At 68.6% G+C, this 54,620-nt stretch carries 49 protein-coding genes and 3 tRNA genes; 40 read left to right on the forward strand and 12 right to left on the reverse strand.

Translation table 11 applies throughout. The features are described 5' to 3' along the window. The first annotated feature begins 103 nt into the window (after positions 1-103). From ACTJLF_RS32165 to ACTJLF_RS32290, 26 genes are all read left to right on the forward strand, one after another. On the forward strand, positions 104-2,056 hold the full coding sequence (locus ACTJLF_RS32165; RefSeq protein ID WP_440884686.1) for a protein kinase domain-containing protein: 1,953 nt from the start codon (positions 104-106) through the stop codon (positions 2,054-2,056). A gap of 54 nt (positions 2,057-2,110) precedes the next feature. Next, entirely contained in the window at positions 2,111-3,757 is a 1,647-nt protein-coding gene (gene mltA / locus ACTJLF_RS32170) for a murein transglycosylase A (protein ID WP_440884687.1), read from the forward strand. 166 nt (positions 3,758-3,923) lie between these two features. Continuing rightward, entirely contained in the window at positions 3,924-4,673 is a 750-nt protein-coding gene (locus tag ACTJLF_RS32175) for a hypothetical protein (protein ID WP_440884688.1), read from the forward strand. 27 nt (positions 4,674-4,700) lie between these two features. Continuing rightward, positions 4,701-5,912, forward strand: coding sequence for a hypothetical protein (locus tag ACTJLF_RS32180; protein ID WP_440884689.1), 1,212 nt, complete (start codon positions 4,701-4,703; stop codon positions 5,910-5,912). A 149-nt stretch (positions 5,913-6,061) separates the two neighbouring features. After that, positions 6,062-8,080: a caspase family protein gene (locus tag ACTJLF_RS32185; protein WP_440884690.1), complete on the forward strand. Its 2,019-nt coding sequence runs from the start codon at positions 6,062-6,064 to the stop codon at positions 8,078-8,080. 47 nt (positions 8,081-8,127) lie between these two features. After that, positions 8,128-8,685 (forward strand): type VI secretion system tube protein Hcp, encoded by a 558-nt coding sequence (locus tag ACTJLF_RS32190; protein WP_019655689.1) that lies wholly within the window; start codon positions 8,128-8,130, stop codon positions 8,683-8,685. 88 nt (positions 8,686-8,773) lie between these two features. Continuing rightward, positions 8,774-9,613 (forward strand): type VI secretion system accessory protein TagJ, encoded by an 840-nt coding sequence (locus ACTJLF_RS32195; protein WP_126183931.1) that lies wholly within the window; start codon positions 8,774-8,776, stop codon positions 9,611-9,613. Then, positions 9,606-10,118, forward strand: a complete 513-nt coding sequence (gene tssE / locus ACTJLF_RS32200) for a type VI secretion system baseplate subunit TssE (RefSeq protein WP_019655691.1) — start codon at positions 9,606-9,608, stop codon at positions 10,116-10,118. Before ACTJLF_RS32195 ends, tssE begins: the two co-directional genes overlap by 8 nt. Positions 10,119-10,229: 111 nt before the next feature. After that, positions 10,230-12,122, forward strand: coding sequence for a type VI secretion system baseplate subunit TssF (tssF, locus tag ACTJLF_RS32205; protein ID WP_440884691.1), 1,893 nt, complete (start codon positions 10,230-10,232; stop codon positions 12,120-12,122). Then, on the forward strand, positions 12,119-13,252 hold the full coding sequence (gene tssG, locus ACTJLF_RS32210; RefSeq protein ID WP_440884692.1) for a type VI secretion system baseplate subunit TssG: 1,134 nt from the start codon (positions 12,119-12,121) through the stop codon (positions 13,250-13,252). Before tssF ends, tssG begins: the two co-directional genes overlap by 4 nt. Further along, positions 13,249-15,978 (forward strand): type VI secretion system ATPase TssH, encoded by a 2,730-nt coding sequence (gene tssH, locus ACTJLF_RS32215; RefSeq protein WP_126183929.1) that lies wholly within the window; start codon positions 13,249-13,251, stop codon positions 15,976-15,978. Before tssG ends, tssH begins: the two co-directional genes overlap by 4 nt. 22 nt (positions 15,979-16,000) lie before the next feature. Continuing rightward, positions 16,001-18,844, forward strand: coding sequence for a type VI secretion system Vgr family protein (locus ACTJLF_RS32220; protein WP_132802589.1), 2,844 nt, complete (start codon positions 16,001-16,003; stop codon positions 18,842-18,844). Positions 18,845-18,860: 16 nt separating this feature from the next. Then, positions 18,861-21,500: a DUF2169 family type VI secretion system accessory protein gene (locus ACTJLF_RS32225; RefSeq protein ID WP_440884693.1), complete on the forward strand. Its 2,640-nt coding sequence runs from the start codon at positions 18,861-18,863 to the stop codon at positions 21,498-21,500. Further along, positions 21,497-22,549 (forward strand): pentapeptide repeat-containing protein, encoded by a 1,053-nt coding sequence (locus ACTJLF_RS32230; protein ID WP_440884694.1) that lies wholly within the window; start codon positions 21,497-21,499, stop codon positions 22,547-22,549. Before ACTJLF_RS32225 ends, ACTJLF_RS32230 begins: the two co-directional genes overlap by 4 nt. A 42-nt stretch (positions 22,550-22,591) precedes the next feature. Beyond that, positions 22,592-23,221 (forward strand): DUF3540 domain-containing protein, encoded by a 630-nt coding sequence (locus ACTJLF_RS32235; RefSeq protein ID WP_145760132.1) that lies wholly within the window; start codon positions 22,592-22,594, stop codon positions 23,219-23,221. Positions 23,222-23,230: 9 nt separating this feature from the next. Beyond that, a complete protein-coding gene (locus ACTJLF_RS32240) occupies positions 23,231-23,626 on the forward strand; it encodes a DUF4150 domain-containing protein (protein WP_019655699.1) in 396 nt (131 codons plus the stop codon). A 58-nt stretch (positions 23,627-23,684) separates the two neighbouring features. After that, positions 23,685-26,063 carry a type VI secretion system Vgr family protein gene (locus ACTJLF_RS32245; protein ID WP_440884695.1) on the forward strand — a complete coding sequence of 793 codons (2,379 nt, stop codon included), beginning with the start codon at positions 23,685-23,687 and terminating at the stop codon, positions 26,061-26,063. Between the two features lie 23 nt (positions 26,064-26,086). After that, the gene (locus tag ACTJLF_RS32250) at positions 26,087-26,569 is read left to right on the forward strand and encodes a DUF6484 domain-containing protein (RefSeq protein ID WP_184605705.1); all 483 of its coding nucleotides are present in this window, start codon (positions 26,087-26,089) and stop codon (positions 26,567-26,569) included. Positions 26,570-26,594: 25 nt separating this feature from the next. Further along, the gene (locus ACTJLF_RS32255; RefSeq protein ID WP_184605704.1) at positions 26,595-27,707 is read left to right on the forward strand and encodes a DUF2169 family type VI secretion system accessory protein; all 1,113 of its coding nucleotides are present in this window, start codon (positions 26,595-26,597) and stop codon (positions 27,705-27,707) included. Continuing rightward, the gene (locus tag ACTJLF_RS32260) at positions 27,704-28,741 is read left to right on the forward strand and encodes a hypothetical protein (protein ID WP_184605703.1); all 1,038 of its coding nucleotides are present in this window, start codon (positions 27,704-27,706) and stop codon (positions 28,739-28,741) included. Before ACTJLF_RS32255 ends, ACTJLF_RS32260 begins: the two co-directional genes overlap by 4 nt. A gap of 3 nt (positions 28,742-28,744) precedes the next feature. Continuing rightward, entirely contained in the window at positions 28,745-29,875 is a 1,131-nt protein-coding gene (locus ACTJLF_RS32265; RefSeq protein ID WP_184605702.1) for a PAAR-like domain-containing protein, read from the forward strand. 16 nt (positions 29,876-29,891) lie between these two features. After that, positions 29,892-30,776, forward strand: a complete 885-nt coding sequence (locus ACTJLF_RS32270) for a hypothetical protein (protein ID WP_260310457.1) — start codon at positions 29,892-29,894, stop codon at positions 30,774-30,776. Positions 30,777-30,788: 12 nt separating this feature from the next. Next, positions 30,789-32,081, forward strand: a complete 1,293-nt coding sequence (locus ACTJLF_RS32275; RefSeq protein ID WP_440884696.1) for a TIGR02270 family protein — start codon at positions 30,789-30,791, stop codon at positions 32,079-32,081. A gap of 16 nt (positions 32,082-32,097) precedes the next feature. Next, positions 32,098-32,244, forward strand: coding sequence for a hypothetical protein (locus ACTJLF_RS32280; RefSeq protein WP_184605701.1), 147 nt, complete (start codon positions 32,098-32,100; stop codon positions 32,242-32,244). An 89-nt stretch (positions 32,245-32,333) separates the two neighbouring features. Continuing rightward, entirely contained in the window at positions 32,334-34,064 is a 1,731-nt protein-coding gene (gene tagH / locus ACTJLF_RS32285) for a type VI secretion system-associated FHA domain protein TagH (RefSeq protein WP_440884697.1), read from the forward strand. Positions 34,065-34,176: 112 nt separating this feature from the next. Beyond that, the gene (locus tag ACTJLF_RS32290) at positions 34,177-34,971 is read left to right on the forward strand and encodes a PP2C family protein-serine/threonine phosphatase (protein ID WP_019655710.1); all 795 of its coding nucleotides are present in this window, start codon (positions 34,177-34,179) and stop codon (positions 34,969-34,971) included. A gap of 116 nt (positions 34,972-35,087) precedes the next feature. Here ACTJLF_RS32290 and ACTJLF_RS32295 read toward each other — a convergent pair whose 3' ends face one another. The 5 genes from ACTJLF_RS32295 to tssA form a co-directional block, all read right to left on the reverse strand. Further along, positions 35,088-35,627, reverse strand: coding sequence for a peptidoglycan-binding domain-containing protein (locus ACTJLF_RS32295; RefSeq protein WP_019655711.1), 540 nt, complete (start codon positions 35,625-35,627; stop codon positions 35,088-35,090). Between the two features lie 81 nt (positions 35,628-35,708). Beyond that, positions 35,709-36,188, reverse strand: coding sequence for an Hcp family type VI secretion system effector (locus ACTJLF_RS32300; RefSeq protein WP_019655712.1), 480 nt, complete (start codon positions 36,186-36,188; stop codon positions 35,709-35,711). Between the two features lie 167 nt (positions 36,189-36,355). Further along, the gene (gene tssC, locus ACTJLF_RS32305) at positions 36,356-37,849 is read right to left on the reverse strand and encodes a type VI secretion system contractile sheath large subunit (protein WP_019655713.1); all 1,494 of its coding nucleotides are present in this window, start codon (positions 37,847-37,849) and stop codon (positions 36,356-36,358) included. Positions 37,850-37,887: 38 nt separating this feature from the next. Then, positions 37,888-38,403 carry a type VI secretion system contractile sheath small subunit gene (tssB, locus tag ACTJLF_RS32310; protein ID WP_019655714.1) on the reverse strand — a complete coding sequence of 172 codons (516 nt, stop codon included), beginning with the start codon at positions 38,401-38,403 and terminating at the stop codon, positions 37,888-37,890. Positions 38,404-38,454: 51 nt separating this feature from the next. Further along, a complete protein-coding gene (gene tssA / locus ACTJLF_RS32315; protein WP_440884698.1) occupies positions 38,455-39,498 on the reverse strand; it encodes a type VI secretion system protein TssA in 1,044 nt (347 codons plus the stop codon). Positions 39,499-39,569: 71 nt separating this feature from the next. Here tssA and tssJ point away from each other — a divergent pair, with 71 nt between their 5' ends. Continuing rightward, the gene (gene tssJ, locus ACTJLF_RS32320) at positions 39,570-40,082 is read left to right on the forward strand and encodes a type VI secretion system lipoprotein TssJ (protein WP_019655716.1); all 513 of its coding nucleotides are present in this window, start codon (positions 39,570-39,572) and stop codon (positions 40,080-40,082) included. Between the two features lie 21 nt (positions 40,083-40,103). On the opposite strand, the gene ACTJLF_RS32325 is transcribed toward tssJ, so the two are convergent. After that, complete coding sequence (locus tag ACTJLF_RS32325; protein ID WP_440884699.1) at positions 40,104-41,204, reverse strand: type VI secretion system protein; 1,101 nt, start codon at positions 41,202-41,204, stop codon at positions 40,104-40,106. Beyond that, positions 41,201-42,553, reverse strand: coding sequence for a DotU family type IV/VI secretion system protein (locus tag ACTJLF_RS32330; RefSeq protein ID WP_440884700.1), 1,353 nt, complete (start codon positions 42,551-42,553; stop codon positions 41,201-41,203). The genes ACTJLF_RS32325 and ACTJLF_RS32330 overlap by 4 nt, the downstream gene beginning before the upstream one ends. Before the next feature lie 243 nt (positions 42,554-42,796). Between ACTJLF_RS32330 and ACTJLF_RS32335 the strand changes: the two genes are divergently transcribed. Then, entirely contained in the window at positions 42,797-43,498 is a 702-nt protein-coding gene (locus ACTJLF_RS32335; protein WP_132752076.1) for a response regulator transcription factor, read from the forward strand. A gap of 61 nt (positions 43,499-43,559) precedes the next feature. Here the strand turns inward: ACTJLF_RS32335 and ACTJLF_RS32340 are convergent, their stop codons facing one another. The 4 genes from ACTJLF_RS32340 to ACTJLF_RS32355 all read right to left on the reverse strand — a co-directional run bounded on the left by ACTJLF_RS32340 (position 43,560) and on the right by ACTJLF_RS32355 (position 45,264). Next, positions 43,560-44,009, reverse strand: a complete 450-nt coding sequence (locus ACTJLF_RS32340) for a hypothetical protein (protein ID WP_440884701.1) — start codon at positions 44,007-44,009, stop codon at positions 43,560-43,562. Continuing rightward, entirely contained in the window at positions 44,006-44,161 is a 156-nt protein-coding gene (locus ACTJLF_RS32345; RefSeq protein ID WP_019655720.1) for a hypothetical protein, read from the reverse strand. The genes ACTJLF_RS32340 and ACTJLF_RS32345 overlap by 4 nt, the downstream gene beginning before the upstream one ends. A 174-nt stretch (positions 44,162-44,335) precedes the next feature. Then, the gene (locus ACTJLF_RS32350) at positions 44,336-44,686 is read right to left on the reverse strand and encodes a hypothetical protein (protein ID WP_440884702.1); all 351 of its coding nucleotides are present in this window, start codon (positions 44,684-44,686) and stop codon (positions 44,336-44,338) included. 32 nt (positions 44,687-44,718) lie between these two features. Next, positions 44,719-45,264 (reverse strand): Rrf2 family transcriptional regulator, encoded by a 546-nt coding sequence (locus tag ACTJLF_RS32355; RefSeq protein ID WP_019655722.1) that lies wholly within the window; start codon positions 45,262-45,264, stop codon positions 44,719-44,721. A gap of 188 nt (positions 45,265-45,452) precedes the next feature. On the opposite strand from ACTJLF_RS32355, the gene ACTJLF_RS32360 reads away from it, so the two are divergent. Continuing rightward, the gene (locus tag ACTJLF_RS32360) at positions 45,453-46,166 is read left to right on the forward strand and encodes a phosphoglycolate phosphatase (protein WP_440884703.1); all 714 of its coding nucleotides are present in this window, start codon (positions 45,453-45,455) and stop codon (positions 46,164-46,166) included. 23 nt (positions 46,167-46,189) lie between these two features. On the opposite strand, the gene ACTJLF_RS32365 is transcribed toward ACTJLF_RS32360, so the two are convergent. Then, a complete protein-coding gene (locus ACTJLF_RS32365; protein ID WP_126183911.1) occupies positions 46,190-46,792 on the reverse strand; it encodes a chalcone isomerase family protein in 603 nt (200 codons plus the stop codon). Between the two features lie 347 nt (positions 46,793-47,139). On the opposite strand from ACTJLF_RS32365, the gene trpE reads away from it, so the two are divergent. The 11 genes from trpE (at position 47,140) to ACTJLF_RS32420 (ending at position 54,497) form a co-directional block, all read left to right on the forward strand. After that, entirely contained in the window at positions 47,140-48,642 is a 1,503-nt protein-coding gene (gene trpE, locus ACTJLF_RS32370) for an anthranilate synthase component I (RefSeq protein ID WP_019655725.1), read from the forward strand. Further along, positions 48,639-49,031 carry a GxxExxY protein gene (locus ACTJLF_RS32375; protein WP_126183909.1) on the forward strand — a complete coding sequence of 131 codons (393 nt, stop codon included), beginning with the start codon at positions 48,639-48,641 and terminating at the stop codon, positions 49,029-49,031. The genes trpE and ACTJLF_RS32375 overlap by 4 nt, the downstream gene beginning before the upstream one ends. Next, positions 49,028-49,612 (forward strand): aminodeoxychorismate/anthranilate synthase component II, encoded by a 585-nt coding sequence (locus ACTJLF_RS32380; RefSeq protein ID WP_019655727.1) that lies wholly within the window; start codon positions 49,028-49,030, stop codon positions 49,610-49,612. The genes ACTJLF_RS32375 and ACTJLF_RS32380 overlap by 4 nt, the downstream gene beginning before the upstream one ends. 118 nt (positions 49,613-49,730) lie before the next feature. Next, positions 49,731-50,789 (forward strand): low-specificity L-threonine aldolase, encoded by a 1,059-nt coding sequence (gene ltaE, locus ACTJLF_RS32385; RefSeq protein WP_440884704.1) that lies wholly within the window; start codon positions 49,731-49,733, stop codon positions 50,787-50,789. Positions 50,790-50,805: 16 nt separating this feature from the next. After that, a complete protein-coding gene (locus tag ACTJLF_RS32390) occupies positions 50,806-51,471 on the forward strand; it encodes a LysE family translocator (RefSeq protein WP_019655729.1) in 666 nt (221 codons plus the stop codon). 21 nt (positions 51,472-51,492) lie between these two features. Further along, complete coding sequence (trpD, locus tag ACTJLF_RS32395; protein ID WP_019655730.1) at positions 51,493-52,515, forward strand: anthranilate phosphoribosyltransferase; 1,023 nt, start codon at positions 51,493-51,495, stop codon at positions 52,513-52,515. Between the two features lie 29 nt (positions 52,516-52,544). After that, complete coding sequence (gene trpC / locus ACTJLF_RS32400; RefSeq protein ID WP_354410969.1) at positions 52,545-53,345, forward strand: indole-3-glycerol phosphate synthase TrpC; 801 nt, start codon at positions 52,545-52,547, stop codon at positions 53,343-53,345. After that, on the forward strand, positions 53,342-54,049 hold the full coding sequence (locus tag ACTJLF_RS32405; RefSeq protein ID WP_440884705.1) for a uracil-DNA glycosylase: 708 nt from the start codon (positions 53,342-53,344) through the stop codon (positions 54,047-54,049). Before trpC ends, ACTJLF_RS32405 begins: the two co-directional genes overlap by 4 nt. 109 nt (positions 54,050-54,158) lie before the next feature. After that, positions 54,159-54,244: transfer RNA gene (locus ACTJLF_RS32410), tRNA-Tyr, on the forward strand. Between the two features lie 64 nt (positions 54,245-54,308). Then, positions 54,309-54,382: transfer RNA gene (locus ACTJLF_RS32415), tRNA-Gly, on the forward strand. A 40-nt stretch (positions 54,383-54,422) separates the two neighbouring features. After that, positions 54,423-54,497, forward strand: a tRNA-Thr gene (locus tag ACTJLF_RS32420). Positions 54,498-54,620 lie beyond the last annotated feature (123 nt).

The raw sequence follows: 54,620 nt of genomic DNA on the forward strand, positions 1-54,620 counted from the left end.
TTGGCGAAGCAAAAGAAAGTGAGTCGGCCGCCGGGCCGAGACCCGGCCCCGGGAAGCAAACACGACAAGCCACCCAACAAGCAACCAAAGAAGGAGCCAGTCAATGACCGACTCCAACGAAGACGACCGCACCCGCGTAGTCCCCAAATCAACCCCGCCGTCGCAACCAACGACAACAGGCGACACCTCGGCCACAGTAATCACGGCAGGCGCCCCCACGAGCAGGCCAGGCTCGACCCCGGTAACGAGCCCAGCCACCGGCGCAACGGAGGCAGGCCTCCTCCCCGTAGGCAGCCGCCTGGCCGAATTCGAGATCACAAGAGTCATCGGCCAGGGTGGCTTCGGCGTCGTCTACGAAGCCTGGGACCACACCCTGGAGCGCGTCGTAGCGATCAAGGAATACCTTCCGACTTCGTTGTCGGCAAGGCAGAGCGACGGCACCGTAGTTCCGCTGTCGGAAAGACACCGCGAAACCTTCGACCTCGGCATGCGCAGCTTCATCAACGAAGCCCGCCTGCTGGCCCAGTTCGACCACCCGTCGCTGCTGAAGGTCTACCGCTTCTGGCAGGAAAAGGGCACGACCTACATGGTCATGCCCTTCTACCGCGGCGAGACGCTGCGCGAGGCGCTCGTGTCGATTCCCGCGGGCGTCGACGAGGCCTGGCTGATCCGCATCATGGACGGCGTGACGCAGGCGCTCGCGGTGATGCACAACGCCAACTGCTACCACCGAGACATCGCGCCCGACAACATCATCCTGCTCGAAGGCTCGGGCCGGCCGGTGGTGCTGGACTTCGGCGCGGCGCGGCGCGTGATCACCGACAAGACGCAGGCGATCACGGTGATCCTGAAGCCGGGCTACGCGCCGATCGAGCAGTACGCCGAGATGCCCGACATGTCGCAGGGCGCATGGACCGACGTGTACGCGCTCGCGGCGGTGATGCACGTGGCGGTGTGCGGCCGTGCGCCGCCGCCTTCGGTGGCGCGCCTGCTGTCCGACAGCTACGTGCCGCTCGCGGGCAACGAGATCCTGCGCAAGCGCTACAGCCCGCGGCTGCTGGAGGCGATCGATGCGGGGCTGGGCGTGCGGCCCGAGCAGCGGCCGCAGTCGATGGCGGATCTGCGCGCAGCGCTCGACCTGGAAGTGGGGCACAGCATCGCGCCGGTGCCGCGCACGCAGCCGCCGTCGTCCTCGTCGGGCGGACGTACGTCGATGGGCTCGAATGCGGATGCGGCCACGGTCATCGCCGGCAAGCCGGGCGGCGGGGCGAAGGCGCCCGCCGCTGCGCCCGCGCCGGCGGGCAACAAGGGCGGCAAGGGCAACACCGGCAGCGGCGGCGGCAAGACGGCCATCGCCCTGGCCGGCGTCGCCCTGCTTGCCGTGGCGGCCGGCGGCGGATGGTGGTGGTTCCAGGGGCGCGGCGGCGCGGACGACAAGCCGGTGGTCACCAGCACGCCGGCACCGCCTCCCGACACCAAGGTCGCGGAGGCGCCATCGCCGCCGCCGCCTCCACCACCTCCTGCGCCCGCGCCACCTCCCGCGCCGCGCACGCCGGCCGAGTCGCTGCAGTCGCTCGCGACCGGCGCCACGCCGGGCTTCGACGTGACGGCCACGCCGAAGAAGGCCGAGGTCGCGATCGGCAAGGACCGGCTCGCCTTCGAGGTCCGCAGCAAGCGCGAGGGCTTCGTCTACGTGTTTCTTCTCTCGAGCGGCGGCGAGATGTTCCTGCTGTTCCCGAACCTGCTGGACAAGTACAACAAGATCACCGCGGGCGGCACGCTGTCGCTGCCGCGCGCCTCTTGGCCGATGGACGCGGGCGGGCCGGCAGGCACCGACCAGTTCGCGGTGCTGGTGAGCGAGCACGAGCGCGACTTCAGCGCCGCCGGCGTGCAGAACGACGGCGTGTTCCCCGTGTTCCCGCTGCCCGTTCTCGCCGCCCTGGAGGCCACGCGCGGCACCGGTCCGTCGCCGCTGCTGGGCAAGCCGGTGTGTGCGCCCAACACCCCATGCAACGACGTCTACGGCGTCGGCAATTTCAAAATCGTCGAGAAGTAATCGTCTGCAGAGCGTCGGCCTTCGTGCCGTGACTCTCAGGACAAGGAGGCTTTCATGATGACCGCATCGCAACCGCAGAAGCAGCAGCAACGACAACAACGAGAACAACAACAGCCATCCCGGCGGCACGGCGACCGCTTCGCCCGCGCGCTCCGCTGGAGCGTCGCGGCCGCCATCGCATCGCTGGCCGGTTGCGCCGCGCCTCCGCCAGCCGCCACCGACACCGCTGCCGCCCCCACGCCCGCGAGCACCGACTCCGCAGCGTCGCGCCCGCCTCCCGGCGCGAGCCTGGCCGGCCAGGCCCGCACCTTCTCGACGCAGCTCGCCACCTACACCTCGGTGAGCTTCGACTCGGTGCCGGGATGGTCGCGCGACGACTTCTCGGAGAGCTGGCCCGCCTTCCTCGGCAGCTGCAAGGTGCTGAACGGCCGCGGCGCCGAATGGAGGTCGGTGTGCGACCGCGCGCAGAAGGTCGACGGCAAGAACAACAACGCGATCCGGGGCTTCTTCGAGAGCGAGTTCTCGGCCTACCAGATCCGCGACGACGACCGCCGTCCCGACGGCGTGGTCACCGGCTACTTCGAGCCCGAGATCGCGGGCGCTCGCCAGTACGGCGCACCCTTCATCTACCCGGTGTACGGCCAGCCCGAGGACATGCTCTTCGCCGACGCGCGCAAGCTGCCGCCGGGCAACGGCACCGTGGCGGCCCGCGTCGAAGGCCGCAACGTGGTGGTGCAGACCGGCCTGAGCACGCGCGACATGGGCGCGCCGGGCCTCTATGCGCTGGACCTCTCGGCCATCTCGCGCGACACGCTCGACCGCAAGGTGCGCCTGCGCATCGAGGGCAAGCAGCTGCTGCCGTACTACACGCGCGAGGAGATCGAGACCAAGGGCGCGCCCAACGCCAAGGTGCTGGCCTTCGTGAGCAGCGCCACCGCGCTGTACGAGATGCAGATCCAGGGTTCGGGCCGCATCCGCATGGCCAACGGCGACATCGTGCGCGTGGCCTATGCCGAGCAGAACGGCCAGCCCTTCCGCCCGACGCTCGCGCAGGCCGCCAACGGCAAGCCGCGCAGCCCGGTGAAGGTGCGCGGCTCGTCCATCGAACTGCAGCTCGACGACGGCGACGACGACAGCGACATCGGCGGGGTGGCCGACGGCACCATCCGCACGCGCGGCTTCACGCTCGCGCGGCCGGTGGCCAGCGGGCCGGTGGTGGTGCCGGGGCGGCGTCCGGCGGCCGGCGCGGTGAGCGGCTCGGGCATCAAGGACCCGAGCTACGTGTTCTTCAAGGAATCGCCTTCGCCCGTGGGCGGACCGGTGGGGGCCTTCGGCGTGCCGCTGTCGGCGGGGCGTTCCATCGCCGTCGATCCGCGCAGCACGCCGCTGGGCTATCCGGTGTTCGTCTCCACGCGCACGCCCGGCAGCGGTGCGCCGATGCAGCGCCTGACCATCGCGCAGGACACCGGCGGCGCCATCCGCGGCGCGGTGCGCGCCGACTACTTCTTCGGCAACGGCCAGCAGGCCGCGACCAACGCGCGTCGCATGAAGGAGCGCGGCCAGCTTTGGATATTGCTGCCGCGCGGCCTCGCGGTGGCGCAGGCCGCCGTGTCCTCGACCATCCGCACGCGCGGCGGACCGGTGGGCGCGAACCTGCCGCAGTGCCTGGTGCCATCCGAAGGCAGCTGCGTCGACGACTGAAGGATCGAAGGATGCAAGCCCCCTGGCCAATGGTCATCCCGCTGGCCGGCGAAGCCAGGCCCGTTCGGGGAACACCGCGGAACCGGCTCTGCCGGGCCGCCGGTGTTGCCCCCTGCAAGGGGGTTGGCGAAGCGACACGAAGTGCGCGCAGCCTGGGGGTGAGCCCATGATCGAGACGCTGTCGTCCGCGGAGAGCAGCGAGCTCGTTCGCCTGTGGCGGCGGCGCCAGACGCTGTCGCCCGGCGAGATGGGCGACATGTACCGCATCGTCGGCGGGGCGCTGGCGGCCTGCAACCCGCCCGAGCTGCAGGCGCTGGGCGAGGGCCGGCAGGAGCTGGTGGCGCAGTTCATCTACGTGAAGGTGCTGCGGCTCGATGCCGACCCCGACGAGGCCGACGAGCGCGCGGGCCACAGCGCGCCGTCCACCGCCTTCGCGCTGTGCGCCTACTTCCGCCGCTACCTCATCGACTGCACGCGCGCGAGCGCCTTCCGCCGCAAGCTCTCCATCGGCGACCAGATCACCGAGGCGCAGCTGGAGGACGAGATCGGCCCCGACGAAGACCTCGAAGGCTGCCTCGCCGAGCACGGCCTGAGCATGCAGGCCGTGCAGCAGGCCGCGCGCGAGTTCATCGCCGGGCTGCCCGAGCCCGAGCGGCTGCTGCTGTGCGAGGGCTTCGGCAAGGAGGCCGAAGGCGGGCTCTCGGGCATCGCCTCGCGGCATGCCATCGCCTCCTACCACTACCGCGCGGGCCGACTGGGCCTCGTGCACAAGCGCGAGGGGCTCACGGCGGACTACGCCAAGACCCGGCTCGGCGGCTGGCTGCAGCAGACGCTGGGCATCGCCATCGAGCCCGACAACATGGCGGCGATCCTGCAGGTTTTCAAAATCCTCGGTGCTGAAGCGTCTTACGCCTGAAGACATAGCCATTCAGGAACAGACGCCATGACCCACGACCTCTGGCCCCCGCTCAGCGTGATACGCCACGCGCTGGAAACGACCGGCGCGGCCGCGATGCCGGACGCCGGGCTCGAAGGCACGCCCGCCACGGCCACCGTGGCCATGCCCGGATCGCCGCCGGGAACGACTGCCGCGCCCGCCGCCGCAGCAGCAGCAGCGTCCGACCTGCTCCTGCCCCTCACCGAACTGGCCCGGCGCCGCGAGGCGGTCGCCCAGCGCGCCTTCCCGGCCCGCTGGGCGCCGGGCCGCCTCGTCAGCGTGATCTACCGCGGCCGGCTTCTCGGCGTGCTGCTGGACCGGTGCATCCACGACGACCTCTGGCAGGGCTGGATGGCCGCCGGCGAGGCCGACTGGGCCGGTGCCTTCGACGTGCTGCTGGAGCCCGAGGACGAGCCCTTCGAGCCGATGTTCGGCGTGATCCAGACATGGAACGTGATCACGCTCGAACCCAGTCCGCAGCTGTGTGCGCGCGTGCTGGGCGAGATATCGGCCCCTCGGCTCGCGGCCATCCGCGCGGTGCACGACGAATGGGCCGCGCGCGCGGCGCCGGCCATCGCGCCGGAGCCCGGGCGCATCGCGCTGCGCGGCGTGGGCGGCGGCGTCTTCTCGGTGCTGTCGGGCACGCCGCTCGGACCGGAAGACCCGCGCACCGACTACCAGGACCTGTACCGCGACGTCGGGCTGGAGCTAGGCACCGCGCTGACGCGGCCCCAGGCCGGCGAGGCTTCGCCTTCCGCTTCGGCCACTTCCTCTTCGCCTTCACCGCCGCGTGCGCGGCCGCAGCCCGGTCCCGAGGGCGGCTGGTGGGGCAGCATCCGCCGCTGGTTCGGCGCCGAAGGCTGGGCTCGCCCGGCTTTTGCCGTGCTGGCGCTGGTCGTGGTGATCCAGAACGTCGGCCTCATCGGCGGGAGAGATGCGCCCGAGGACGACGAAGTGCGCTTCCGCGCCGTGCCCACAGCGCCCGCGGCCGCGCCGGCGCGCGCCGACCTCGTCGTGCGCTGGAAGCCCGGCGTGCGCATGGACGAGGCCGACCGGCTGCTGCAGTCCATCTCGGCCGATGTGGTGGGCGGGCTGGGCGGCGAAGGTGCATGGCGCCTGCGCGTGCCGGAGCCTGTCGAGGCCCTGGCCGTGCTCGCGGCCTCGCCGCTGGTCGAATCGGCAGGGCCGCTCGGGCCTGCCGGGGAGCAGCGGCCATGACTCGCGGCGCCCGCCCGTCTTCCTACCTCCCGCTCTGGGGGAGGGCAGGGGTGGGGACACGCGGCGTACGCATCGGCCGCCCTGCGTGTCGCCAGCCCGACCGTCCCCCGGAGTGGAAAGAAGCAAGACAGCAGCGCAGGCTTCCTTCGATGGCGGAAGGCACGAGGCAACTGCGCTTGCTGCAGGCGCTGCTCATCCTGTGGCTGTGCGCTTGCGGCAGCCTCGCCTTCGCCACGCAGCGCGCGCTGCTCGTCGGCGTCTCGGAGCTGGTCAACCAGCCGCAGGCGCTGTGGCTGCAGGCGCCGCGCAACGACGTAATGCTGATGCGCGATGCGCTGCTGAAGCAGGGCTTCGGCTCTTCCGACATCGCCGTGCTCGCCGACGGCGTGAGCGGCGCGGCGCTGCCCGAGTCGCAGGCCATCCACGAGGCGCTGGCGAAGCTGCTCGCGCAGTCGAGGAGCGGCGACTTCGTGCTGCTGTATTTCTCCGGCCACGGCACGCGGCTGCGTGACATCGTCAAGCGCTACCAGGAGCCCGACGGGCTGTCGGAGAACTTCCTCGCGCGCGACGTGCGCGGCACGCTGGGCAGCGACAACGCACTCGCGGGCGACCTGCGCGACGTCGACTTCGACGCGTGGATCCAGTCCTTCCTCGCGAAGAACGTGTTCGTGGCCTCGGTGTTCGACACCTGCTCCGCCAACTCGATGACGCGCGGCACCGCCGATGCGCCGCCCACCGCCGAAGGTCCGCCCGACGACGAAGTGCGCTGGCGCGGATTGCGTGCGACGCAACTCGTCGGCGGCGCGCCACCTGCCCGGCAGCTTTCACCGCCCTTGCCGGCCGAGGCCGTGCCGCGCGCACGCTACGTCGCCTTCTTCGCATCCGAGAGCCACCAGATCACGCCGGAGCTGCGCCTGCCGCGCAAGGCGCGCAACGCCAGGCCGCAGGGACTGCTGACCTGGGCGATGGTCGAGGCCCTCTCCCGAAGACCCGCCACGTGGCGTGAGCTCTTCGACGGCGTGCTCGCGCTGTATCCGCCGGTCATCGACGAGCTGTCGCAGCGCTTCCCCACGCGCGAGCTTCCATCGCCGGTGGCCGAAGGCAACCTCGACGCGCCGCTGTTCGCCAACAGCGGCGCTCCCGCATCCACGCGGCCGGTGTGGCGCGCGCAGCGCAGCGGCGACAGCCTGGCCATCAAGGCCGGCCTGCTCGACGGCCTGGCGCAGCAGCAGGAGCTGCGCGTGCTCGCGACGCTCGACGACGGCACCGTGCGCGGGGCGACCGCCGCCGTGGCGCAGATCAAGCTCGGCGGCGCATGGCTCGGCGTGCCCGCCGCGTTGAAGGACGTGCCGGGCAGCGCCTTCTGGAGCGCCACGCCGATGAGCGAGCCGGCTGCCACCGCGCTGCGCGTGCGTGCCGACAAGCCGCTGCCCGCCGGCCTCAGCCTCGACTACCCGGCCGCGATCCGTGCGGTCGACGACGCGGCCACCGCCGACGTGCGCTGGACCGACCTCGGCCCCTCGGGCCAGCGCCTCGAACTGCTCGCGCCGCTCTTCGGTGCGAGCGTCTCCGCCGTGGTGCTGCCCGACACCGCCGCACTGCGCCGCCGCCTGCAGGCGCTGGCGCAGCTCAAGTGGCTCTCGCAACTGCAGGGCTACGGCAAGGACGGCCAGCTCGACGGCTTCGATGCCGCGCTGGAGGTCTGGAGCGGCGAGCGCCTGCTGCGCAGCGTGCCGGTTGCGCAAACGGCCAACGCGCTGCCCGCCGCGCGCGCCGGCGAGCGCGTGCGCCTGAACGTGCGCAACACCAGCGGCCGCTCGCTCGACCTCGTCATCGCCGGTATCGATGCGCGCGGCAACCTGCAGTCGGTGTACCCCGACGAGTCCGGCGAAACCAACCGCTTCAAGCGCGGCACGCCCGAGCAGCCCTCGGTGAAGCGCTTCGACCTGCCCTGGCTCGATGCGGCGGGCGACGCGCGCCTGCTGGTCATGGCCGTGCCCGCCACGCCCTACAGCGCGCCGCGCCTCTTCGGCGTGGGCCAGGCGCAGGCCGACGTGTCGGAAGTGCGTGTGCGCGGCGGGCAGCCGCCGGCCGAGAGCGCCGAGCGCCAGGTGTTCGCGGCCCTGCTGCGCAGGAGCGGCACGGCGGACGCGGGGGCCAAGCCATGAGGTCTTCATTTCATCTTTTTTGTTCCATCGATTTCCGGAGGTGAGAAATGGCATTCCTAGACGACGGCTCCTGGAGCCCTGAAGACGCCCGCCAGTTCTATGAACTGATCGGCACCGGCTCGTCCGAGACCGACCTGGTCATGCTGATCGAGAACAAGGGCGCGCCCGTCGAAGGCGAGCTGGAGCGCAGCTTCGACGACGGCAAGGCGCGCCTGAGCATCGGCGGCTACTACTGGTCGGTGCAGGTGCCGGAGTCTTCCAGCCAGAACCAGGTGGTGCCCAACAACCTGATCGTCGCGCGCCGCAGCGACGCGGCCACCGCCACCATCGCCAGCCTGCTGCGCGCGCAGGAGAAAGACCTGAAGGTGATGATCAGCGCCTTCAAGTCCGGCGGCGACGAACGCTCGCCCGATGCGCAGTCGACCTTCGAGATGGTGCTGGAGAACGCGCGCATCTGCCGGCTGGTGCTGAGCTCGGGCGGCCACTGGGGCGTGCCCTCGGAGCTGATCTCCATCAGCTACCGCACGGTGAAGGTGCGCTCGGCCCCGCAGAAGACCACCGGCCTGCGCGGCGCGGTGCGCGAATGCCAGTTCACGCGCGCATGAGCCGCCCGTTTCCCCGCCCCTTCCTCCGCACGCTTGTCCGCACGCAAGTCCGCACGTTCATCAGCCCAGCCCCAAGGAGCCGCACACCATGACCACCGCCGCCGAATTCCTCAAGGCCGCCGACCCTGCAGCCGCCCTCAAGGCACTGAGCGACGACGTGCGCGCCAAGCCCTCGGACAGCAAGCATCGCGTGTTCATGGCGCAGCTGCTGTGCGTGCTGGGGCAGTGGGAGCGCGCGCTCAACCAGCTCACGGTGGCGGCCGAGCTCGACGCGCTGGCCGTGCCCATGAAGCAGGTCTACGGCGAGGCCGTGCGCTGCGAGGGCCTGCGCGCCGAGGTGTTCGCCGGCACGCGCACGCCGATGATCTTCGGCCAGCCCGACGAATGGCTGGCGCTGCTCATCGAGTCGCTGCTGCGCCAGGGCCGCGGCGAGAGCGAGCTGGCCGAAGACCTGCGGCAGCGCGCCTTCGACGGCGCGCCCGCCATCGGCGGCACCATCGACGGCAAGCCCTTCGAGTGGCTGGCCGATGCAGACATGCGCCTGGGCCCGGTGCTCGAGGCCTTCGTCAACGGCAAGTACTACTGGATCCCGTACGCGCGCCTCGCGCACATCAAGATCGAGCCGCCCGAGGACCTGCGCGACTGCGTGTGGATGCCCGCGCACCTGCAGTTCGAGAACGGCGGCGAGACGCTCGCGCTCGTTCCCACGCGCTACGAAGGCACCGAGAAGCAGGAAGACGGCGAACTGCGCCTCGCACGCAAGACCGAGTGGCGCGAGCTGCGCCCCGAGGTCTGGGCCGGCTATGGCCAGCGCGTGCTCAGCAGCAGCGACGGCAACGAGTACGCGCTGATGGACGTGCGCGAGATCCTGTTCACGCCCGCCGAAGCCGAGGCCCAGGTCCCTGCCGAAGGTGCCGTCGATGGCTGAGCTCACCGCGCAGGAGCGGCTGCAGCCTTCGCTGCTCGACCGCCTCGTCGACAACGCGCCCGACGAGAAGCGCGAGAGCGACGACAAGCGCACGCTGACCAAGCAGGCGCTGCGCCAGGCCGTGCTGCGCGACCTGGGCTGGCTCTTCAACGCCACCGGCTACGGCCTCTCGATGGATGACAGGCAGTACCCGAATGCGGCGCGCTCGGTCATCAACTACGGATTGCCTATGCTGTCTGGCCAGTTCACCTCGTCGGTGCAGCGTGTCAGCATGGAACAGGCTTTGAAGAACGCAATCCTGCAGTTCGAGCCGCGCATCCTGTCCCGAACACTCGAAGTCGAACTCATCATGGAGGGCCCGGCACTTGACTCGCACAACAGCATCGGCCTGCAGATCCGCGGCATGCTGTGGGCGCAGCCCGTGCCGCTGGAGTTCCTGATGCGAAGCCGCGTAGACCTGGAAGAAGGTCGAATCGAGATAGTGGACATGGCGCAGAAGTTATGAGCCCCCCGGCTTTTCACTGCGCTGCGCTTCGTGTAATTCGCCACCCCCTGAGGGGGAGGCGCGGCCCGCCTTGGGGCGGCCCGGCGGCGGCCGCCTTCCCGGAGTGAAGTGATGGACCCCAGACTGCTGAGTCTGTACGAACAGGAACTGCGCTACTTCCGCGAAAGCTCATCGGAGTTCGCGCGCGCATTTCCGAAGATCGCGCATCGGCTCGGCATCGAAGGCCAGGAGGTGGCCGATCCCTACGTGGAGCGGCTGATCGAGGCCACTGCGTTCCTTTCTGCTCGCGTGGGCCTGAAGCTGGATGCCGAATACCCTCGCTTCACCGGCCACCTGCTGGACATCGTCTATCCGCACTTCCTTGCGCCGACGCCGGCGATGGTGGTGGTCTCGTTCGCGCCAGACCCCGACGACGCCAACCTCGCCACCGGCCCGAGCCTGCCGCGCGGCAGCGGCCTGCGCGCGCGGCAGGCGGTGGGGCAGAACACGCACTGCGAGTTCCGCACCGCCAGCGCCCTGCGCATCTGGCCCGTCGAGGTGCAGCGCGCGCAGTACTTCACCTACGCGCCCGACCTGCCGCTGAACACGCATCCGCAGTCGCGCGCGATCCGCGGCGGCCTGCGCATCGTGCTGCGCGCCACCGCCGGACTGGACTTCAGCCAGATCGCGCTCGACGACCTCGTGCTGCACTTCGGCGGCGCGGAAGACGTGGCCTGGCAGCTGCACGAATGCGCGCTGGGCCAGCCCATTGGCGTGCTGGTGCGGCCGCTGGGGCCGGGCGGCGCGCTGCAGGGCACGCCGCGCAGCCTGCCGCCGAGCGCCATCGGCGCGGTCGGCTTTGAGGACGACGAGGCGCTGCTGCCAGTCACCGCCACCGGCTTCTCGGGCTTCAGGCTGCTGCAGGAGTACTTCGCGTTCCCGCAGCGCTTCCAGTTCGTGCGCATCGGCGGGCTCAAGACGCTGCTGGCGCAGATGCCGGTGGGCGAGGTCGAGATCGTGCTGCTCTTCTCGCGCGGCGACGCGGCCCTCGAGAAGCTCGTGAGCGCGGACAACGTGCTGCTGCACTGCGTGCCCGCGGTGAACCTCTTCAGCAAGCGGCTCGACCGCGTGCCGCTGAACGAGGGCGTGAGCCAGTTCCACCTGGTGCCCGACCGCACGCGGCCGCAGGACTTCGAGGTGCACACCGTCACCGAGGTCATCGGCCACGGCACGCCGGGCGCCGATGCGGCGGCGGCCGAGCAGCCGTTCCGGCCCTTCTACTCGGCCTTCCACGGCAGCCGCCTGAGTCATCCGGCCTACTTCACGGTCACGCGCGAGCCGCGCATGCTGTCGGTGCGCCAGCGCACCGAGGGGCACCGCAGCAGCCACATCGGCTCCGAGGTCTACATGCAGATCGTCGATCCGCAGCAGGCGCCGTATGCGGCCACGCTGCGGCAGCTGGCGGTGACCGCGCTGTGCACCAACCGCGACCTGCCGCTGCTGATGCCGCTGGGCCGCGAGAACGACTTCGACTGCGTCGATTCCTTCCCCGTGCAGCGCGTGCGCATGGTGCGCGGGCCGTCGCGGCCGGTGTCGCCGGTGGTGAGCCAGGGGCTGGGCTGGCGCGTGGTCGACCACCTCGCGCTCAACTACCTGTCGCTGTCCGACAGCACGCCGGAGCAGGGCGCTGCCGCGCTGCGCGAGACGCTGATGCTCTACGCGGTGCACGCCGACGAGATGCGCCAGGGCCAGGTGCGCGGGCTGCTGTCGGTGAAGTGCAAGCCGGTGGCGCGCCGCCTGCCGATGAAGGGGCCGATCGCCTTCGGCCGCGGGCTGGAGGTGACGCTCGAAGTCGACAAGGACGCCTTCCACGGCCACAGCAGCTTCCTCTTCGGTGCCGTGCTGGCGCGTTTTCTCTCGCGCCACGTGGAGGTGAACCATTTCGTCGAGACCGTGCTGCGCATCGCGGGCAAGGGCGAGACCATGCGCTGGAGGCCGCTGTGCGGGACGCGGCAGATCCTGTGACCGCTGCCGCGGCCGCAGCCGGTGCGCCCGGCACGGCCCGCGCGCCCGAGCAGGGCGGTGGCACCGTGCAGTCCCGCGTCGATGCGGCGTTGCGCGGCTGGTCGGCCGAGCCCTGGGCCTTCGACTACTTCGCGGTGATGCGCCGGCTCGAATCGGTCGCAAGGACCACGCCGCGCTGGGGCCGCGCGCTGCTGCCCGGCGCCGAGCCGGTGCGCGTGGGGCAGGAACCGTCGCTCTCTTTCGCGCCGGCGAGCTTCAGCCGCTTCGAGCCCGCGACCGCGCATTCGCCGCCGCGCCTGCGCCAGCAGTTCTTCGGCTTCATCGGCCCCAATGGGCCGCTGCCGGTGCACCTGAGCGACTTCATCCGCGAGCGCAGCCTGAACCATGGCGACCCGACGTGGCTGGCCTTTCTCGACAGCTTCTCGCACCGCTTCTCGCTGCACTTCTACCGCGCGTGGGCCCAGTCGCGGCCCGCGGTGGCGCTGGACAGGCCGGGCGAGGACCGCTTCCGCCTGCAGATCGGCGCGCTGGTGGGCATCGGTGCACCGGGGCGCGTGGGGCGCGACGAGATCCACGACGACGCGCGGCTGCACTTCTCGGGCTGGCTCGCTCGCCGCGTGCACAACGTGGAGAGCGTGGAGTCGGTGCTGTGCAGCTACTTCGGCGTGCCGGTGAAGCTGGAGCGCTGGGTCGGCCACTGGATGAGCCTGCCCGCAGGCGAGCTCACGCGGCTGGGGCAGGGCGAGAGCTCGCGCGCCATGGGCATGGGCGCCATGCTCGGCACCCGCGCATGGGACCGCCAGCACCGCGTGCGCCTGCATCTCGGTCCGCTCACGATCGAGCAGTACCGCATGTTCCTGCCCATCGGCGATGCGCGCCCCGTGCTGCAGCGCTGGATGCAGCAGCTGCTCGGCGACGAGCTCGAGTGGGATGCCGAGCTCGTGCTCGAGAAGGCGCAGGTGCCCGCCACCCGACTGGGCGCGGCCAAGGGCAGCGCGCCGCGCCTGGGCTGGGTGTCGTGGCTCGGCGAGCGCAGGCGCTCGCGCGATGCCGCCGACGTGCGCATCGCCAGCCAGTCTTTCAACAAGCCCACCTTCATTCGTCCAGAAGAGATACGGAGTCCCTCATGAGTGAAATCAGCCGCACCGCCCTTTTCGGCAAGCTCAACTCGCTGGCCTACAAGGCCATCGAAGGCGCCACCGTGTTCTGCAAGATGCGGGGCAATCCTTACGTGGAGCTGGAGCACTGGTTCGCGCAGCTGCTGCAGGCGCAGGACTCCGACCTGCACCGCGTGATCCAGCACTACGGCCTCGACGTGTCGGTCATCGCCAAGGACATGACGGCCGCGCTCGACCGCCTGCCGCGCGGCGCCACCGCCATCAGCGACTTCTCTCCGCACATCGAGAACGCCATCGAGCGCGCATGGACCTACGCCACCCTGCAGTTCGGCGAGGCGCAGGTGCGCACCGGCTACCTGCTGGTGGGCATGCTGAAGACGCAGAGCCTGCGCAACCCGCTGTTCGGCCTGTCGAAGCAGTTCGAGAAGATCAAGGTCGAGGACCTGTCCGACAACTTCGCGAAGATCTGCGACGCCTCGCCCGAGGCGCAAATGCGCGCGCAGGACGGCACCGGCATGGGCAGCGGCGCGCCCGGCGAGGAGTCCGGCGCGATGGCGCCGGCCGCCATGGGCAAGGGCGATGCGCTGAAGAAGTTCGCGGTCGACCTCACCGAGAAGGCGAAGAAGGGCGAGATGGACCCGGTCACCGGCCGCGACGAGGAGATCCGCCAGATCGTCGACATCCTCATGCGCCGCCGCCAGAACAACCCGCTGCTGACCGGCGAGGCCGGCGTCGGCAAGACGGCCGTGGTCGAGGGCTTCGCGCAGCGCCTGGCGCGCGGCGACGTGCCGCCGCAGCTGAAGGACGTGAAGCTGCTCACCCTCGACATCGGCCTGCTGCAGGCCGGCGCGAGCATGAAGGGCGAATTCGAGCAGCGCCTGCGCCAGGTGATCGACGAGGTGCAGAGCTCGCCCACGCCCATCATCCTTTTCATCGACGAGATCCACACGCTGGTGGGCGCGGGCGGCGCGGCCGGCACCGGCGATGCGGCCAACCTGCTCAAGCCTGCCTTGGCGCGCGGCAACCTGCGCACCATCGGCGCCACCACCTGGGCCGAGTACAAGAAGTACATCGAGAAGGACCCGGCGCTCACCCGCCGCTTCCAGGTGGTGCAGGTGCCCGAGCCCGACGAGACCAAGGCCATCCTGATGTTGCGCGGCGTGGCCAGCGTGCTCGAGAAGCACCACCGCGTGCAGCTGCTCGACGAGGCGATCGAGGCGGCCGTGAAGCTGAGCCATCGCTACATTCCCGCGCGCCAGTTGCCCGACAAGGCCGTGAGCCTGCTCGACACCGCCTGCGCGCGTGTGGCCGTGTCGCAGCACGCCACGCCGCCCGAGGTGGAGGACTGCATGCGCCGCATCGAGGGGCTGACGGTGGAGCAGGAGATCATCGGCCGCGAGGAAGCCATCGGCATCGACGTGACCAAACGCGCCGCGCAGGTGGCCGCGCTGCTGGCCGAATCGAAGGTGCAGCTCGATGCGCTGAACGCGCGCTGGCAGGAAGAGAAGGGGCTGGTCGACCGGCTGCTGGAGCTGCGCAGCAAGCTGCGCGCGGGGAACAAGCCGGTGGACTCGCCGCAGGCCGAGGGCGGGGCGAAGGCCGACGTGCCCCCGCCCCAATCCTCCCCCAGCGGCGGAGGGGGCGAAGACCGTGCCGCGCTGCTGGCGGAGCTGCACGAGCTGCAGGCGAAGATCCACGCGGTGCAGGGCGAATCGCCGCTCATCCTGCCTTCGGTCGACGAGCAGGCCGTGGCCTCGGTGGTCGCCGACTGGACCGGCATTCCCGTGGGCCGCATGGTGAAGAACGAGGTGGAGGCGGTGCTCAAGCTCGCCGACACGCTCAACCAGCGGGTGATCGGCCAGAAGCACGGACTGGAGATGATCGCGCGGCGCATCCAGACCTCGCGCGCGCGGCTGGACAACCCGCAGAAGCCCATCGGCGTGTTCATGCTCTGCGGCACCTCCGGCGTGGGCAAGACCGAGACCGCGCTCGCGCTGGCAGAGGCGCTGTACGGCGGCGAGCAGAACATCATCACCATCAACATGAGCGAGTTCCAGGAGGCGCACACCGTCTCCACGCTCAAGGGCGCGCCGCCGGGCTACGTGGGCTACGGCGAGGGCGGCATCCTGACCGAGGCTGTGCGCCGCCGCCCGTACAGCGTCGTGCTGCTCGACGAGGTGGAGAAGGCCCACCCCGACGTGCACGAAATCTTCTTCCAGGTCTTCGACAAGGGCTGGATGGAAGACGGCGAGGGCCGGATGATCGACTTCAAGAACACCATCATCCTGCTGACCACCAACGCCGGCAGCGAGCTGGTGATGAGCATGTGCCGCGACCCCGAGCTGCTGCCCGACCCGAATGCGCTGGCCGATGCGCTGAAGGCGCCGCTGATGAAGGTGTTCCCGCCCGCGCTGCTGGGCCGCATCGTCACCATTCCCTACTACCCGCTGTCGCCGGACATGATGAAGAAGATCGTGCGGCTGCAGCTGGGCCGCATCAAGAAGCGCGTGGAAACCAACCACGGCGTGCCCTTCGAATACAGCGACGCGGTGGTCGACCAGGTGGTCGCGCGCTGCCAGGACCCGGAGTCGGGCGGGCGCGTGATCGACGCGATCCTGACCAACACAGTGCTGCCGACGATCTCGGTCGAGTACCTGCAGCGGCTGGCCTCGGGCGGCGAGATCCGCCGCGTGGCGCTGGATGTGAAGGACGCGGACTTCACCTACGCCTTCGATTGAGATCCCTCCCCAAGAGAAAAAGATGGCCGACAACGAGTTCCGCATCGAGAGCGATTCACCCGCCAAGGACGACCTGATGTTCTGGCGCATCGTGGGGCACGAGGCGCTGGCGCGCCCGTCGGCCTATGAGCTCACGGTACTCTCGACGAACAAGGCCATCGACGCCAAGGACATCCTCGGGCATGCCTTCGACGTGGTGATCGGGTTCAAGGATGCCGACGGCGGCAGCCACGAACGCCACTGCCAGGGCCATGCGGTGCGCTTCGTGCGGTCGGGCCACATGGGGCGGCACTATGAGTACCGCATCACGCTGCGCTCCTGGTTCTGGCTGCTCACCAAGCGCAGGAACTCCCGCATCCTGCAGGAGAAGAAGGTGCTGGAAGTGCTCGACGCGGTGTTCGAGGACAGCCCCATCAAGCGCTTCAAGAAGACCAAGGCCGACAACGTGGTCGGCACCCACAACCCGCGCCGCTACTGCGTGCAGCACCAGGAAAGCGACTACGGCTTTCTCTCGCGCCTCCTGGAGGACGAGGGCATCTACTACTGGTTCGACGCCCACGACGCGCCCGGCACCATGCATCTCTCGGACGCCAGCGACATGGCGCACGAGAAGCTGCCGGCCGCCGACACGCTGCGCCACATGGCCCTCAACGCCGCCGAGCCGCGCTTCAACGAGATCTCGCGCTGGGTGAGCGGGCGGCAGTTCGATACCGGCAAGCATTCGTCGCGGGACAGCGACTTCAAGGCGATCAAGAAGAAGCTGGGCTCGGACATCGACGCCTCGGCGCCGCACGAGCTGGCAGGCCTGGAAATCTTCGAGTTCCCCGGCGGCTATTTCACCGGCGACGATGCCGAGAACCGCGCCAAGCTGCGCGGCGACGAGCTCAATGCGCGCCGCGACCGCCACTGGGCGATCACCACCTGGCCCGACGTCACCGCGGGCCGCGGCTTCACGTTCGAGGGCGATCCCGACGGCACGCGCAACGGCGACTACATCATCGCGGCATGCACCTTCGTCGCCAGCCACAGGGGCTACGAAGGCGTCAGCGCGGCAACGGTGGCGCAGCCGGTGCGCAGTGCGCTGGCCGAGGCGCTGCGCGACGACGCCGTCAACGCCGACACGCTGCAGGTGCTGGAGGAACTGATCGCCGCCACGCCGGCGCTGCATGCCGCGCAGACCGGCAGCAGCGCCTTCCTGCTCACGGTGATTCCCGCGGACCGGATGTTTCGCACGCCGCGCCTCACGCCGCGCGTGACCATGCCCGGCCCGCAGACCGCCATCGTGGTCGGCCCCAAGGGCGACGAGCTGCACGTGGACGACCACGGACGCGTGAAGGTGCACTTCCTGTGGGACCGCTACGACGAGAGCAACGAGAAGTCGACCTGCTGGGTGCGCGTGTCGCAGCCCTGGGCGGGCAAGGGCTGGGGCGGCTACTTCGCGCCGCGCATCGGGCAGGAGGTGATCGTCGACTTCCTCAACGGCGACCCCGACAGGCCGGTCATCGTGGGGCGGGTCTACAACGACGACCAGCCGATCCCGTACAAGTCGCCCACGCAGAGCGGCTTCAGGACGCGTTCCACGCCCGGCGGCGGCGTGAACAACTACAACGAGATCATGTTCGAGGACAAGAAGGGCAGCGAGGCCCTGAACATCCACGCCGAGAAGAACATGGGCACCGTGGTCGAGAACGACCAGAGCCTGACGGTGCAGAACGACCGCACCGTCACCGTCGAGGGCAAGGAAAGCTACACGGTCCTCAAGACCCAGATGAACCACGTGGTCAAGGCGCAGACCAACAAGTTCGACGACAACACCTTCACCACCACCCTGGGCAACCAGACCATCGGCACCAAGGGCACGCAGAGCACGGTGGTCAACGGCGCTGTGTCGGTGCACACCAACGCCACGTATGCGCTGACGAGCGTTGGCGCGTATTCGCAGACCTCGCAGTCGATCACGATCAACTCGGTGGGGGCGGTCAACCTGACATCGGGCGCGAGTGTCGCGATGGCCTCCGTCGGTGCGATGAAGATGACCACCAACGCCGACCGCACCGACGCATCGGCCGGAAGCCACAGCATCTTCTCCAACGCGATCAAGGCGGTGTCGAACTCGGACCTGAACCTGATCGCCGTGGGCAACATCAACGCCACCTCGGCCGGCTCCAACACCACCGTGCTGGGCGCCAACTCCAGCGGCTACATCGGCGTGAACAGCGAAGCCAACATGGGGATGGCGCGCTCCACCTTCATGGGCCTTTCCATCGACACCATGATGGGCCTGAGCATGGCTTCCTGCCTGGCCCTGCAGATGGAGACGGCGGCGGCCCTCAAGCTCGGCTTCGCGGGCGTGGACCTGAGCATCTCCCCGGTGGACGTGGAGCAGCGCCAGGCCAAGGTCATCATGCCGGGCGGTGGTGCCGGCGGCGGCGCGGGCGGAGCATTCGCCATGGGCGCTTCCATCGGAGCCGCGATCGGCGCGGTGGCGTACTCGGCCGTGTCCTCGGTGGTCGACGTCAATGCGACCTACGAGCAGTACGAGAATGCATCGAAGGCGCTGAACGAGGCCGCCGAACAGGCGCAGGCCCTCGGGCTCAGCAGCCTGTCGGCGCGGCTGGCGGCGGCCAAGTCCATCACCGACGCGCGGCGCGACCGGGCCTGGTACAACCCGGACAACATGCGGCTGCATTCCGATCCGGCCGATCGCGCAGCGGCTTTCACGACCGACGGCAATCCGCAGAGTGCGCCGGTCAATGCGGTGTCGGGGCCCGCGGCACCGCCCGGCAGCACCGTGCCGGCGCCGCCGATGCCGGTTTCGACCCCCGCCGCGGCCGGCAGCCAGCCGCTGCCCTCGGCGCCCGAATAGCAGGGGCACGCGCGAGATGCACATACAGAAGCCGAACACCGCCGCGCTCAGCTTCAGGCCGATCGAGTACCGGTCGAAGGCCGGCCTGTGCCTGAGCACGATGCTGTTCGTTCCGATGTCCGAGTCCATCAGCCTGCTGCGCGAGCAGTCGATGTGGGACTGCGTGTCGAAGCTCATGGCCGTGCCGCTGATCGACGAGGGCGTCGCCAAGCTGACGCCCGAGTTCCTGGTCGTCGGACGCGTCCATGCCGCCGATCCGAAGGCGCGGGGTGCGGTGGCGCGCGTGCGGCTCGGCACTGCGGCCAAGTCGGTGCTGGCCTTTTCGCCGCGCCACTGGGACGGCGACCGCGTCGTGCAGTCGGAAACCTACCGGCCCGTGGCGCTGGACTGGACCAACGCCTATGGCGGCCCGGGCTTCGCGGACAACATGCAGGGCATGGGCGCGGCGCCCGTGGGCGGCGTGCACCTGCTGCCCCTGCTGGAGCTGCCGGATTCGCGCATCAGCGCCCCCGGCGACGTGGTGCGGCCCGCGAGCTTCGGCGCGCTGGACCTGATGCACCCGCAGCGCGCCGCGCTGCGCGGCACCTACGACGACAGCTACCTGAAGACGCATGCACCTGGCTTTCCGCCCGACGTCGACTGGCGCCACTTCAACATGGCGCCACGCGACCAGTGGCTCGATGCGCCCCTGCGCGGCGACGAAGCCTTCGCGCTGGAGAACATGCACCCTGCCAAGCCTTTGCTGCAGGGCAAGCTGCCGGGCCTGAAGGTGCGGGTGTTCGCCAACTACCGGCTGCCTCCCGAGCAGGCTGCTGCGCATGCCGATGCGCACAAGCTCAAGGAAGTGCCCATGCGCCTGACCACCGTGTGGTTCTTCCCTGAGGCCGAGCGCATGGTGCTGGTCTGGCACGGCCTGGCCGAAGTGGCCGAGTACGACGGCACCGACATCGCGCACCTGATGTGCGCCGTCGAGCGCCTGGGCGAGCCGCGCGGCGACACCCACTACGCCGAAGTGCTCGCGAAGCGGCTGGACCCGGTGCACGGCGGCATCGAGAGCCTGAACGATGCCGACCTGCTGCCCGAGGGCATCGATACCACCGACCCCGATTTCGAGCAGGCCAGCGCCGTCTTCAAGATGGACGGCCTGCAGGGCGATGCACAGTTCCGGCGCGCCGAGATCGACGTGGCCCTGGCGCGCGAGAAGGTGATCGCCAGCGGCAAGGACCCCGATGCCATGGGCCTGAAGGCGCCCGTGCGCGAAAAGCCGCCGAGCATGGGCGAGCTGCCCGCGTACATCAAGGCCAAGCAGAAGGAGGCCGACCAGCAGCACTGGGCCGCGGTGGACGACATGGTCACCCAGCTCGAGAAGGTCCTGCGCTTCGAGGACGAACACCAGGTGAAGCTGGCTGACCTGGTGCATCGCGGGCCGCCGCTTTACACCGCCGACGCCCATCTCGCCGAACTCAAGGCGCAGGGCGGCAGGCTGCCGATGCCCGAGGCGCAGCTGCTGGCCAGGCTGCGGCAGAAGGAGGGCGCCGAGCGCCTGGGCTATCTGCAGTCGGCCCACATGCAGCCGCCCGCGCATCCCCTGAAAGGAGAGCAAGGAGCGGCGCGCAGGCAGGAAGCGCAGTGGCTCGCGGAACACGGGCACCGTACCCTGCCCTGCATCGACCTCTCGGGCGTCGATCTCTCGGGCCTGGACCTCAGCGGCTTCGACTTTTCCGGCGCGTGGCTGGAGAGCACCAACCTGCGCGGCGCCAACATCTCGGCATGCAACTTCACAGGCGCGGTGCTGGCCCATGCCGACATGCGCGACTGCGTCGCAGTGGCATCCGACTTCACCGGCGCGAACCTGGGGCGTGCGAAGCTGGCCGGCGCGGTGTTCGACCGGGCCAACCTGGGGGGCGCTATGCTGATGCACACGGCCATGGCGAAGACCCAGATGCGCCACGCCAGCCTGGCCGGCGCGAACCTGCTCGAAACCACATGGGGCAGTGCCGACTGGGGCTGCGCGCAACTGGCAGGCGCCGTCTTCTACAAGCTGGACCTGCAGGGGCTCGACCTGCGAGAAGCCGACCTGAGCGGGGCGAGCTTCATCGAGTGCGATGTGCGCGGCGTGGATCTCTCCGGTGCCAGGCTGCAGTCCGCGAGCTTCGTCACCTGCATGCTGCAAGGTGTGCGCATGGTCGGCGCGCAGGCCAGGGGCGTGGTGTTCACCAAGGGCACGGTGCTCGACGGGCTGGATGCCGGCGGCGCCGACATGAGCGGTGCCAACCTCGGGGAGTGCAGTGCGGTGGGGCTGCGCGCCCCCCGGGCCACGCTCGATGCCGCGAATCTCGGCATGGCCGACCTGCAGGGCGCCGACCTGCGGCTGGCCTCCGCCAAGGGCACGCTCTTTCGCAAGGCGCGCTGCACCCGCGCTCGCATGGCGGGCACCAACTGCCAGGATGCGATCTTCTCGAATGCCGACCTGATCGGTGCGGACTTCCGCAAGGCCAACCTGTTCGCCGCCGATCTCACGCGCGTGGCCCTGAGCGGCGACACCCAGTTCGAGGGCGCGCTGATCACGCGCGCGCGCACATGGCCGCGGCTCACGCCCGAGCAGCAGGCACTCGCCGCGGCCCGCGGCGAAGCCCGAAGCGCAGGTGCGCCATGAGAGTGAGCGCCGAACTCCTGTCGCTCGGCGCGGGCCTGGGCGAGACCTTCGAGGCCCAGGACTTCAGCGGCGGCCACTATGCCAAGGCCTTTCTTGGCGGTGGCATCTTCACGCGCTGCACATGGGGCGGCGCCGACCTGCGCGAAGCCGACGCGCGCGAGACCGTGTTCGACCAGTGCGACCTGCGAGGCAGCCTCCTTGCCGGCGCCAACCTGCGCCATGCGGTGTTCAACCGCTGCAAGCTGGACCATGCGGACTTACGCGGCGCCAACCTGCATGCCGCCACCTTCAACGAGTGCGACCTCGCGCATGCGCAGTTCGGCGATGCATGGATGAGCATGGCCAAGCTGCACGCCTGCGCGCTCGACCATGCCGGCATGCAGCGCGCGCAGCTCGACGCCACCGTGCTGTCGAAGAGCAGGCTGATCGACGTCAACGCCGACCAGTCGCACTGGACCCACACGGTCGTGAGCGAGTGCGATCTGGACCGCATGACGTGGACGGGGGCGCCGATGACCCGGGTCGTTTTCTCCAACGTGAGCCTGAAGAACAAGCAATTCGCCGGCGGCAGCTATGCGTCGTGCCAGTTCTCGGGCTGCGACATGAGCGGCAGCAGCTTCGCTGGCGCACATCTCGCGCAATGCAACTTCCAGGGCAGCACCCTGGAAGGCTGCGACTTCAGCGAGGTGGATGCGCCGCAAGCCGTCTTCTGCGAAGTCGTCGGCGAGTCGGTGCGGTTTCGCAAGGCCCGGCTGCAGCAGGCGCTCTTCACGCAGGCCGTGCTGCCCGGCGCCGACTTCGCGGCCGCCCGCCTGCACCAGTGCCACTTCGCGAAGGCCACGCTGCCGCGCGCGCTGTTCGTGCAGGCCGACTGCACCTACGCAGACTTCAAGCATGCGGACCTGCAGGGCGCCGACCTGCGGGAGGCGACGCTGTTTCGCACCGTCTTCCATGGCGCGAAGCTGCAGGACGCGCAGTTCACCGACCGTACCCAGGCGCTGGGCACCGACGCCGATCTGGTCCGCTCCGAACAATGGGCGCCCGCCTGAGCGGCCGCACCGTCTGCAACCGATCACCTCGAGCCACATCCCATGAGCACCACCACCCTCTCCACGCGACGTGCGGCCTCCGCGCCGCACAGGCCCGCCCCCCTCCAGGCCGGCTGGCACCGCGCCCTGGTGCGCGAGCTTTCCCCGCAGGCGGTCTCGCTGCGCGTCGGCGAGCGGCAGGTCCAGGCGCGGCAGGCCTTCAGCTGCCTGGTCGCATTGCAGGAGGGAGACAGCGTCGCCGCGCTGCTCGACGACCAGCAGCAATGGTGGGTGATGGCCGTGCTCGAGCGCGGCGGCGCGCAGGACGTGCGCCTGCAAAGCCGCGGTGCGCTCGAACTGCACGCCGAACGCGTCGGCATCGATGCGAGGGACACCCTGTCGCTGGCTGCGCCCCAGGTGCGGCTGAACTGCGAGCAGGCCGATGCGATGGGCGAGCGCCTCAACCTCGTGGGCAGCGCCGTCAAGGCCATCGGCGCAACGCTATCGACGCTGTTCGACCGCGTTCAGCACCGCAGCCAGCAGCACATGCGCAGCACCGAGGGCCTGGACCGCACGCAGGCCGGGCACATGGAGCTGCAGGCGCAGCAGCTGCTGCAGATCCACAGCGAACACACCTTGATCGACGGCGAGAAGCTGGTCAAGGCGCGCGGCGCGCAGATCCACCTGGGCTAGGGGCACGTCATGTTCGCCAACACGCAGATGATGGGCACCGACATGGGCTTTCCCGACGTGTGCCTCACGCCCACGCCGGCCGGCCCGGTGCCCATCCCGTACCCCAACATCGCGATGGGGCCGATGGCCATTCCGAACTGCCCGACCATTCTTTTCATGTGCACGCCGGCGCACAACCTGGGCACCACCATACCGATGACCAATGGCGACAACGCGGGCGTGAACATGGGCGTGGCCTCCGGCTCGGTCATGGGGCCCTCGCGCCATCTCACGGGCGCGTTCACGGTGCTGCTCAACGGCATGCCCGCCACGCGCCTGACCAGCGTATCGCTGCAGAACAGCACCAACTGCCCCGGCGTGCGCGTCGTGCCGAGCCAGGCGTTGGTGCTGTTGCTGGCGCCATAGAGGAACCGAAGCAAAGAGGCTGCGCCGCCGTACAGGCGCATGGGGGAGAAAGCCGAAAATGGCAGACAAGGAGTTCCGAATCGAGAGCGACTCGCCCGTCACGGACGAGCTCATGTTCTGGCGCATCGTGGGTCACGAGGCGTTGGCGCGCGCGTCGATCTACGAGCTCACTGTGCTGTCGGAGAACAAGGCCATCGATGCGAAGGACATCCTCGGCCGGGCCTTCGACGTCGTCATCGGCTTCGAGGATGCCGACGGCGGCACGCACGAGCGCCACTGCCAGGGCCATGCGGTGCGCTTCGTGCGCGCGGGCCATGCCGGGCGCTACTTCGAATACCGCTTCACGCTGCGCTCGTGGTTCTGGCTGCTCACCAAGCGCAGCAATTCACGCATCCACCAGGAGAAGAAGGTGCTCGAGGTGCTCGACGCGGTGTTCGAGGACAGTCCCATCAAGCGCTTCAAGAAGACCCGCACCGACAACGTGGTCGGCACGCACAAGCCGCGCCGCTACTGCGTGCAGCACCAGGAGAGCGACTATCAGTTTCTATCGCGCCTGTTGGAAGACGAAGGTATCTATTACTGGTTCGATGCGCACGACGCGCCGGGCACCATGCACATGTCGGATGCCAGCGACATGGCGCACGACAAGCTGCCCGCGGCGGATACCCTGCGCTACGTGCCGAGCGACTCGGCCGAGGCGCGCTTCAACGAGATCTCGCGCTGGGTCAGCGAGCGGCAGTTCGACACCGGCAAATACGCCTCCACCGACAGCGACTTCAAGGCGATCAAGAAGAAGCTCGAGGCGGCCGGCGGCACGCCCGACAAGCACGAGCTGGCCGAGTTCGAGGCCTTCGAATTCGCGGGGGGCTACTTCAACGGCGGCGATGCCGACGACAAGGGCAAGCTGCGCGGCGAGGAGATCGGCGCGCGCCGCCAGCGCCACTGGGCGCTCACACCTTGGCCCGACGTGGCCGCGGGCCGCAGCTTCAAGTTCGAGAACGACCCTGACGGCACGCGCGACAGCGACTACGTGATCGCCGCCTGCACCTTCGTCGCGAGCCACCCGGGCTATGAAGGCGCGGACATCGAGGAGCCGCGCGTGCCGCCCACGCGACTGCTGCGCGAGGCGCTCGCCGACGATGCCGTGCTGGCCGGCACCCTGCCGGCGTTCGAGGCGATCGCCGCGCGCATGCCGTCGCTCGACGCCGGCCGTCTGGGCGCCAGCGCCTTCCTGCTCACGGTGTTCCCGGTCGACATGCCTTTCCATCCGCCGCGCCTCACGCCGCGCGTGGTGATGCCGGGGCCGCAGTCGGCCATCGTCGTGGGACCGTCGGGCGAAGAGATCCACGCCGACGACTTCGGCCGCGTGAAGGTGCACTTCCACTGGGACCGCTACGACAAGAGCAACGAGAAGTCGACCTGCTGGGTGCGCGTGTCGCAGCCCTGGGCGGGCAAGGGCTGGGGCGGATACTTCTGCCCGCGCATCGGCCAGGAGGTGATCGTCGACTTCCTGAACGGCGACCCCGACCGGCCGCTGATCGTGGGCCGCGTCTACAACGACGACCAGCCCATTCCGTTCGGCACCCACACGCAGAGCGGCTTCCGCACGCGCTCGACGCCCAAGGGCAGCGCGGCCAACTGCAACGAACTGCGCTTCGAGGACAAGAAGGGCTCGGAGCAGGTGTACCTGCACGCCGAGAAGAACCAGGACATCGAGGTCGAGAACGACGAGACCCACTGGGTGGGCCACGACCGCACCAAGACCATCGACCACGACGAGACCACGCATGTGAAGCACGACCGCACCGAGACGGTCGACAACAACGAAACCATCACGGTGCACGGCCAGCGCACGGAGACGGTGGACAAGAACGAGACCATCACGATCCACCAGAACCGCACGGAGACGGTGGACCAGAACGAGACCATCTCCATCGGGCAGAACCGCACGATCACCGTCGGCGCGAGCGAGACGGCCACCGTGGCGCTGCAGCGCACGCACACGGTGGGGATCAACGAGACCATCACCGTGGGGGCGGCGCAGGAGATCACGGTGGGGGCGATGCAGGCGGTGACAGTGGGGGCTAGCCAGACGATCAGCGTGGGGGCGAATCAGTCGAGCAGCATCGGGGCCAATCGGTCGGTGGATGTTGGGGCGAACCTGTCGACGAATGTGGGCGCAGATGAGTCACGCAGCGTGAGTTCGGGCCGGACCACCAGCGTGAGCAAGGACGACTCGCTTTCCGTGGGCAAGAACCTCGTGATCGATGCGGGCGATTCCATTTCCATCACCACCGGCAGCGCGAGCATCACGATGAAGAAGGACGGGACCATCGTGATCAAGGGGAAGGACATCACGATCGATGCTTCCGGAAAGATCAATCAGAAGGCGAGCAGCGACATCGTGATGAAGGGTTCGAAGATCTTGCAGAACTGAAGGCAATCAAGAAGGAGCTGAACATGAGCGGCAGGGACTTGATCGAGGCGAAGCTGGCACAGGCACTGGACACGGGTGCATGGAACGGCATGGTGATCGGCGAGTTGGTGGGCGTCGCCGACGAAGGGCGCACGCCGCTCGTCATGTTCGAGGGACAGCCCGGCACGGCCGCGGTGCCCGCGCGCAGCGTCGTCGACCTGCATGGCGCGCACGTGGGCCGGGCGGTGAGCCTCATGTTCGAGCGCGCCGACCCGGCGCGGCCGCTCGTGATGGGGGTGGTGCGCGGCGACGGCGCATGGCCCGCGGACGGCAAGCCGGCGCAGGTCGAGATCGACGCCGACGGCGAGCGCCTGCTCGTGAGCGCGCGCGAGCAGATGGTGCTGCGCTGCGGCAAGGCCAGTATCACGCTGACGCGCTCGGGCAAGGTGCTGATACAGGGCAGCTATGTGCTGAGTCGTTCCACGGGCACGAACCGCATCAAGGGCGGCGCCGTGCAGATCAATTGAGCGTGCGCGAACACCGGGAGCCGTCATGGAAGTCGTGAACGCCACCGGAATGACCCTCGGATACACCATGGGCATGGAGCCGTCGGGCCGCGAGTTGCTGGTCGTCGTGGTGAAGGGCACATTCGCGATACCGGGCGACGGTGCCGTGGCGCCGCGCCATGCGGTGCAGCTGCCGCTCATCACCGCCGACACCTTCACCGGCGATCCGGGCTATTCGGCGCCCGTGCAGGAGGTGGACTATGCGCCGCGCAAGCCGCGCTGCGACATCCTGCTCACGGGCACAGCCCATGCGCCGCATGGCGAACCGGCGCAGCGCGTGCCGGTGGGGGTGCGTGTGGGCGGGTGGAAGAAGATGTTTTCCGTCGTCGGCGCCCGGCACTGGAGCGCGGGGCTGTCCGGCGTGCGCGCCTCGCCACCCGAAGCTTTCGTCACGCAGGCCATCAGCTACGACGTCGCGTTCGGCGGCGTCGACGAGCGCCATGATGACCGCGCCCGCCACGGCGCCTACATGGCCAACCCGGTCGGCTGCGGCTGGCATTGCAACCTTCAGTCCGCACTGCTCGATGGCACGCCGCTGCCGCGAACCGAAGCTTTCGACCGGCCCGTGGAGGCACCCGACGGCACCTATGCGCCGATGGCCTTCGGGCCCATAGGCCGCGGCTGGTCACAGCGCCTGCCTTATGCCGGCACCTACGACCAGGACTGGATCGACAACACCTTCCCCTTCCTGCCTGCGGATTTCAACGACGCCTACTACCAGGCCGCACCGCCCGACCAGCAGGTGGACTTCCTGCGCGGCGGCGAAGAGGTCGCGCTCGGAAACCTGTCGGCGGCGGGGCAGCTTCGCTTCTCGTTGCCAGTGCTCGACGTGCCCGTCACGTTCTTCCGCCGCAAGGGCGGCCACGAGACGGTGCAGGGCACGCTCGACACGCTGGCCATCGACACCGATCGCATGCTGTTTACCATGGCCTGGCGCGCCACGATGCCGTTGAAGAAGAGCATCTTCGAGGTGTCGAACGTGCTGGGTGGGCGCATGTCGGCAGGATGGTGGCGCGCCCGCGCGCTTGGCAAGCAGTGGCATCCCTCGCTGGGCGAGTTGGTGCGCAGCCGGCGCGGCGAGACGGAGCCGCAGCTATGACGGCACCCGCGATCACGGTGAGCCGTACCGGGCTCGTCACCGGGGTCGGGCTCGACGCAGCTTCCACTTGCGCCGCCATCCGGGGCGCCGTGGACAACTTCCAGCAGACCCGGTTCCGGGACCGCGACGGCGAGTGGCTCATGGGCTGCGAGGTGCCGTTCCCACAGCCGTGGCGCGGAGAGAAGCGCCTGCTCAAGATGGCCGCGCGCGCGGTTGCCGAATGCCTGGCCGGATTCGACCGCGACAGTTGCGAAGCCATGCCGCTGCTGCTGTGCCTGGCGGAATCCGGCCGGCCCGGCCGGATCGTGGACGACGATGCGCGCTTCTTCGAGGCGCTCGAGGATGAACTCGGCATGCGCTTTCATCCCGATTCCTCCGTGATCGCGCGCGGGCGCGTGTCGGCAGGCGTCGCGCTGCTGCGGGCGCGCCAGTTGATCGGCGAAGGGCGGGCGGCGCAGGTCGCGATTGCCGCGAGCGACAGCCTGCTTGATGGTGCGGCGCTGGCCGACTGCGAGCGGCGCGATCGCCTGCTGACGAGCGGCAACTCGGACGGTTTCATTCCGGGCGAGGGGGCAGCCGCGCTGCTGGTCGAGGCCATGGGCGTGCACACCGACGGACAACTTGTGTGTCGCGGGCTCGGTTTCGCGGTGGAAAAGGCGCACGTCGATTCGGAAGAGCCGCTGCGCGCCGACGGACTCACGGCTGCCATTCGCCAGTCGCTGCAGGAAGCCGGCTGCGGCGAGAGCATCTTGCAGTTCAAGATCATCGACGCCTCGGGCGGGCAGTACGCGTTCAAGGAGGCAAGCCTTGCCTTTGGGCGCATCGATCGCACTAAGCGCACCGAGTTCGACGTGTGGCATCCGGCGGACTGCATTGGCGAGGTGGGTGCGACCATCGGGCTGGTGATGATCGCCGTGCTCAAGGCGGCTTGCGAGAAGGCCTACGCCAAGGGCGAGCACGTGCTGCTGCACCTGGGCAACGAGGACGGGCGGCGCTCGTCCATGATCTTTTCCTGGTGCGACGGACGAGGCTGACGCATGACCAACCAGGTGTTCGCCAACGGCCGCGAGATCGCCTGCAAGGCGGGGGCGGGAAAGACCATCTGCGCCATGCCCGACGTGTGCATGACGCCGCCCGAGAACCCGGCCACGCCGCCCGGCGTGCCGGTTCCCTACCCGAACACCGGCCTGGCTTCCGACACCACGGAGGGAAGCCGGAGTGTGCAGATTTCCGGCCAGGAAATCATGCTGAAGAACAAGTCCTATTTCAAGACATCGTCGGGCGACGAGGCCGGATGCGCGGCGAAGAAGGGCGTGGTGTCGAGCAAGAACAAGGGCAAGGTGTATTTCATCGACTGGTCGATGGATGTGAAGTTCGAGGGCGAGAACGCGGTGCGCCACCTCGACAAGACCACCAACAACCATGGCAGCCCGACGGCCAACGAAGCGGTGCCGTGGCCGTTCGTCGACTCGATGGCCGACGGCGACATCAAGAAGCTGTGCGATGGCGACAAGGCGCGCGAGGCGTCGGCCTGCCAGGAGTACAAGCCCGCCAAGCCCGACGGCAAGGACGTCTGCGCCGAAACCGGGTTGGGCGGCGACTTCGGCTCGATCAAGGGCGACCTGGGCGGCGCAGCCAAGAAGGCCAGCGAGAACCCTTGCGCAGCCGCTCGCCGCTGCCGGCTCGTGCCCTACAAGGCCTCGCCGCCCGTGGAGGACGGCATCGGCGGCTGTTGCAAGGCGCAGACGGGCGACCACATCGTGCCCAAGAGTTCGTTCTTCCAGGACCGCTACGGCGGCAAGCCCATGAAAGGCTGGGAAGCCTACGACATGAACAAGGCGCCCTGCATGTGCACCGAAGGCGGCAGCTGTTCGGGCACGCACGGCCTGCGCCACACACACCACAAGACCACGTCGCCCGTGGCCAATGGCGAACCGAATCCGTTCGACAAGGAGGTCACGCACTGCGCCAAGGGCGCCAAGGCCGTGGCCCCGCATTGCAGCCAGGAATGCCTGGAGGCCCAGCTCAAGGAAGGCCACAAGGGGCTGGGCGACCCATCCAAACCGGTGAAGCATTCATCCACCGGCAAGACCGACATCTCGCACTACGCGTCGCTGCAGGCGACGGTCAACGAAACGGCAGGCAAGCTGGGTGCCGCGCTGCCCTGAACAAAAGGAGTTCCATATGCCGGAGAAGGTTTCCATTTCACGCGAGTTCGTCAGGGGCGCGGCCCGCATGGCGGACCTCGTGTACGTCATCAGCCAGATGAAAACGCTCATCGAGCAGGACATCGCGCACGTCAGCCTGGTCGGCCTCTACAAGGGCAACTGGGGCGACGCCTTCAACACCACCTGGAACGCCACGGCCATCGCGGTGGCGAAGTCGCCGGCTGAGAAGGTCGTGCTCGTCGGCGAGGACGGCGAGGTCAGCACCTACGTGGGCGGTCGGCGCGAAGACGAAGCCATCGATCCGCGGCCCGTCATGGTCCGCCATGCGCGCGAGATCGGCGGCGAGGTCTTTGTCTGCGGCAGCAAGCGCCAGGTGTTCCGGCGTATCGGCGAAGGGCAGTGGTTAGACATGAGCGCGCCGCGCGCCGGCCAGACGGAGGTGTTCGGTTTCGAGGCGATCGACGGCTACGGCTGGAACGAGATCTATGCGGCCGGCTGGGCCGGCGAGATCTGGCGCCACGACGGCACCGCGTGGACCCGGTGCGGCAGCCCCACCAACGTGATCCTCTCGGCCGTCTGCTGCGCGGGCGACGGCCTGGTATATGTCGCGGGGCAGGGCGGCGTACTCGTCAAGGGACGCGGCGATGCGTGGGCGCCCGTGGCATGGGAAGACGAGGTCGATGCCGACCTGTGGGACCTGTGCTGGTTTCGCGACGAGCTCTATGTGGCCACCATGTCGGGGCTTTACACGCTCGACGCCAATCGCCTGGTGCCGGTCGACTTCGGCGCGATGGGGCCCGTGAGTTGCTACAACCTCTCGGTGGCACAGGGCGTGATGTGGTCGGTCGGCAAGGCCGACGTGGCGTCGTTCGACGGCACCACTTGGCGCAAGTACGACTGACGGGGCCGTTGCGTGAAAACAGCCGACGCCATTCCTCGCTACGCTGCCATGCCGGTCGGGCTGGTCGTGATGCGGCATGCCGAGGAGTCGGCGCTGCTGTGCAATCAGCGCTTCTTTCTAGCCGGCTCTGCGCATGCCCGGCTGCACCATCTGCGCCGTCTGGACGACCGGCTCGCGGCCCACCTCGACGGCCTGGCTGTCGCGGGCGAAGCCGGCAGCAGGGCCTGCGATGCGGCGCTGGGCAACGCCGGGCGCGGCGAGGTGTTCGCCGCCACGGTGCTGGCCGTCGTCAATCACGATCTTCCCCGGCTCGACCGCCTGCTGGCACTGGCCGAGGCGCTGCCGGCGGTGCGTGAGGCCAGCGCGCTGGCCGTCGGCTGGGCGGCCGCCCATTCGTTGCGCGGGCTCGCGAAAGACCTGCTCGATTCGCCTCTGGCGTTCCGCCGCAGCACCGCCATCGCGGCCTGCGATTCCCACATGGTCGACCCCGGCCCGATGTTGGCTGAAGCCGTGGTGGACAGCGATGCGACGCTGCGCGCGCAGGCGCTGCGTGCCGCCGGTGAATGCGGCCGCATCGACCTCGTTGCCGCATGCCTGGCGGCAACCGCCGACAACGATCCCGCTTGCCGCTTCTGGGCCGCCCGTTCGGCCGTGCTGCTGGGCGAACGCCACCGGCCGGTGAGCGCGCTGCTCGATGCCGCGTTGGTGCCGGGTACGCCGCAGAGCCTGCAGGCGCTGTCGCTGCTGTTCAAGCTCGCGACGGCCGAGCAGGCCGCGCCGCTGCTGGCCGACATGCGCAGCAAGCCTGCGCGCCTGCGCGACGCGGTGCGCGGCGCGGGTGCCCTGGGCGACCCACGCATCGTGCCGTGGCTCCTCTCGTTGATGGACGATCCTGGCTTGGCACGGATCGCGGGCGAAGCCTTCAGCACTATCACGGGGCTGGACCTCGCCTGGCTCGATCTCGAATGCAGGCCGCCGCAGGACTTCGAGTCCGGTCCCGACGACGATCCCGCGCACGACGACGTCTCGATGGACGAGGACGACGGCCTGCCGTGGCCCGATCCCGCGAAGCTGGGCGATTGGTGGCGTGCGAACGCTGAGCGCTTCCAGCCCGGACAGCGCTACTTCATGGGGGGGCTGCCGTCATGGGCGCATTGCGTGGGCGTGCTGGGCAGCGGCTTCCAGCGGCAGCGTATCGCGGCAGCAGAGCACCTGTGCCTCTTGCGGCCCGGCAGCAAGCTCTTTCCTACGCAAGCGCCCGCGTGGCGGCAGTTGCGCTGGATAGCGCAGACGCAGGACAACTGACGCTGCCGCATCGCACATGGGCGCGAAGTTCATCCTCGCCGCGCTGGCCGCCGTGTTGTTCGCCGCGGCGCTCGTGCGCCCCGGCCCCGCCACCCGCACCTGGCTCCTCATCGCCGCCATCTTCACCGCCGTCGCAGCCTGGCTGCAATGGCATACCTCTTAAGGCGAGATTGCCAACATGCCCCACGGAATGAATACTCCCTGCGAGTTTGTTCGGGCGCATTTAGGCACAGAGCCTTCGGGGGCCGATTCATGATCCACATCGCTGTCATCACCCGGCAAGGCGCTCCGGCGGGGCAGTCCATCGCCGCGGACTTCGGCCCCAATGGCGGCACCATCGGGCGGGCCGATACCAACACGCTGGTGCTCGACGATCCCGACCGCACGGTGTCGCGGGTGCATGCGCAGGTGCTGTGCCGCGACGGGCAGTACTTCGTCATCGACCGGGGCAGCAACCCGATGCAGTGCAACGGCGTGTCGCTGGGCTCGGGCAAGGAGGCGGCGCTGACCGACGGCGCGCGGCTGGTGGTGGGCAGCTTCGAACTCACGGTGCGCGTGACGGCGCCGGCACCGGCTGCCGTTGCCGCGCCGCAGCCCGCGCTGGCCATTCCCGAGACGGTGCTCGGTGCGTCCTCGGGTGCGCCTTCGGGTGCTGCGCCGTCGAGCGACGATCCCTTTGCGGACCTGCTCGCCGGCCTTGCGCCTCCACCTGCGCCGGCCGCGCCCTCCAGGCCGGCCGCGGCATCTCCCGCGGCCGCGCTGCCCGATTCGCTGCTCTTTCCCGATCCGATGGAAAGCGGCTCGCGCAACGTGCAGGCAGCGCAGGTCGACCCCTTCGCCAACCTGCTCGGGCCCGCGCCGTCGTCGACGCCGGCGGCGGGCCTCGGCGCGCTCGACGATTTCTCCGATCTCGGTGCGCCGCCTGCGAACGGCAAGGCGGCGAACATCGACGAGCTTTTCGGCGGCATGGGCGGTGGCGGCGGCATCGGCGGCGATCCGCTCGCGCTGTCGCCGCTGGCCGATCCGCTGCTGCAGCCGAACACCGCGTCCAACGCCGATCCGCTGGCGGCCCTGCAGCAGGCTGCGCCTCCCACGCCGACGCCGCGCCCCGACCATTTGCCCATCGACCAGTTCGGCTTCACGCCGCCCAAGGCGGTCGAGCCGCCGAGACCGCCTGCGCCGCCGCCGGTGATGGCGCCTGCACCGTTACCGTCACCTGCGCCCATGCCCGCACCGCCGCCGCTGCCGCAGTTCGACGACATGACCGGCCAGCCGATCCGCATCAGCGGCCCGGAGGGCTCCGGCAGGCCGCTGGAGCCTTTGAAGCCTCCCGCGCCGGCACCCGTTGCCCGCTCGGTCGCGCAGCAGCCGCCGCCCGAGCGCATGGCCAGCGACGACGAACTGCTCGCGGCCTTCCTGCGTGGCCTCGCAAGCACGCACCAGCCGCCCGAGATGCTCACGCCGGGCCTGATGGAGCGCATCGGCTCGATGCTGCGCAGCGCCACCGAAGGCACGCTGCAGCTGCTGCTCACGCGCCAGGAGTTCAAGCGCGAGGTGCGCGCCGAGGTCACGATGATCGCGGCGCAGGCCAACAACCCGCTGAAGTTCTCGCCCACGGTCGAGGTGGCGCTGGCGCACCTGCTGGGCCCCGGCGTGCGCGGCTTCATGCCGCCCGAGGCCGCGATGCGCGATGCCTTCAACGACCTGCGCGCGCACCAGTTCGGCGTGATGGTGGGCATGCGCGCGGCGCTGGCCCATGTCATCGCGCGCTTCGAGCCGGCGGAGCTGGAGAAGAAGATCAGCGCGAAGACCGCGCTCGACGCGCTCTTCAGCGCCAACCGCAAGGCCAAGCTGTGGGACCAGTTCGTGTCGCTGTACGGCGGCATCGCGAGCGAGGCGGAAGACGACTTCCACAGCCTCTTCGGCAAGGCCTTCCTAGAGGCCTACGAGGAGCAGATGGCGCGCCTGAAGTCCGACGCCTGACCCGCCCGGCCACAGGAGCAGGCGAACAAGCAGCAAGAGCAACGGCAGGCAGTCACGCACGCAGCACGAACGACGGCACAACAACCACCGCAGCACCCGCGAGGCACCCCGCTTGGAAATTGAAATCGTCACGCTCTCCCGCCAGGGGGGCCGCACCTACAACGAGGACGTGCATGGCCATTGGCACGACGAGCGCTACGTCGCCTGCCTGGTGGCCGACGGCGCCGGCGGCCATGGCGGCGGCGACGTGGCAGCGGCCACCGCGCGCGCCAGCATGCTCGGCGGCTTCTCGGTCGCGCCGGGGCTCGACGAAGCCACGCTGCGCGGCCTGGTGGAGCAGGCCAACCGCGACGTGGTCGCGCGCCAGGCCGAGGGCGGCAAGCTCGCGGGCATGCGCTCGACCATCGTCTTCGCGGCCATCGACCTCGAAAGCCAGGCGCTCGCCTGGGTGCACAGCGGCGACAGCCGCGCCTACCTGTTCCGCGGCGGCGCCATCGTGGCGCGCACCACCGACCACAGCCTCGTGCAGCAGATGGTTGCCGGCGGCATGCTCGACGAGGAGGGCGCGCGGCTGCATCCGCAGCGCAACATGCTGCTGTCGGCGTTGGGCTCGATCGAGGAGGAGCCCGAGATCGCCGTGTCCGAGCGCATGCGCCTGCTGCCGGGCGACGTGCTGCTGCTGTGCAGCGACGGCGTGTGGGAGCCCCTGGGCGACGAGTGCCTGATCGACACGCTGCATGCCTCGCGCACGCCCAGCCAGTGGACCGAGCTGATCGACGCGCAGGTCAAGGCCAATGCCAAACCGGGACATGACAACTACACGGCGCTCACGCTGTGGGTGATCGAGGACGACGAGGACGACGTGACACGGCTGATGCCGGAGAACGCGATGCCGACGGATTCCTGAATCCTCTTGCCTGCGCAGCGAAAGAAGCAAGCCAGCGCAGAAAGGAAAAGGGCCCGCAGCGATCGCTCCGGGCCCTTTCTGCATCAGCCGGGTCGGCTGTTCCCTCGGTCCTTCGTTCAGGCGCCGCCCGTGGTCGGCACCGTCTGCGGCGCGACGTAGGTGTACTTGCTCGCCGTCTTCTTGACCTTCTTCAGCGCGCTGCGCAGCAGCAGGGGCATGTCCGCGCGGTTGGGCAGGTTCGTGTAGTTGTCGATGCCCTGTTCCTTGCAGCAGTTGGCACAGCCGTTGTTGAGCAGGTCGAGCGCGTAGCGCGACTTGCTCAGCGTGCTGGATGCGCCGGGCGCACGGAACGGATCGAAGATGCCGTCCGGCAGCACCTTCTGTCCGAGCGCGATCGCCTGCGCCTGGAAGTGCGTGATGTGCTTCTGCGTGATCGGGCCGTAGTAGCCGTCCACGACGATCACCTCGGTCTGGCCCGGGGGCGGGTCCAGGTCGTGGTTGAAGCCGAGCAGCTCGTAGTAGAAGATCTTGAACAGCGCCTGCACCAGCATCACGTCTTCACGCGTGTTGGAGCCGATCCTGCCGACCGACCAGTCGATGTTGTAGGCGGTGAGCAGATCGCCGCTCTTGCCGATGAGTGGGGTGCTGAATGCCATTGCATTGCTCCGGTGAGGACGCATGGAAACCGCATCGGGCACAGGCGCGCCCGATGCCGTGCCCCGCGGGTCCGTCGTCCGTCAGCGGGTCTCGGTGGTGGCCACGTTCCAGCCGAACTTGACTTCGCCGCCGGCGGCGCCCTTGTCGTCCTGGGCCTTGTAGGCGAACTCGATGTCCTTGAACGAGCAGGAGACCTGTTCCTGCACGTCGCCGCCTTGCGCGCCGCCGGGGCCGACCATGGCGATGAAGACTTCCTTGAGCGTGACCTTCAGGTACTCCTGCTGGCCTTCGCCCGACTTGCGGCAGGTCAGGACCAGGTCCTTGAAGTGCTTGCCGCTCACGCAGTTCTTGGCCAGCACGGGGGAGGCCTTGTCGTAGGTGTGCGTGAAGTGGAACTCTCCCGGCGTGGCCTTGCCCTTGCCCGAGCCGCCGCCCGAGCCGGCGCCCGAGGCGTTGCTCACGTTCCAGGTCCACGACGAGATCTCGATCTCGTCCTTGTGGTCCTTGTGGGAAGACTCGCCCTTGACGCCGTCGAGCTTGATGTGAAAGTCAGAAGACATGTTCCTACTCCTTGGAACCCGATTGCGTTCGGGCAGTTGCTGTTGATGATCGAGACGGATGCTTGTGCTGCCGGTGGCTTGTCGGCGGGGCCGGTCCCCGGCAGCTGTGGATAGAACGAAACGGGAGCCGGAATTTCAAGAAAGTCCGGCCCGTTTTTTTCAGGTCTTCACGCGCCGCCCTTGGCCGAGGGCAGCTTCGACACCAGGCGCAGCGAGACCGTGAGGCCCTCGAGCTGGTAGTGCGGGCGCAGGAAGAACTTGGAGGTGTAGTAGCCCGGGTTGCCTTCCACTTCCTCCACGATCACCTCGGCGGCGGCCAGCGGCTTCTGGGCCTTGGTGATCTCCGAGGAGTTGGCGGGGTCGCCGTCCACGTAGTTCATGATCCACTTGTTGAGCCAGCGCTGCATGTCCTCGCGCTCCTTGAAGCTGCCAATCTTGTCCCGCACGATGCACTTGAGGTAGTGCGCGAAGCGGTTGCAGGCGAACAGGTAGGGCAGGCGCGCCGCCAGGTTGGCGTTGGCGGTGGCGTCGGGGTCGTCGTACTCGGCGGGCTTGTTCAGCGACTGCGCGCCGATGAAGGCCGCGAAGTCGGAGTTCTTGCGGTGGATCATCGACAGCAGCCCCGCCTTCGAGAGCTCGGCCTCGCGGCGGTCGCTGATGGCGATCTCGGTGGGGCACTTCTGGTCCACGCCGCCGTCGTCGCTCGGGAAGGTGTGCAGCGGCAGGTTCTCCACCGCGCCGCCCGACTCGATGCCGCGGATGCGCGAGCCCCAGCCGTAGAGCTTGTACGACCGGTTGATGTTGGTCGCCATCGCGTAGGCCGCGTTGGCCCATGAATACTTGTTGTGGTCGGCGCCGGCGGTGTCTTCCTCGAAGTCGAACTCCTCCACTGGATTGGTGTTGGCGCCATAGGGCGTGCGCGCCAGGAAGCGCGGCATGCACAGGCCGAGGTACTTGGAGTCGTCCGACTCGCGCAGCGAGCGCCAGGCGGCGTACTCGGGCGTGGAGAAGATCTTGGTCAGGTCGCGCGGGTTCGCGAGCTCCTGCCAAGACTCCATCTGCATCAGGTTCGGGCTCGCGCCGGTGATGAAGGGCGCGTGCGCGGCCGCGGCGATCTTGGCCATTTCGCCGAGCAGTTCCACGTCGGGCGGGCTCTGGTCGAAGTGGTAGTCGCCCACCAGCGCGCCGAAGGGCTCGCCGCCGAACTGGCCGTACTCCTGCTCGTAGATCTTCTTGAACATCGGGCTCTGGTCCCAGGCCGCGCCCTTGAACTTCTTGAGGTTCTTGGCCAGCTCCTGCTTGGAGATGTCCATCACCCGGATCTTGAGGTTCTCGTCGGTCTCGGTGTTGTTCACCATGTAGTGCAGGCCGCGCCACGCACTCTCGAGCTTCTGGTAGTCGGGGTGGTGGATGATCTTGTTGACCTGGTCGGTGAGCTTGGCGTCGATCGCGGCGATCATGGCCTGGATCGACTTGGTCACGTCCTTGCCGATGACGGTGCTGTTGGCCAGCGCCTGCTGCGCCAGCGTGAGCACGGCGGCTTCGACGGCGCTCTTGGCTTCGTCGCTGCGCGGCTTGAATTCCTTCTGCAGCAGCGAGGAAAAGTCGCTGCCCGCATATTCGACGTCTTTCAGCGCGCTCTGTTCGAGTGCTTCGGCCATGGTGATCTACTCCTCGTGTGCTCTGATGGTTGTCGGTGTCAGGCAGCGGGTGCGCCGCCGTCCTCGGGTTTCTTGCTCGCCGCCAGCGTCTGCAGCAGGGCCGGGTCCTCGAGCACCTTGGCCAGCAGTTCCTCTGCGCCGCCCTTGCCGTCCATGTAGGTGACGAGGTTCGACAGTTGCGTGCGCGCCTCCAGCAGCTTGTTGAGCGCGCCGACCTTGCGCGCCACCGCGGCGGGCGAGAAGTCGTCCATGTTCTCGAAGGTGAGTTCCACCTTCAGGTCGCCCTCGCCGGTGAGCGAGTTCTCCACCGCGAAGGCCGCGCGCGGCTTCATGGCCTTCATGCGCGAGTCGAAGTTGTCGACGTCGATCTCCAGGAACTTGCGGTCGGCCACCGGCGCGAGCGGGTCGGCCGGCTTGCCGGAGAGGTCCGCCAGCACGCCCATGACGAAGGGCAGCTGCACCTTCTTCTCGGCCCCGTAGAGCTCCACGTCGTACTCGATCTGGACCCGGGGCGCCCGGTTGCGGGCGATGAATTTCTGACTGCTCTTGGCCATGGAGATGCTCCTTGCGGGTGTGAATGGGGACGGATGCGGGGTGGTCGGGGCTTATTCGGAAGGACGTCGGCCGGTGACCGTTTCGATGGTGTCCATCGCGTTCGGCGCGAGGTTGGCCATGATCTCGAGGAAGCTCACGCCGATGAGCTTCTTGGCGCGCTCGATCAGCAGCGGCGCCGGATTGCCGGGCTCGGCCTGCTCCAGGTAGCGGATCACCCGGTCGAGCATCTGCACCGCGTCCTGGCGGCTCTGGATCTCGCCGCGCGCCGCGGCAGGGCGTGCGGATGCCGTGCCGCCGGCCTGCGTGTCTTCGGCGCCCGCGCCCGTGTCCTGCGCGGCGGCGCCATCGGCAGTCGATCCGCTGGCGGAGGCGCTTGCCTTCTGCAGCACGCGCGCGATGGAGCGCAGCGGGTCGAGGTCGACGGCATCGGTGCGGCAGGTGCGCTCGGCGATGAGCTTCCTCAGCTGCTCCACCAGCGCAGGCACCTCGAGCGCGGCCGCGACGGCATCGGGCCGCTCGGCCTGTATCGCCTCCAGACCGCCCTGCACCTGCGCCATCGAATAGGTGGCCTCGCCGCCCACGGCGGTGAGCGCGTTGTGCGCGATGGCGATGTCGCGCACGCGGATCGGACCCACGCCGCGCGCATTGCCTACCTGCGCCTCGTAGAGGTCGCGCAGGCCCGTGGCCTCGTCGGTCAGCGGCGCGAGCGCGTTCAGGCGCATCGTCGGGTCGTTGTCGTCGTCGGCATCCAGCTTTGGATGTATGCCGTCCCAGAAGGTGTCGAGCAATGCATTGAGCAGCCGCAGCCCGGCGGCGAAGCCCTGCACGCCCTGCATGCGGGTGGATGCGCGCAGCAGCAGCACGGCGGCGCGCACGTCCTTGCTGCGGCGAAGGATGTTCTCGGCCTTCTCGCCCACCTCGCGCCACTCGGGCTCGACCGCGGGGATCACCGTGTCGCCGAACTGCTGCTCGGGCTTGCCCTGCGCATCCGCGACCAGCGCCATGAAGTCCGCGTCGTACTCGAGATCGTCGCCGCAAGGCGATGCATCGCCGATGGGCGCGAGCAGTGTTGCAGCGAGTTCGTTGGTCAGCATGTTGCCTATCGGAGTTCGCTGGTGATAATCAAAGATGCGTCTTGACCGGTCAATGCAACGAAGGGAATAGCATGCGCACGCTGGGTACACACCATTCGTCCTATGAGGGCTTCCTTGCCGCAGCAACGCGGCGCCACATCGCCGTTCTTGGCCTTGCTGGAGCCGGTCTTCTGCTTGCGGGCTGCGCGGCGAAGCCCGTGGTCACCACCGTGGCCGTCACGCTCACGGCAGGTGCGGACGCCAACCCCGATGCGCGCGGCCGCGCATCGCCGCTCACGGTGCGCGTATATGCATTGAAGTCGCCCGGCCCGTTCGAAGGCGCCGACTTCTTCTCGCTCTTCGAGAAGGACCAGGCCACGCTCGGCGCGGAACTGGTGCAACGCGAGGAAGTGCTGCTGCGGCCCGGCGAGACGAAGAAGCTCGACTTCAACCTGCCGCCCGACGCGAAGTCGATGGGCGTGATGGCGGCCTATCGCGATCTCGACCGCGCGCGCTGGCGCGAGGTGCGTCCGGTGGTCACCGGCAAGGCGCAGTCGCTGGACGTCACCCTCGGCGCGCGCGCGATGCGCATCGACGCGAAGTAACGCCTTCTCTATCGCTCCCACTCAGGAGGGCCTTCCGGGACGCACCAGGGGCTGGTCGACCGGAAGGAAGTGCTCGAAGAGGTCGTGCACGAAGGCACCACCGGCCGCATCCGATGCGGATGCCGTGAGATAGAGGCCGCGCCAGCGCGGCGCACGCTGCAGCCCCTTGCCTTGGTTCTCGAACAGTACCTGCGCGAACTCGCGCAGCCCCGGCTGCAGGGCGCGGACCGCTTCCACGAACTCATGGATCGCGAGCCGTCCGGTGGGCCCCGGCTGCTCGCGCAGCAATGACATGCGCAACGCGTGCAGCTGCTGCGCGATGGGCTCGAACACGGCGTCGAGCCGCTCGCCCGCAGGAGTCTCGATGAAGGCGGAGGGATCGGTCAGCCGATGTCCCAGCGCCTGTGCGAGCACCTCTGGCGGCAGGGCGCCGCGCAAGGTCGCGTAGCCCGCAAGCCGTTCGAGCCCGGTCACGACGAGATAGGTGGGCATCAGCAGCCGGAGGCCGTCGCTGGCTTCGTCGAGCAGGCGACGCGTTCGCTCGGCGAGCGACTTGAGCTGCGAGGCTTCGGCATCGAGCAGTTCGCCGGCTGCCACGGCCACCACGAGGCCGTTGAGCGGCAGGCGATCTCGTCGCTCAGCAAGTGCCAGAAGCGAGTGCAGCCACAGGCTGCGCGACTGTTGTGGCGTATCTGCGGTGTCCCCGACCGCGCCCGGATCGATCTCGATGGCCACCAGCCGTCGGGTCAGCCACCAGTGCCACCAGGCGGCCTGGGATGCGTCATCCGCGCGCTCGGCGTGCGCGGTCTCCAGCAGCCCGCGAAGGTTGGCGGATGCGTCGCCGAAGAAGAGCAGCCACGGAACGGGAGGCCTTGCACATGGCGTGCGGCGCATCGCCTGCTGCGCCTGCGCCATGCCTTCCTTGAGCGTGTCGATGGCGATCGCCGTCGCGCCCGCGTCGGCCGTCGGCTCGCCCATGGCCGCGAGGCGCTTCTGCAGCCCGCGCCGCCGCGCGCCGCGGCCGGCGTCGCGCACCACCGCGTACAACAGGCCGAAGCCCAGCAGGCACAGCGACAGCAGCAGCCAGAAGCGGTGGGCGGGCGAAAGGAGCAGGGCATTCATCGCGAGACGGTCTCCAGGAAGACGAAGTCGGCGATGAGCCGGTCGCTGTTCTTGCTGGCCGCGAGCGATTCGCGCAGCCGCAGCAGGTAGGCGGAGGCGAGCTCGAAGGGGGGCCTGTCGGCGGTCTCGGTGAGGGGCGTGGGCGACGAGAGCACGGTGATCAGCACGCTGCCGAAGGGCGGGCTCACGAGCCAGCTGGAAGGAATGTCGCGGCCCAGCTCCAGCGTCTCGCCCGCGCGCAGCCGCGTGGGCGCCTGCCCGGCGTTGAGGTGCATGACGGAGCCGTCGGCCGTGTAGTAGTCGACCCAGATGTAGCTGTCGTGCCGCGGCGCGGTCACCTGCACGCGCACGTTGTCGCCCTCGCGCAGGCGGCCTTCATGGGCGGTGGGGGAGCCCACGTCCAGGCCGTATGACTTCTCCGCGTTGCGCACCTGGTAGGGCTTGAGGATGGCGAACACCTCGCAGTGCGGCCAGACCCGCAGGCCGATGTCGAAGCGCGGCGATCCCACGCCGGACAGGGCGCTCACCTCGCTCTCGACGCGCGGCAGGTCGCCGGGCTGCGAGACGAAGCCGGTGATCCGCGTGCCGCCTTCGGGGTCGATGCTGGCCGTGAGGTCGGCGCAGGCGAAGGTCTGCAGGTGCTGCTCGATGCGCTGCGCCAGGCCTGTGTCTGCAGCCGGAGGGCGGCCGGGCCACAGCCACGTCAGGTACAGCAGCGGTAGCGCGAGGGCCAGGGCGGCGGCGCCGAGCAGCAGGGTGCGGTCGCGCCGGCGCGTGTCGTTGGGTCCGCGCGGGTCGGGCACCTCGTAGGGTTGTGGCGTGATGTGGTCCTGCAGCAGGCTGCCGGTCGACAGCGGGCGAAGCAGCAGTTGGCGGCCGTGCAGGTCCTTCAGCTTGCCGAGTTCGCCGTGGTCGCCTTCCTCGAAGTAGTACTGGCCCTTGAAGCCGAGCGCCAGCGCGTGCCAGTACACCTCGCGCACCGCATCGTCCCCGGGGCCCAGCGCCGAGAGGTGATGGAAGAACTCGCTGTGCGCGTTGTTGGAGTTGAAGAGCTGCACCTGCAGCGCGGCCGCGGTGCTCCCGGCGCCCGAGGTGCCCGAGGTGCCGGCGGCGTCCGGATGGCGCGCGAGGATCTCGTCGATCCAGGCGACCATCGCGAAGGAGGCCGACTCGATTTGCGCGGCGGGCGTGCCGGCGGTCTCGGCGGCCGCGCGTGCCGCGTCGAGCAGCCGGCGGGCCCGCTGCTGCGCCGCGTCGTGCGGCAGCAGGGGCGCGCCGGAGGCGATGGACGCATCCAGCGCGAGGCCGGACGAGATGAAGCTGGAGAAACAGTCGAGGAGGCGGGCCATGAACGGGCCCGCTCATTCATGCGTTGCGAAGGATGCCTTGCACCGGCGTCTGCAGCGATGGCACATGCCCATGTCCCCGGTTCCTTCGAGTAGGCGTCCATTCTTTCAAAGGGCTTGCGGCGGGCGCCATATCGCTTGGGGTCTATGCCGTTGGTGGGGCCGCCGGCCTTGCTGCGCGGGGATTTCGCCGGTATCTTCTGCGCCTGCGGTGCATTGCACGCTGGGATACGGGGAAAAGACATCATGAAAATACTGATCGCCGACGACCACCGGCTCGTCATCGAGGCGGTCAAAGCCAAGCTCTCGGAGCTGGAGCCCGGCATCGAATTCGTCCTGGCGATGAGCGTTGACGAATTGCTTGCCGGAGCCACCGACGACCTCGACCTGGCCCTGATCGACCTCAACATGCCCGGCGCCGATGGCCAGGCCCACATCGACGAGATCCGCCAGCGCCATCCTGCGGTGCCGGTGATCGTGCTGTCGGGCTACGAAGACCCGGCCATCATGCGCAGCGCGCTCGAGCGCGGCGTGCTCGGGTTCATTCCCAAGGCCTATTCGCCCGACGTGATGCTCTCGGCCGTGCGGCTGGTGCTGGCCGGCGGCGTGTATGTGCCGCCGATGATGCTGACGGCCGTGCCGCCGGGCATCGTGGCCGGCATGGCGCAGCAGCCGGGCACCGAGTCGCTCGTGCGCGGCGGCGCTGCCGGCGGCGGCGGCAGCGGCCAGACGCTGGAGCACCTGCGCAGCGTGCTCACCGAGCGGCAGGTCGAGGTGCTCCAGCTGCTGTCGCAAGGCAAGCCCAACAAGCTGATCGGGCGCAGCCTGGGCATCAGCGAAGGCACCGTGAAGATCCACCTGGCTGCGATCTTCCGCGCACTCAACGTGCGCAACCGTACCGAGGCGGTGGTGGCCGCCCAGGCGCTGACCGAGGCGCAGCAGGCCTGATCGGCCCGCGCCTGCCGCATGCCGTCCGCCGTGCGGCGCGGCTGCGGAAGGCGCCACTGCCTCAACTCTTCGACGCCACGCAGGCCATCTGCAGCTGCTGCAGGTGCGAGCGGAAGGCGACCGCGTCCTGCCAGCCGTCCACCACGAAGCGATGGTCGGGCGCGGCTGGCATGCCGGTGGCCGGGGCCACGCTCACCCGGTAGCGCTCCTCGGCCGAGAAGGCGACCTGCAGCGTGTCCAGCCGCAGCGAGGCGATGGACTCGCGCCCGCCATGCGCGGTGGTCGCGAGCCGCAGGATGCAGGGCGTCGCCAGCGTCATCCTCGCATCCAGGGTGCGCGCCTCGTGCCGCAGCATGCCGTTGAGTGCGTGTACGTGCTCCGCGGCGCTCATGTCGCTGGCGGCGGGGGCGTCCTTGGTCGGATAGCCGTCGGTGCAGGCGCCCGCCATCGCCGCGATGGCGAGCCCGGCCGCGATCCAGCGCCATCGCCGCCTGGCCTCGTGCACCGTCATACCACCAGCGAGACGATGCCGGCCACGCCGGTGCAGGCGGCCACGCCGGCGAGCAGGCCGGCATCGCGATGGTTCGAGACCAGGCGTTCGCGCCAGGCGAGATACAGCAACAGAAGGCTGGCGCCGAAGATGATCCAGGTGAGTTCGTTCATGAGCCAATGAATTTGGGAATCGGGTGCGTGATGCGCCGTCGCCCACGCCGGCCATGGCCGCGCAGGACAACGACGACGAACGCGACGCGCGGGCACGGCGGCCCGACGTCGCGTATTGCGGAAAAGAAGGTGAGGAAGGAGGGCGGGCGCGAGCGGCTGGGCCCGCACCTTCGCCTACGCGGCGATGCGCGTGCGTGGCGGCTTTAGGGGAACCGGTAGCACGCGCGATGGGGGCGCGTGGATGTCCTGCGGCGGCGATGAGTCATGCCACCTTGCATGGTGCAGCGTGGCATTGCGAAGTCCGCAGATTTCGGAGAGGTCCGGCGCGAGGTCGGTGGCCGGAGAGCGTTCTTCGAGTGTGGTGAACGGCCCCGCGGGGGCTTCGCAGTGGATGCTCGACAGATGATGAAGCCCCGCAGCGTCGACCGGTGCCATGGCCGCGTCGTGCGACTTGGCCAGCGCCGCGAAGCTCTGGCAGCCCAGTGCGAACACGAGCAGCAGAGACAGGAGCCAGCGGGGAATCATCAGGAGAGAGAAAGGACGGCGGGCGTTCTTCTTCAGCGCTTTGCGAAGACGCCGTTCCACGCGAACACCGAGTTGGGTGCGTTCACGCGCAGCGGCAAGGCGGCGGGGCTCAACGGGGTTTCCTTCTTCTTCGGCTGCGAAGGTTCGTGTTCCACGCGCACGCCCTTGGCCAACTGGTCCTCGACCAGGCTTTGCAGCGTGACGGAGCCCAGGAACTCCATCACATGGTGCTTGGCGGAGGCCCACAGCGCCTCGGTGGAATAGCAGCCCTTGCCGCCGGCCTCGCCCTTTCTCGACGAGTCTTCCGCGTCGGACAGCGGTTGGCCGTCGACCGAGGCGAGGATGTCCGCCACCGTGATCTCGGACGCCCTGCGCGTCAGTGTGTAGCCGCCGCCCGGTCCACGGGTTGCCTTGATCAGCGCGTGCTGGCGCAGTTTGCTGAACAGCAGTTCGAGCGACGAGCGGGCAATGTGTTGGCGCTTGCTGATCGACGCCAGTGGCACGGGGCCATCCTGCTCGCGCATCGCGACATCGATCATGGCCGTCAAGGCGAAGCCGCCCTTCGTCGTGAGACGCATGGAGTATTCCTCGTTGTTGGGTTTTTCAAACGATGGGGCATAGGTGTGCAAAAAGCCCCGAAAAGTTTCCGAGGCACACGGGCGACGGTTTTGAAACAGTTTGAAAGCCTCATCGGCGCCGGGCGCGGCTGGAGTGCCGGCGATGCTCTGTAAAGTGTCGGGCGATTCCACAACCACCCGCGCCTGCCTTGAACTTCCTACGCCCTGACCGCGCCCGTTTCGATGCCGCCATCGTCGATCTCGACGGCACCATGGTCGACACGCTGGGCGACTTCGCCGCCTCGCTGAACCGCATGCTCGACGACCTTTCGCTTGGGCATGTGGCGCCCGCCGCCATCGAGACCATGGTGGGCAAGGGCTCGGAGCACCTGATCCATTCGGCGCTCGTGCACGTGCTGTCTCCGGCCCTCTCCAAAGCCGAGGCCGATGCGAAGGCGCGAGCGCTGTTCGACCGAGCCTGGGAGCGCTACCAGCATCACTACCTTGCCATCAACGGCCGGCATTCGGCCGTGTATCCCGGTGTGATCGAGGGGCTGCAGGCGCTGCGCGCGCAGGGCCTGCGCCTGGCCTGTCTCACCAACAAGCCGACCTCGTTCGCCAAGCCGCTGCTCGCCGACAAGGGGCTCGACGGCTTCTTCGAGCTGGTGTTCGGCGGCGATTCCTTCGAGCGCAAGAAGCCCGATCCGCTGCCGCTGCTGAAGACCTGCGAGGCGATGGGCACCGAGCCCGCGCGCACGCTGATGATCGGCGACTCGAGCAACGACGCGCGCGCCGCGCGTGCGGCCGGCTGCCCGGTGATCCTGGTGACCTACGGCTACAACCACGGCGAGCCGGTGCGCGGCGTGGATGCCGACGGCTTCATCGATTCGCTGGCCGAGCTGGTGCCGGCCACGGGGCGCTGACGCCAGCAGGCCCGCTGCGATGCCTACTGCTTGCCGAGCAGTGCGTCCTTGAGCTTCCAGTCGGCCGGGTTCGGTCCCAGCCAGATGCGCAGCAGCGCATTGAAGAAGGCCTGCTCCTTGATCGGATCGGGCTGCGGCACGCCGCGCACGGTGATCAGCGTGCCGGTGCCGGGAAGCCAGTCGACGGTGAAGGTGTCGCCGGCCTTCAGCTGCTTCTGGTCGGCGAACATCTGGCCCATGCGCAGCAGGCCCGGGATGAGATTGACCATCTCGCTCTTGGGCGAGTTGTCCTCCACGCCCTTGGTGAAGAGCTTGCCGAGCTCGTTCGCGTCGATGTCGCGCAGCATCGTGATCGACACGCGCTTGGGGCCGGGTGCGGCCAGCGCTTCCTCGGGGGTCGAGACCTTCCTGCCCACGTAGAGGCCGGCCGCGTAGACCTTGAAGATGGCCTTGTAGCGGATGCCCGCGCCGTTGAGCAGCAGGGGGTTGCCGCGCAGGTCCATCTGGTCGTCGAGCTTGACGCCGCCCACGTCGACCTGCGCGGCCGAGGCACCGAGACTGGCGACGGCGAGGCAGGCTGCCAGGGCGAGGCGAGGGAACACGGTCGTGAACGAAAGGGTGGGCAACGCTGTCTCCTTGGAGTTTTGCGAACGATCGTTCGAATGTATCTTTTTGTTCTACTTGCCCGGCTTCGGGGGAACCCTGAAGCGCTGCCGATGCGGGCGATTGCGCGTCCTGGCGTTTTCGTGGGCTAAACTCCGCAGCTCATATGTTCGTTCATCACGTCATTCAAACAGGTGAAGGCAGCCGGGGAGCCTGGCCCTGGCGTCGCCATACTTCGCTGACTGTTTGATTGCACGGCGCACGCCGTGCGCCCGCGGCTCAGGACCGGCACGCTCGCCGGCACCGGGCCACCCGTGAATGACCTTGCCGTCGGCCGAAGGAGCGCCGCAGGCAACTGGAGAACGTATCCGTGATCACCGAACTTGAATTCAAGAGCCTCAGCGCCCAGGGCTACAACCGCATTCCGCTGATGGCCGAGGCCTTCGCCGACCTCGAGACTCCCCTTTCCCTCTACCTCAAGCTGGCCCATTCGCAAGGCGGCGGCAAGCACAGCTTCCTGCTCGAATCGGTGGTGGGCGGCGAGCGCTTCGGGCGCTACAGCTTCATCGGGCTGCCGGCGCGTACGCTGCTTCGCGCCAGCGGCTTCGGCGCCGAGGCCCTCACTGAAGTGGTGACCGACGGGCAGGTGGTCGAGACCGTCAAGGGCAATCCGCTCGACTTCGTGGCCGAGTACCAGAAGCGATTCAAGGTGGCGCTGCGGCCGGGCCTGCCGCGCTTCTGCGGCGGCCTTGCCGGCTACTTCGGCTACGACACCGTGCGCCACATCGAGCGCAAGCTCGAGAAGTCCTGCCCCCCCGATGCGCTGGGCTGCCCCGACATCCTGCTGCTGCAGTGCGAGGAACTGGCCGTCATCGACAACCTCTCGGGCAAGCTGTACCTCATCGTCTATGCCGATCCGAAGCAGCCCGAGGCCTACGCCACGGGCAAGCGCCGCCTGCGCGAGCTGAAGGAAAAGCTCAAGTACTCGGTGAGCGCGCCCGTCGTGAAGCCGACGCAGCCGCATCCGCCCGAGCGCAGCTTCGCCAAGGCCGACTACCTCGCGGCGGTGGAGCGCGCCAAGGAAATGATCGCCGCTGGCGACTTCATGCAGGTGCAGGTGGGCCAGCGCATCAGCAAGCGCTACACCGAGTCGCCGCTGTCGCTGTACCGCGCGCTGCGCTCGCTGAACCCGTCGCCCTACATGTACTACTACAACCTCGGCGACTTCCACGTAGTGGGCGCGTCGCCCGAGATCCTGGTGCGACAGGAGAACACGGGCGAGGGCGAGCAGAAGATCACCATCCGCCCGCTGGCCGGCACCCGCCCGCGCGGCGCGTCGCTGGAGCTCGACAAGGCGGCCGAGATCGAGCTGATCAACGACCCCAAGGAGCGCGCCGAGCACGTGATGCTGATCGACCTCGCGCGCAACGACATCGGCCGCATCGCCAAGACCGGCACCGTGAAGGTGACCGAGGCCTTCGCGGTCGAACGCTACAGCCACGTGATGCACATCGTGAGCAACGTCGAAGGCACGCTGAAGGACGGCATGACCGCCATCGACGTGCTCAAGGCCACCTTCCCGGCCGGCACCCTGACCGGCGCGCCGAAGGTGCATGCGATGGAACTCATCGATGAGCTCGAGCCCACCAAGCGCGGCCTGTATGGCGGCGCATGCGGCTACATCAGCTACGCGGGCGACATGGACGTGGCCATCGCCATCCGCACCGGCATCGTGAAGGACCAGATGCTGCACGTGCAGGCCGCGGCCGGCGTGGTGGCCGACTCGGTGCCCGAGCTGGAGTGGAAGGAAACCGAGGCCAAGGCGCGGGCGCTGCTGCGCGCGGCCGAGCTGGTCGAGGAGGGGTTGGAATGAGCGCCCTGCCTGATACCCAGAGCGACTTCTCGCACGAGATCATCGGCGCGGCAGTCGAGGTGCAGCGCGTGCTCGGCACGGGGCTCGATGAAGCGGCCTACGCCGCGGCGCTGGCCATCGAGCTCGCGGAGCGCGAGATCGGCTTCGCGCGCGACGTGGCGCTGTCCGCCAGCTACAAGGGCCGTTCGCTCGGCGAGGTGTACCGCGCTGGCTTCGTGGTCGAGCAATCGGTCATCGTCGAACTCAGGGCGGTCGACGTGCTGACCGACCTGCATCGCGCGCAGGTGCAGGCCGCGCTGCGCCTCTCGGGCCTCAAGCTGGGCCTTCTGATCAACTTCAACGTGTTCCCCGTCGTCAAGGGCGTGCACCGGATTGTGAGCAAGCCATGAAACTGCTGATGATCGACAACTACGATTCCTTCACCTACAACATCGTCCAGTACTTCGGCGAGCTGGGTGCGGACGTGCAGGTGCATCGCAACGACGAGATCACCGTGGAGCAGATCGGCGAGCTGATCGGCTCGGGCGTGACGCGGCTGGTGGTGTCGCCGGGGCCGTGCTCGCCGGCGGAGGCTGGCGTCTCGGTGGCTGCCATCGAGGCCTTCGCGGGCAAGCTGCCGATCCTGGGCGTGTGCCTCGGCCACCAGGCCATCGGCGCGGCCTTCGGCGGCAGGATCGTGCGCGCGCAGCAGCTCATGCACGGCAAGACCAGCGAGATCACGACCACGCAGGAAGGCGTGTTCGCGGGGCTGCCCAGGCGCTTCGTCGTCAACCGCTACCACTCGCTGTCCATCGAGCGCGAGAGCTGCCCGAAGGAACTGGCTGTCACGGCCTGGACCGACGACGGCGAGATCATGGGCGTGCGGCACACCGGCTTCGCGCACGACGTGCGCATCGAGGGCGTGCAGTTCCATCCGGAATCGATCCTGACCGAACATGGCCACGCCATGCTCAAGAACTTCCTGGAATAGCATGGCGCTCCCGCAGGCTTCGCGCACCTCGTGTCGCTTTGCCAACCCCCTCGCCGGGAGAGATACCGGCGGCCCGGCAGAGCCGGTTCCGCGGTATTCCCACTAAGGACCCCAAGACATGCCCACCTCCGATTCCCTCGTCGACCTGCGCAGCGATACGGTCACGCAGCCCACGCCCGCGATGCGCGAGGCCATGATGGCGGCGCCGCTGGGCGACGACGTCTTCGCCACCGATCCGAGCGTGAATGCGCTGCAGGAGAAGATCGCGGCCATGCTGGGCTTCGAGGCGGCGCTGTTCGTGCCCACCGGCACGCAGAGCAACCTGTGCGCGATCCTTTCGCACTGCGGGCGCGGCGACGAATACATCGTCGGCCAGCAGGCGCATTGCTACCGCTGGGAAGGCGGCGGCGCGGCGGTGTTCGGCAGCGTACAGCCGCAGCCGCTGGACCACGCGAGCGACGGCACACTACCGCTCGCGCAGATCGAGGCGGCCATCAAGCCTGACGACGCGCACTTCGCGCGCACCCGGCTGCTGGCGCTGGAGAACACGCTGGGCGGCAAGCTGCTGCCCTTCGAATACGTGCAGGCCGCGACCGACCTTGCCAAGGGCAAGGGACTGCAGCGCCACCTCGACGGTGCGCGGCTCTTCAATGCCGCGACGGCGCAGGCCGCACTGAACAGGCACAGCGACATCCGCGCGGAAGCCCGCCGCATCGCGCAGTGCTTCGACAGCGTGTCGGTGTGCTTCAGCAAGGGGCTGGGTGCACCGGTGGGCTCGGCGCTGGTCGGTTCGCGCGAGTTCATCGCCCGCGCGCACCGCATCCGCAAGATGGCGGGCGGCGGCATGCGGCAGGCCGGCCTGCTGGCGGCGGCGGCCTCGCACGCGCTCGACCACCATGTCGACCGCCTCGCCGACGACCACGCGCTGGCGCAGCGCCTGGCGCAGGGGCTCGAAGGCATCGAGGGACTGAAGGTGGAGGCGCCGCAGACGAACATCGTGTTCGTCGACCTCGTCGGCGCCGCGCAGTCGCGCTCCGCGGAGCTGCTGGCGAGCCTCAATGCGCAGGGCATCCTTGCGACGGGGCTCTACCGGCTGCGTTTCGTGACGCACCTCGATGTCGATGACGCCGGCGTCGACAGGGCCGTCGCGGCGATCCGCGCCTTCTTCAAGTCCTGAAAACCGCGAGCGCGCGATGCCCGACCTTCCCCATCTGCTCGCATTCATCGCCGCCGGCTGGCTGCTGAATCTCACACCGGGGCCCGACGTGCTCTACGTCGTGACCAATTCGCTGCGCTGTGGCGTTCGCGCCGGCATCGTGGCCGGGCTCGGCATCACGGCCGGCTGCTTCGTGCACATCTTCGCCGCCGCCGTCGGCGTGGGCACGCTGATGGCGACGTCGGCCGCGGCCTTCACGGTGCTCAAGTACATCGGCGCGGCTTACCTGTTGTACCTGGGCGTGCGCATGCTGGTGTCGAAGGCGGCGCCGCCCGCCGACCTGGACGCGGCCGCCGCGGCGGCGGGCGGGGAGCGCAGCCTCAAGGCGATCTTCCTGGGCGGCTTCTGGACCAACGTGCTCAACCCGAAGGTGGCGCTGTTCTTCCTGGCCTTCGTGCCTCAGTTCATCGCGCCGGGCACCGACAACAAGGCGCTGGCCTTCGTGTTGCTGGGCGTGCTGTTCAACGTCAATGCCATCCCTGTCAACGTGGGATGGGCCCTTGCGGCGGGCTGGATGGCTCGCCGCAGCGCGGTGCGCAAGGGCATGCACTGGCTCGACCGTGTCGCCGGCGTGCTGTTCATCGGCTTCGGCCTCAAGCTCGCGTTCACCGACGCGCCCGCCGCGGTCCGCGTCGGCCGCTGATTCTTTCCGAGGAGACTTTCCATGATCACCCCCCAGGAAGCGCTGCAGCGCACCATCGAGCACCGCGAGGTCTTCCACGACGAGATGCTGCACATCGTGCGGCTCATCATGAGCGGCGAGTGCTCGCCCGTGATGATGGCCGCGCTGATCACCGGCCTGCGCGTGAAGAAGGAGACCATCGGCGAGATCACCGCCGCCGCGCAGGTGATGCGCGAGGTGTCGACCAAGGTGCCGGTGAAGGACACGACGAACCTCGTCGACATCGTGGGCACCGGCGGCGATGGCTCCCACACCTTCAACATCTCGACCTGCTCGATGTTCGTGGCCGCCGCCGCGGGCGCCAAGGTGAGCAAGCACGGCGGGCGCAGCGTGTCGAGCAAATCGGGCAGCGCCGACGTGCTGGAGTCGCTGGGGGTGAACATCAACCTCAAGCCCGAGCAGATCGCGCGCTCCATCGAGGAGTGCGGCATCGGCTTCATGTTCGCCCCGAACCACCATCCGGCAATGAAGAACGTGGCGCCGGTGCGCAAGGAACTGGGCATCAAGACCATCTTCAACATCCTTGGGCCGCTGACCAATCCGGCCGGCGCGCCGAACATCCTGATGGGCGTGTTCCACCCCGACCTCGTGGGCATCCAGGTGCGCGCGCTGCAGCGCCTCGGCGCGGAGCATGCGGTGGTGGTCTACGGACGCGACGGCATGGACGAGATATCGCTCGGCGCGGCCACCATGGTGGGTGAGCTGAAGAACGGCGAGATCCGCGAGTACGAACTGCACCCCGAAGACTTCGGTTTCCAGATGTCGAGCAACCGCACGCTGCGCGTGGAGACGCCCGAGCAGTCGAAGGCAATGCTGCTGGGCGTGCTCGACAATCAGGCCGGTCCCGCGCTCGACATCGTGCTGCTGAATGCCGGTGCGGCGCTCTATGCGGCGAACGTGGTCGATTCGGTGCAGGCGGGCGTCGATCGCTCGCGCGCCGCCATTGCATCAGGCGCCGCGAAGGCCAAGCTGGCCGAGCTGGTCAAGGCCTCCGCCACCGTCTGAGCTTCAAGAGAACAGGAAACCGAGAAGCCATGTCCGACATCCTCGACAAGATCGTTGCCGTCAAGCGCCAGGAAGTGGCTGCGGCACTGAAGCGCACCCCGCTCGAAGCCGTGCGCCTCGACGCAGAGAGCCGCGTGCTGACGCGCGACTTCGAAGGCGCGCTGCGCACCAAGATCGCCGCCGGACAAGCCGCGGTGATCGCCGAAGTCAAGAAAGCCAGTCCGAGCAAGGGCGTGCTGCGCGCGGACTTCATTCCCGCCGACATCGCGCAGAGCTACGCCGAAGGCGACGGCCAGATCAGCGCCGCCTGCCTCTCGGTGCTGACCGACAGGCAGTTCTTCCAGGGCGGCGTGGACTATCTCAAGCAGGCGCGCGCCTCGTGCGAGCTGCCGGTGCTGCGCAAGGATTTCATCGTCGATGCCTACCAGGTGTACGAATCGCGCGCGATGGGCGCCGACGCGATCCTGCTGATCGCCGCCTGCCTCGACGACGCGCAGATGAAGGACTACGAAGCCATCGCGCGCGGCCTGGGCATGGCGGTGCTGGTGGAGGTGCACGACGCGGCCGAGCTCGATCGCGCGCTCAAGCTGAAGACACCGCTGATCGGGGTCAACAACCGCAACCTGCGCAATTTCGAGGTGTCGATCCAGGCGACCATCGACCTGCTGCCGGGGCTGCCGGCCGATCGCCTGCCGGTGACCGAGTCGGGCATCGGCACGCGCGAGGACGTGGCCACCCTGCGGGCAGCGGGCGTCCACGCCTTCCTGGTCGGCGAAACCTTCATGCGCGCCAAGGAACCCGGCGAGGCCCTCGCCGCATTGTTCAAATGAGCCGGCCCGATCAGCTGTCGAGCAGCGACCCCGCCGACTGGCCGGTGGCGCCGGGCTGGCAGCCGCTGGTCGACGAGTTCTTCGGCAGCGCCGTCGGGCAGAAGCTGCAGGCATTCCTACGCGAGCGACTCGACGCGGGCGCGGTGATCTTTCCGCCGCAGCCGCTCAGGGCGCTGGAACTCACGCCGCCGGAAGACGTGCGCGTCGTCATTCTGGGCCAGGATCCGTATCACGGCCGCGGGCAGGCCGAGGGTCTGGCGTTCTCCGTGGCGCCGGGCGTGGCGCTGCCGCCCTCGCTGCGCAACATCTTCAAGGAACTGCAGCGCGACCTGGGGACGGCGCCGCCGCCGTTTCCGAATCCGGGCGGCAGCCTGGTGAAGTGGGCTACGCATGGCGTCTTGCTGCTCAACACCTGCCTGACGGTAGAGGAGGCGCAGCCGGCGAGCCATTCCGGTCGCGGCTGGGAGGTGCTGACAGATGCCGTCATCCGGCATGTTTCGAACAGTGCCAAACCTGTTGTTTTTATGCTGTGGGGCTCGCATGCGCAAAGTAAGCGTGCGTTGATCGACGTTAAGCGCCATAAGGTGCTGATGTCGAACCATCCGTCGCCTCTCTCGGCCCAGCGACCGCCCGTGCCGTTCATCGGCTGCGGTCATTTCGGCGAAGCACGTGCCTGGCGTGAGGCGCAGCGGTCGGAGGGGTGAAAACTTAGGCGATAATCGTGGGCTAACGCCTCGAGCGGTTTTCCTGCATCTTCGTTGATGCATGGATTTCCGGGTAGTCACAAAACCGTGCTATATTTCGAGGTTCGCCGGAGAGGTGGCCGAGTGGTTAATGGCAGCAGACTGTAAATCTGCCCTCTTACGAGTACGCTGGTTCGAATCCAGCCCTCTCCACCAGCGATGAATTTGGTTTCTAAGAGCGTTTGGATATCGCGCTTTGGGTGCCTTGAGTGCTCCTGATGCGGGAGTAGTTCAATGGTAGAACCCCAGCCTTCCAAGCTGATGACGCGGGTTCGATTCCCGTCTCCCGCTCCAGAGACCCGGTTCGGCGCCGGAAGCGAATGGTTAGACAAAAGCCCTTTTGGCTCAGTGGTAGAGCACTCCCTTGGTAAGGGAGAGGTCGCGGGTCCGATTCCCGCAAAGGGCACCAGTTTTTGGGGGTTGCAAAAGCTGCACTGCAACCCATCTGCATACGTTGGAAACGTTTTTTTCGGAGTCGAAAAATGGCAAAAGGTAAATTCACCCGCACCAAGCCGCACGTGAACGTGGGCAC

The sequence above is a fragment of the Variovorax sp. 22077 genome, from assembly GCF_052044195.1.
Taxonomy (GTDB): Bacteria; Pseudomonadota; Gammaproteobacteria; order Burkholderiales; family Burkholderiaceae_C; genus Variovorax; species Variovorax atrisoli.

Coding starts and splice junctions, on each gene's coding strand:
- ACTJLF_RS32165 (WP_440884686.1), top strand. CDS start 104: ATGACCGACTCCAACGAAGACGACCGCACCCGCGTAGTCCCCAAATCA.
- mltA (WP_440884687.1), top strand. CDS start 2,111: ATGATGACCGCATCGCAACCGCAGAAGCAGCAGCAACGACAACAACGA.
- ACTJLF_RS32175 (WP_440884688.1), top strand. CDS start 3,924: ATGATCGAGACGCTGTCGTCCGCGGAGAGCAGCGAGCTCGTTCGCCTG.
- ACTJLF_RS32180 (WP_440884689.1), top strand. CDS start 4,701: ATGACCCACGACCTCTGGCCCCCGCTCAGCGTGATACGCCACGCGCTG.
- ACTJLF_RS32185 (WP_440884690.1), top strand. CDS start 6,062: ATGGCGGAAGGCACGAGGCAACTGCGCTTGCTGCAGGCGCTGCTCATC.
- ACTJLF_RS32190 (WP_019655689.1), top strand. CDS start 8,128: ATGGCATTCCTAGACGACGGCTCCTGGAGCCCTGAAGACGCCCGCCAG.
- ACTJLF_RS32195 (WP_126183931.1), top strand. CDS start 8,774: ATGACCACCGCCGCCGAATTCCTCAAGGCCGCCGACCCTGCAGCCGCC.
- tssE (WP_019655691.1), top strand. CDS start 9,606: ATGGCTGAGCTCACCGCGCAGGAGCGGCTGCAGCCTTCGCTGCTCGAC.
- tssF (WP_440884691.1), top strand. CDS start 10,230: ATGGACCCCAGACTGCTGAGTCTGTACGAACAGGAACTGCGCTACTTC.
- tssH (WP_126183929.1), top strand. CDS start 13,249: ATGAGTGAAATCAGCCGCACCGCCCTTTTCGGCAAGCTCAACTCGCTG.
- ACTJLF_RS32220 (WP_132802589.1), top strand. CDS start 16,001: ATGGCCGACAACGAGTTCCGCATCGAGAGCGATTCACCCGCCAAGGAC.
- ACTJLF_RS32225 (WP_440884693.1), top strand. CDS start 18,861: ATGCACATACAGAAGCCGAACACCGCCGCGCTCAGCTTCAGGCCGATC.
- ACTJLF_RS32230 (WP_440884694.1), top strand. CDS start 21,497: ATGAGAGTGAGCGCCGAACTCCTGTCGCTCGGCGCGGGCCTGGGCGAG.
- ACTJLF_RS32235 (WP_145760132.1), top strand. CDS start 22,592: ATGAGCACCACCACCCTCTCCACGCGACGTGCGGCCTCCGCGCCGCAC.
- ACTJLF_RS32240 (WP_019655699.1), top strand. CDS start 23,231: ATGTTCGCCAACACGCAGATGATGGGCACCGACATGGGCTTTCCCGAC.
- ACTJLF_RS32245 (WP_440884695.1), top strand. CDS start 23,685: ATGGCAGACAAGGAGTTCCGAATCGAGAGCGACTCGCCCGTCACGGAC.
- ACTJLF_RS32250 (WP_184605705.1), top strand. CDS start 26,087: ATGAGCGGCAGGGACTTGATCGAGGCGAAGCTGGCACAGGCACTGGAC.
- ACTJLF_RS32255 (WP_184605704.1), top strand. CDS start 26,595: ATGGAAGTCGTGAACGCCACCGGAATGACCCTCGGATACACCATGGGC.
- ACTJLF_RS32260 (WP_184605703.1), top strand. CDS start 27,704: ATGACGGCACCCGCGATCACGGTGAGCCGTACCGGGCTCGTCACCGGG.
- ACTJLF_RS32265 (WP_184605702.1), top strand. CDS start 28,745: ATGACCAACCAGGTGTTCGCCAACGGCCGCGAGATCGCCTGCAAGGCG.
- ACTJLF_RS32270 (WP_260310457.1), top strand. CDS start 29,892: ATGCCGGAGAAGGTTTCCATTTCACGCGAGTTCGTCAGGGGCGCGGCC.
- ACTJLF_RS32280 (WP_184605701.1), top strand. CDS start 32,098: ATGGGCGCGAAGTTCATCCTCGCCGCGCTGGCCGCCGTGTTGTTCGCC.
- tagH (WP_440884697.1), top strand. CDS start 32,334: ATGATCCACATCGCTGTCATCACCCGGCAAGGCGCTCCGGCGGGGCAG.
- ACTJLF_RS32295 (WP_019655711.1), bottom strand. CDS start 35,627: ATGGCATTCAGCACCCCACTCATCGGCAAGAGCGGCGATCTGCTCACC.
- ACTJLF_RS32300 (WP_019655712.1), bottom strand. CDS start 36,188: ATGTCTTCTGACTTTCACATCAAGCTCGACGGCGTCAAGGGCGAGTCT.
- tssC (WP_019655713.1), bottom strand. CDS start 37,849: ATGGCCGAAGCACTCGAACAGAGCGCGCTGAAAGACGTCGAATATGCG.
- tssB (WP_019655714.1), bottom strand. CDS start 38,403: ATGGCCAAGAGCAGTCAGAAATTCATCGCCCGCAACCGGGCGCCCCGG.
- tssA (WP_440884698.1), bottom strand. CDS start 39,498: ATGCTGACCAACGAACTCGCTGCAACACTGCTCGCGCCCATCGGCGAT.
- tssJ (WP_019655716.1), top strand. CDS start 39,570: ATGCGCACGCTGGGTACACACCATTCGTCCTATGAGGGCTTCCTTGCC.
- ACTJLF_RS32325 (WP_440884699.1), bottom strand. CDS start 41,204: ATGAATGCCCTGCTCCTTTCGCCCGCCCACCGCTTCTGGCTGCTGCTG.
- ACTJLF_RS32330 (WP_440884700.1), bottom strand. CDS start 42,553: ATGGCCCGCCTCCTCGACTGTTTCTCCAGCTTCATCTCGTCCGGCCTC.
- ACTJLF_RS32335 (WP_132752076.1), top strand. CDS start 42,797: ATGAAAATACTGATCGCCGACGACCACCGGCTCGTCATCGAGGCGGTC.
- ACTJLF_RS32340 (WP_440884701.1), bottom strand. CDS start 44,009: ATGACGGTGCACGAGGCCAGGCGGCGATGGCGCTGGATCGCGGCCGGG.
- ACTJLF_RS32345 (WP_019655720.1), bottom strand. CDS start 44,161: ATGAACGAACTCACCTGGATCATCTTCGGCGCCAGCCTTCTGTTGCTG.
- ACTJLF_RS32350 (WP_440884702.1), bottom strand. CDS start 44,686: ATGATTCCCCGCTGGCTCCTGTCTCTGCTGCTCGTGTTCGCACTGGGC.
- ACTJLF_RS32355 (WP_019655722.1), bottom strand. CDS start 45,264: ATGCGTCTCACGACGAAGGGCGGCTTCGCCTTGACGGCCATGATCGAT.
- ACTJLF_RS32375 (WP_126183909.1), top strand. CDS start 48,639: ATGAGCGCCCTGCCTGATACCCAGAGCGACTTCTCGCACGAGATCATC.
- ACTJLF_RS32380 (WP_019655727.1), top strand. CDS start 49,028: ATGAAACTGCTGATGATCGACAACTACGATTCCTTCACCTACAACATC.
- ltaE (WP_440884704.1), top strand. CDS start 49,731: ATGCCCACCTCCGATTCCCTCGTCGACCTGCGCAGCGATACGGTCACG.
- ACTJLF_RS32390 (WP_019655729.1), top strand. CDS start 50,806: ATGCCCGACCTTCCCCATCTGCTCGCATTCATCGCCGCCGGCTGGCTG.
- trpD (WP_019655730.1), top strand. CDS start 51,493: ATGATCACCCCCCAGGAAGCGCTGCAGCGCACCATCGAGCACCGCGAG.
- trpC (WP_354410969.1), top strand. CDS start 52,545: ATGTCCGACATCCTCGACAAGATCGTTGCCGTCAAGCGCCAGGAAGTG.
- ACTJLF_RS32405 (WP_440884705.1), top strand. CDS start 53,342: ATGAGCCGGCCCGATCAGCTGTCGAGCAGCGACCCCGCCGACTGGCCG.